This window comes from Streptomyces sp. NPDC004647 (assembly GCF_040609575.1).
GTDB lineage: Bacteria > Actinomycetota > Actinomycetes > Streptomycetales > Streptomycetaceae > Streptomyces.
This window is the reverse complement of record NZ_JBEXKU010000038.1, coordinates 1-57,671: the sequence shown is the minus strand read 5'-3', so window position 1 is coordinate 57,671 and position 57,671 is coordinate 1. Positions and strand designations below refer to the sequence as shown.

At 69.5% G+C, this 57,671-nt stretch carries 48 protein-coding genes and 1 pseudogene (1 of these 49 running past the window's edge); 18 read left to right on the top strand and 31 right to left on the bottom strand.

Going from position 1 to position 57,671, the window contains the following annotated elements:
* Positions 1-1,578, bottom strand: the 5' portion of a protein-coding gene (locus ABZW18_RS18635; protein WP_356188610.1) for an ABC transporter ATP-binding protein. The gene continues 246 nt to the left of window position 1, outside the view; 1,578 of the gene's 1,824 nt are visible here — the first part of the coding sequence; the start codon lies at positions 1,576-1,578; its stop codon lies beyond the left edge, outside the window.
* A 130-nt stretch (positions 1,579-1,708) separates the two neighbouring features.
* Between ABZW18_RS18635 and ABZW18_RS18630 the strand changes: the two genes are divergently transcribed.
* Positions 1,709-2,176, top strand: a complete 468-nt coding sequence (locus tag ABZW18_RS18630; protein ID WP_356188608.1) for a MarR family transcriptional regulator — start codon at positions 1,709-1,711, stop codon at positions 2,174-2,176.
* A 25-nt stretch (positions 2,177-2,201) separates the two neighbouring features.
* On the opposite strand, the gene ABZW18_RS18625 is transcribed toward ABZW18_RS18630, so the two are convergent.
* Positions 2,202-2,924, bottom strand: coding sequence for a L,D-transpeptidase family protein (locus tag ABZW18_RS18625; protein ID WP_356188606.1), 723 nt, complete (start codon positions 2,922-2,924; stop codon positions 2,202-2,204).
* Between the two features lie 187 nt (positions 2,925-3,111).
* Here ABZW18_RS18625 and ABZW18_RS18620 point away from each other — a divergent pair, with 187 nt between their 5' ends.
* Together ABZW18_RS18620 and ABZW18_RS18615 are read left to right on the top strand one after the other, a co-directional pair.
* On the top strand, positions 3,112-4,950 hold the full coding sequence (locus ABZW18_RS18620; RefSeq protein WP_356188604.1) for an ABC transporter ATP-binding protein: 1,839 nt from the start codon (positions 3,112-3,114) through the stop codon (positions 4,948-4,950).
* Positions 4,947-6,725 (top strand): ABC transporter ATP-binding protein, encoded by a 1,779-nt coding sequence (locus tag ABZW18_RS18615; RefSeq protein ID WP_356188602.1) that lies wholly within the window; start codon positions 4,947-4,949, stop codon positions 6,723-6,725. Before ABZW18_RS18620 ends, ABZW18_RS18615 begins: the two co-directional genes overlap by 4 nt.
* 105 nt (positions 6,726-6,830) lie before the next feature.
* Here the strand turns inward: ABZW18_RS18615 and ABZW18_RS18610 are convergent, their stop codons facing one another.
* Both ABZW18_RS18610 and ABZW18_RS18605 read right to left on the bottom strand, forming a co-directional pair.
* Positions 6,831-8,150, bottom strand: coding sequence for an MFS transporter (locus tag ABZW18_RS18610; RefSeq protein ID WP_356188600.1), 1,320 nt, complete (start codon positions 8,148-8,150; stop codon positions 6,831-6,833).
* Between the two features lie 188 nt (positions 8,151-8,338).
* Positions 8,339-9,130: a metal-dependent hydrolase gene (locus ABZW18_RS18605; protein WP_356188598.1), complete on the bottom strand. Its 792-nt coding sequence runs from the start codon at positions 9,128-9,130 to the stop codon at positions 8,339-8,341.
* Between the two features lie 115 nt (positions 9,131-9,245).
* On the opposite strand from ABZW18_RS18605, the gene ABZW18_RS18600 reads away from it, so the two are divergent.
* Together ABZW18_RS18600 and ABZW18_RS18595 are read left to right on the top strand one after the other, a co-directional pair.
* Entirely contained in the window at positions 9,246-11,771 is a 2,526-nt protein-coding gene (locus tag ABZW18_RS18600; RefSeq protein ID WP_356188596.1) for a DUF3516 domain-containing protein, read from the top strand.
* A 167-nt stretch (positions 11,772-11,938) separates the two neighbouring features.
* Positions 11,939-12,805, top strand: coding sequence for an acyl-CoA thioesterase II (locus tag ABZW18_RS18595; protein ID WP_356188594.1), 867 nt, complete (start codon positions 11,939-11,941; stop codon positions 12,803-12,805).
* A gap of 20 nt (positions 12,806-12,825) precedes the next feature.
* Here ABZW18_RS18595 and ABZW18_RS18590 read toward each other — a convergent pair whose 3' ends face one another.
* The gene (locus ABZW18_RS18590; RefSeq protein ID WP_356188592.1) at positions 12,826-13,839 is read right to left on the bottom strand and encodes a DUF6397 family protein; all 1,014 of its coding nucleotides are present in this window, start codon (positions 13,837-13,839) and stop codon (positions 12,826-12,828) included.
* Between the two features lie 190 nt (positions 13,840-14,029).
* Positions 14,030-14,437: a roadblock/LC7 domain-containing protein gene (locus ABZW18_RS18585; protein ID WP_356188590.1), complete on the bottom strand. Its 408-nt coding sequence runs from the start codon at positions 14,435-14,437 to the stop codon at positions 14,030-14,032.
* Between the two features lie 140 nt (positions 14,438-14,577).
* Here ABZW18_RS18585 and ABZW18_RS18580 point away from each other — a divergent pair, with 140 nt between their 5' ends.
* Entirely contained in the window at positions 14,578-15,006 is a 429-nt protein-coding gene (locus tag ABZW18_RS18580) for a PPOX class F420-dependent oxidoreductase (RefSeq protein ID WP_356188588.1), read from the top strand.
* Positions 15,007-15,081: 75 nt separating this feature from the next.
* Here the strand turns inward: ABZW18_RS18580 and ABZW18_RS18575 are convergent, their stop codons facing one another.
* The 5 genes from ABZW18_RS18575 to ABZW18_RS18555 form a co-directional block, all read right to left on the bottom strand.
* Positions 15,082-15,690 (bottom strand): ATP/GTP-binding protein, encoded by a 609-nt coding sequence (locus ABZW18_RS18575; protein ID WP_356188586.1) that lies wholly within the window; start codon positions 15,688-15,690, stop codon positions 15,082-15,084.
* Positions 15,671-16,087 carry a DUF742 domain-containing protein gene (locus tag ABZW18_RS18570; protein WP_356188584.1) on the bottom strand — a complete coding sequence of 139 codons (417 nt, stop codon included), beginning with the start codon at positions 16,085-16,087 and terminating at the stop codon, positions 15,671-15,673. The genes ABZW18_RS18575 and ABZW18_RS18570 overlap by 20 nt, the downstream gene beginning before the upstream one ends.
* A 20-nt stretch (positions 16,088-16,107) precedes the next feature.
* Positions 16,108-16,548, bottom strand: a complete 441-nt coding sequence (locus tag ABZW18_RS18565) for a roadblock/LC7 domain-containing protein (protein ID WP_356188582.1) — start codon at positions 16,546-16,548, stop codon at positions 16,108-16,110.
* A complete protein-coding gene (locus ABZW18_RS18560; protein WP_356188580.1) occupies positions 16,545-19,058 on the bottom strand; it encodes an ATP-binding protein in 2,514 nt (837 codons plus the stop codon). Before ABZW18_RS18560 ends, ABZW18_RS18565 begins: the two co-directional genes overlap by 4 nt.
* Positions 19,059-19,131: 73 nt before the next feature.
* Positions 19,132-19,902, bottom strand: coding sequence for an MHYT domain-containing protein (locus ABZW18_RS18555; protein ID WP_356188578.1), 771 nt, complete (start codon positions 19,900-19,902; stop codon positions 19,132-19,134).
* A gap of 197 nt (positions 19,903-20,099) precedes the next feature.
* On the opposite strand from ABZW18_RS18555, the gene ABZW18_RS18550 reads away from it, so the two are divergent.
* The 3 genes from ABZW18_RS18550 to ABZW18_RS18540 all read left to right on the top strand — a co-directional run bounded on the left by ABZW18_RS18550 (position 20,100) and on the right by ABZW18_RS18540 (position 22,092).
* A complete protein-coding gene (locus tag ABZW18_RS18550) occupies positions 20,100-20,705 on the top strand; it encodes a methyltransferase domain-containing protein (protein ID WP_356188576.1) in 606 nt (201 codons plus the stop codon).
* A 226-nt stretch (positions 20,706-20,931) separates the two neighbouring features.
* Positions 20,932-21,195: a hypothetical protein gene (locus ABZW18_RS18545; RefSeq protein ID WP_356188632.1), complete on the top strand. Its 264-nt coding sequence runs from the start codon at positions 20,932-20,934 to the stop codon at positions 21,193-21,195.
* 96 nt (positions 21,196-21,291) lie between these two features.
* Positions 21,292-22,092 (top strand): hypothetical protein, encoded by an 801-nt coding sequence (locus tag ABZW18_RS18540; protein ID WP_356188574.1) that lies wholly within the window; start codon positions 21,292-21,294, stop codon positions 22,090-22,092.
* Positions 22,093-22,217: 125 nt separating this feature from the next.
* Here the strand turns inward: ABZW18_RS18540 and ABZW18_RS18535 are convergent, their stop codons facing one another.
* Together ABZW18_RS18535 and ABZW18_RS18530 are read right to left on the bottom strand one after the other, a co-directional pair.
* Positions 22,218-22,760 carry an MOSC domain-containing protein gene (locus tag ABZW18_RS18535; protein WP_356188573.1) on the bottom strand — a complete coding sequence of 181 codons (543 nt, stop codon included), beginning with the start codon at positions 22,758-22,760 and terminating at the stop codon, positions 22,218-22,220.
* A gap of 5 nt (positions 22,761-22,765) precedes the next feature.
* A complete protein-coding gene (locus tag ABZW18_RS18530; protein ID WP_356188571.1) occupies positions 22,766-22,954 on the bottom strand; it encodes a hypothetical protein in 189 nt (62 codons plus the stop codon).
* A 295-nt stretch (positions 22,955-23,249) separates the two neighbouring features.
* On the opposite strand from ABZW18_RS18530, the gene ABZW18_RS18525 reads away from it, so the two are divergent.
* Positions 23,250-26,159 carry a DEAD/DEAH box helicase gene (locus ABZW18_RS18525; protein ID WP_356188569.1) on the top strand — a complete coding sequence of 970 codons (2,910 nt, stop codon included), beginning with the start codon at positions 23,250-23,252 and terminating at the stop codon, positions 26,157-26,159.
* The gene (locus tag ABZW18_RS18520; RefSeq protein ID WP_356188567.1) at positions 26,156-27,442 is read left to right on the top strand and encodes an SWF or SNF family helicase; all 1,287 of its coding nucleotides are present in this window, start codon (positions 26,156-26,158) and stop codon (positions 27,440-27,442) included. Before ABZW18_RS18525 ends, ABZW18_RS18520 begins: the two co-directional genes overlap by 4 nt.
* An 80-nt stretch (positions 27,443-27,522) precedes the next feature.
* On the opposite strand, the gene xylA is transcribed toward ABZW18_RS18520, so the two are convergent.
* The gene (xylA, locus tag ABZW18_RS18515) at positions 27,523-28,695 is read right to left on the bottom strand and encodes a xylose isomerase (protein WP_356188565.1); all 1,173 of its coding nucleotides are present in this window, start codon (positions 28,693-28,695) and stop codon (positions 27,523-27,525) included.
* A 99-nt stretch (positions 28,696-28,794) separates the two neighbouring features.
* Between xylA and xylB the strand changes: the two genes are divergently transcribed.
* The 4 genes from xylB to ABZW18_RS18495 all read left to right on the top strand — a co-directional run bounded on the left by xylB (position 28,795) and on the right by ABZW18_RS18495 (position 32,727).
* Positions 28,795-30,237: a xylulokinase gene (gene xylB / locus ABZW18_RS18510; protein ID WP_356188563.1), complete on the top strand. Its 1,443-nt coding sequence runs from the start codon at positions 28,795-28,797 to the stop codon at positions 30,235-30,237.
* A 149-nt stretch (positions 30,238-30,386) separates the two neighbouring features.
* Complete coding sequence (locus ABZW18_RS18505; RefSeq protein WP_356188630.1) at positions 30,387-31,526, top strand: ROK family transcriptional regulator; 1,140 nt, start codon at positions 30,387-30,389, stop codon at positions 31,524-31,526.
* Positions 31,527-31,663: 137 nt separating this feature from the next.
* The gene (locus ABZW18_RS18500) at positions 31,664-32,284 is read left to right on the top strand and encodes an N-acetylmuramoyl-L-alanine amidase (protein WP_356188561.1); all 621 of its coding nucleotides are present in this window, start codon (positions 31,664-31,666) and stop codon (positions 32,282-32,284) included.
* Positions 32,281-32,727, top strand: coding sequence for a PPOX class F420-dependent oxidoreductase (locus ABZW18_RS18495; RefSeq protein ID WP_356188559.1), 447 nt, complete (start codon positions 32,281-32,283; stop codon positions 32,725-32,727). Before ABZW18_RS18500 ends, ABZW18_RS18495 begins: the two co-directional genes overlap by 4 nt.
* A gap of 174 nt (positions 32,728-32,901) precedes the next feature.
* On the opposite strand, the pseudogene ABZW18_RS18490 reads toward ABZW18_RS18495, so the two are convergent.
* Positions 32,902-33,223: pseudogene (locus tag ABZW18_RS18490) on the bottom strand (3-oxoadipyl-CoA thiolase); the annotation flags it as partial.
* A 24-nt stretch (positions 33,224-33,247) separates the two neighbouring features.
* A complete protein-coding gene (locus ABZW18_RS18485; RefSeq protein WP_356188557.1) occupies positions 33,248-33,982 on the bottom strand; it encodes a PIG-L deacetylase family protein in 735 nt (244 codons plus the stop codon).
* 106 nt (positions 33,983-34,088) lie between these two features.
* On the opposite strand from ABZW18_RS18485, the gene ABZW18_RS18480 reads away from it, so the two are divergent.
* Both ABZW18_RS18480 and adh read left to right on the top strand, forming a co-directional pair.
* The gene (locus tag ABZW18_RS18480; RefSeq protein ID WP_356188555.1) at positions 34,089-35,384 is read left to right on the top strand and encodes a GAF domain-containing protein; all 1,296 of its coding nucleotides are present in this window, start codon (positions 34,089-34,091) and stop codon (positions 35,382-35,384) included.
* Between the two features lie 56 nt (positions 35,385-35,440).
* Positions 35,441-36,964: an aldehyde dehydrogenase gene (adh, locus tag ABZW18_RS18475; RefSeq protein WP_356188553.1), complete on the top strand. Its 1,524-nt coding sequence runs from the start codon at positions 35,441-35,443 to the stop codon at positions 36,962-36,964.
* 159 nt (positions 36,965-37,123) lie between these two features.
* Here the strand turns inward: adh and ABZW18_RS18470 are convergent, their stop codons facing one another.
* From ABZW18_RS18470 to ABZW18_RS18400, 15 genes are all read right to left on the bottom strand, one after another.
* A complete protein-coding gene (locus ABZW18_RS18470) occupies positions 37,124-37,624 on the bottom strand; it encodes a hypothetical protein (protein ID WP_356188551.1) in 501 nt (166 codons plus the stop codon).
* Positions 37,625-37,696: 72 nt separating this feature from the next.
* Positions 37,697-38,353, bottom strand: coding sequence for a PIG-L family deacetylase (locus tag ABZW18_RS18465; protein ID WP_356188549.1), 657 nt, complete (start codon positions 38,351-38,353; stop codon positions 37,697-37,699).
* Complete coding sequence (locus tag ABZW18_RS18460) at positions 38,350-39,186, bottom strand: WbqC family protein (RefSeq protein WP_356188547.1); 837 nt, start codon at positions 39,184-39,186, stop codon at positions 38,350-38,352. The genes ABZW18_RS18465 and ABZW18_RS18460 overlap by 4 nt, the downstream gene beginning before the upstream one ends.
* A 3-nt stretch (positions 39,187-39,189) precedes the next feature.
* Positions 39,190-40,467, bottom strand: a complete 1,278-nt coding sequence (locus ABZW18_RS18455; protein WP_356188545.1) for a hypothetical protein — start codon at positions 40,465-40,467, stop codon at positions 39,190-39,192.
* A complete protein-coding gene (locus ABZW18_RS18450) occupies positions 40,464-41,390 on the bottom strand; it encodes a phosphotransferase (RefSeq protein WP_356188543.1) in 927 nt (308 codons plus the stop codon). The genes ABZW18_RS18455 and ABZW18_RS18450 overlap by 4 nt, the downstream gene beginning before the upstream one ends.
* A gap of 128 nt (positions 41,391-41,518) precedes the next feature.
* Positions 41,519-43,066: a Gfo/Idh/MocA family oxidoreductase gene (locus ABZW18_RS18445; protein ID WP_356188541.1), complete on the bottom strand. Its 1,548-nt coding sequence runs from the start codon at positions 43,064-43,066 to the stop codon at positions 41,519-41,521.
* A gap of 108 nt (positions 43,067-43,174) precedes the next feature.
* Positions 43,175-45,655, bottom strand: a complete 2,481-nt coding sequence (locus ABZW18_RS18440) for an SDR family NAD(P)-dependent oxidoreductase (protein ID WP_356188628.1) — start codon at positions 45,653-45,655, stop codon at positions 43,175-43,177.
* Between the two features lie 21 nt (positions 45,656-45,676).
* Entirely contained in the window at positions 45,677-49,849 is a 4,173-nt protein-coding gene (locus tag ABZW18_RS18435; protein WP_356188539.1) for a beta-ketoacyl synthase N-terminal-like domain-containing protein, read from the bottom strand.
* A gap of 54 nt (positions 49,850-49,903) precedes the next feature.
* Positions 49,904-50,689: an SDR family oxidoreductase gene (locus ABZW18_RS18430; RefSeq protein ID WP_356188537.1), complete on the bottom strand. Its 786-nt coding sequence runs from the start codon at positions 50,687-50,689 to the stop codon at positions 49,904-49,906.
* 2 nt (positions 50,690-50,691) lie between these two features.
* Positions 50,692-51,354 carry a phosphopantetheine-binding protein gene (locus ABZW18_RS18425; RefSeq protein ID WP_356188535.1) on the bottom strand — a complete coding sequence of 221 codons (663 nt, stop codon included), beginning with the start codon at positions 51,352-51,354 and terminating at the stop codon, positions 50,692-50,694.
* A 31-nt stretch (positions 51,355-51,385) separates the two neighbouring features.
* Positions 51,386-52,147 (bottom strand): ABC transporter permease, encoded by a 762-nt coding sequence (locus ABZW18_RS18420; RefSeq protein WP_356188533.1) that lies wholly within the window; start codon positions 52,145-52,147, stop codon positions 51,386-51,388.
* On the bottom strand, positions 52,131-53,045 hold the full coding sequence (locus ABZW18_RS18415; RefSeq protein WP_356188531.1) for an ABC transporter ATP-binding protein: 915 nt from the start codon (positions 53,043-53,045) through the stop codon (positions 52,131-52,133). The genes ABZW18_RS18420 and ABZW18_RS18415 overlap by 17 nt, the downstream gene beginning before the upstream one ends.
* Before the next feature lie 53 nt (positions 53,046-53,098).
* Complete coding sequence (locus ABZW18_RS18410) at positions 53,099-53,656, bottom strand: hypothetical protein (protein ID WP_356188529.1); 558 nt, start codon at positions 53,654-53,656, stop codon at positions 53,099-53,101.
* Positions 53,657-53,776: 120 nt separating this feature from the next.
* Positions 53,777-54,931, bottom strand: a complete 1,155-nt coding sequence (locus tag ABZW18_RS18405; RefSeq protein ID WP_356188527.1) for an LLM class flavin-dependent oxidoreductase — start codon at positions 54,929-54,931, stop codon at positions 53,777-53,779.
* A 29-nt stretch (positions 54,932-54,960) separates the two neighbouring features.
* Positions 54,961-55,953, bottom strand: coding sequence for an Ldh family oxidoreductase (locus tag ABZW18_RS18400; protein WP_356188525.1), 993 nt, complete (start codon positions 55,951-55,953; stop codon positions 54,961-54,963).
* 851 nt (positions 55,954-56,804) lie between these two features.
* Between ABZW18_RS18400 and ABZW18_RS18395 the strand changes: the two genes are divergently transcribed.
* Positions 56,805-57,305: a restriction endonuclease gene (locus ABZW18_RS18395; RefSeq protein WP_356188523.1), complete on the top strand. Its 501-nt coding sequence runs from the start codon at positions 56,805-56,807 to the stop codon at positions 57,303-57,305.
* Positions 57,306-57,671 lie beyond the last annotated feature (366 nt).

The window sequence follows — 57,671 nt, the reverse complement described above, 5'->3', positions numbered from 1 at the left end:
GGCCTCGTCGAGAATGAGTACGGGCGGGTCGCGCAGGATGGTGCGGGCGATGGCGAGGCGCTGCTTCTCACCACCGGAGAAACGGTAGCCGCGCTCGCCGACAAGAGTGTCGTAGCCGTCCGGCAGGCCGGCGACGTGGTCGTGGATCTGGGCGGCCTTCGCCGCCGCTTCGATCTCCTCGTCGGTCGCCTCCGGCTTGGCGAACCGGAGATTGTCGGCGACGGAGGCGTGGAAGAGGTAGGTCTCCTGCGAGACGACGCCGACCGCACGCGCGAGGGTGTCGAAATCGAGGTGGCGCACATCCACCCCGTCGAGCAGGACATGACCGCCCGTCACGTCGTACAGCCGGGGCACCAGATAGCTGAGCGTGCTCTTGCCGGAGCCGGTGGCACCCACGATCGCGAGGCTTCCCCCTGCCGGGACGGTGAGGTCGATACCGCTGAGCGTCGCGGCGCCCTCCGGCTCATACGCGAAGTGGACGTCCTCGAAGCGGACATCTCCGCACACCTTCTCCAGCCGCACCGGTTCGGCGGGTTCCGTGATGTCCACCGGGAGGTCGAGATATTCGAAGATGCGCTGGAAGAGTGCGAGCGAGGTCTGCATCTGCACGCCCGTGGACAGCAGACTGACCGTGGGCCGGAACAGCCCCTGCTGGAGGGAGACGAAGGCGACCAGGGTTCCGAGGGAGACCGCCGGGCCGCCCAGTTGGAGCGCCACCCCGGCGGCCCAGTAGATGACAGCGGGCATGGCGGCCATGACGATGCCGATGACGGACATCCGCCAGCGGCCGGCCATGCTGGAGCGGACCTCGAGGTCGACCAGGCGCTCGGACTCCTCGGAGAAGCCCCGGGTCAGGGAGTCGGCACGGCCCATGGTGCGGCCGAGCAGGATGCCACTGACGGACAGCGACTCGGTGACCATGGCGGCCATCACCGCCATCTGCTTCTGCCGCTGTGCGGTGATCTTCTTGCGTTCGCGGCCGACCCGGCGGCTGATCCAGACGAACACCGGCAGCAGAAGCAGCGAAACGACCGTCAGCCGCCAGTCCAGGGCGAGCATCGCGACAACGGTGGCGACCACGCTGGTGAGGTTGGAGACCAGTGAGGTGGCCGTGGAGGTGACGGTGGCCTGCATACTGCCGATGTCATTGGCGATACGGGACTGCACCTCACCGGTGCGGGTGCGGGTGAAGAAGGCCAGCGGCATGCGCTGCAGCTGCGCGTAGACGGCGGTGCGCAGATCGTGCATGACGCGCTGCCCGACGCTCGTCGAGATGAGGGTCTGCAGCACGCCGAAGACGCTGCTCACGACAGCAGCGATGATCATGCCCAGGGCGAGCAGCGTCAGCAGCCCCGTACGGCCTTGCGGAATGGCGGTGTCGAGCACCTCGCGCAGCATGAAAGGTGAAGCGACGGTGACCAGCGAGGAGGCTGCGACCAGCAGCCCTACCAGGCCGAGCCGGCCGCGGTAGGGGCGGAAGAGCCGGAGAATGCGCCGGACCTGGGCGGGCTGCTCCTGGTCCGCGGGGTGCGGTGTCCGCTCCACTGTCCGGAGCGGGATCGAGTCGTCGTGCGGCATGGGCTCCTTCGTCGTGCTCGGTCCGTCGTGCTCGGTCGGCGGTGCCGGCACGGGATGTGACGGCACTCGACGGAGCATAGCTCATTGTTACCTACACTCACAATGAATGACATCCTGATACGCTCCGGGCATGCCCTCCTCCGACAGTCCCGCCGCCCCCGCTGCTCCCGACACCTCCGGCCCCCTCGCCGAGCAGCTGTTGCGGCTCACCCGACGGCTGCACCGGGCACAGAAGCGTCATCTCGAGCCGCTCGGCGTGACCCCCGCGCAGGCCCGGCTGCTGCGCGCGGTGGCGCAGTTCCCGGAGCCGCCGCGGATGGCCGATCTCGCACAGCGGCTGGAGGTCGTGCCGAGGGCCGTGACGACACTGGTGGACGCGCTGGAGGTGAACGGCTCGGTGCGGAGGGCGCCGGACCCCACCAACCGCCGCGTGGTGCGCATCGAGCTGACCGATGACGGCAGGTCCACGCTCCAGGCCCTGCGCAGCGCACGCCGGGCCGCCGCGGAGGACATCCTCGCTCCGCTGACCGCCGGTCAGCGCGAGGTGCTCGGCGGTCTGCTGGCCGATCTGATGAACGGGCCGGACGCCCGCTGCTGAATGACCGCCGCCGCAGCCGGCCGGTTCAGGCCATGAGGTTCTTCGTGTCCCCCATGACCACGACGGGGTGCTGTGCCGGGTCCAGGGCCCGCAGCAGATACCGCATCCCGGACTTGGCCAGGCTCACACACCCCGAGGTGCCGCTGCCGTGGTCCATGTGCAGCCAGATACTGCCGCCCTTGGACTGCCCCTCGGGGCGGGCTGGATCGTTCGGCGAGACACCCTTGACCCGGTTGTAGTCGATCGCGATGACGTAGTCGAAGTCGTGCCAGTGCGTCTTCGGCCAGTAGCGCGGCGCGGCGAATCCGGCCGACCGGCTGTACGGCAGCCCGGCGCCCGGGTCGGGAAGAACCCCGCCCGCGTCGGAGAGGGTGAACACGCCGACCGGGCTGCGCTTGTCGCCCTCGCGGTGGTCCGTGGTCCAGCCGCGCTTGCCGTTGTGCGCGGCCCAACTGCGGGTGCGGTCCCAGGTGCTGCCGTGCTTGGTCCAGAGCACGACGGTGGACTCCGCCGAGTCGGCGCCCCGGCCGTACACGGCGACCACCTGCCGCGTGCCGGCGGGGATCTTGGACCGGAGCCGGTCCCCCACGTCCGGGATGCGCTTGAGGTCCGACACAGGTGAGGCATCGGCCTGCCGGCCGCCGGAGCCGTCGCCCGTCCCCGCGCCGTCCGTGCGACCGCAGCCCGCGATGAACACGACGCCCAACGCGGCCGCGGCCACGGTCCGTACGAACCCGGAAACTCGCATGCGCCCCATCCTCCCATCCGGTGCGCCGGTCCGGGTTTCCGCAGCCGCTCCCTCCCGGGCCCGCTGCGTCCGGTTTCCTCCTCCGAGGCGACGAAGAGCCCGGAAAATCGGTTGATTTGAGCTGCTTCCCAGCGCGAACCTTGCACGGCTCACCAACGAGAACGACGAGACCGATCCCTGGGACGTCATGCAGATTCGCGATCTTCCGTATCCCGATCCCGGCGTCCCCGACGTACGGTCCGGCTCCCGCTTCCTGATGTGGCTGGGCAGACAGCAGCTGGGCGGCCAGGTCAGGTCCCTGCTCTGGGGCACCCTGCACATGGCCGGTGTCGCCCTGCTGCCCGCGGCCGTCGGCATCGCGGTGCAGGCCGTCCTCGACCGCTCCGCCGGCCGGCTCGCCCTCGCCGGCGGGCTGATGGCCGTGCTGGGCGTGGTCATCGCCCTGGGCGACACCATGCTGCACCGCACCGCCGTCACCAACTGGATCACCGCGGCGACCCGAGTGCAGCAACTGCTCGCCCGCAAGACCGCGGAGATGGGCGCCACGCTGACCCGGCGGGTCGCCGCGGGTGAGATCACCGCTGTGTCGACCGGTGACGTCGAGAAGATCGGCTGGTTCGTCGAGGCCCTCTCCCGGTTCGCCGCCGCCGCGTTCGCCTCCGTCGCCGTATGCGGGGCGCTGGTGGTGTACCAGCCCGCGCTGGGCGTCGTCGTCGCGGCCGGTCTGCCGGTGCTGGCGCTGGCCGTGCTGCCCCTGCTGCCGCCCGCCACCAGACGCGCGGACGAGCAGCGGGAGAAGGCGGGCCGGGCCACCGAGCTGGCATCGGACACGGTCGCCGGGCTGCGCGTGCTGCGCGGCATCGGCGGCGAGGAGCTGTTTCTCGGCCGCTACCGGAGCGCCTCGCAGGAGGTCAGGAAGGCCGCGGTGCGCAGTGCCCGGATGTGGGCGCTGATCAGCGCCGTGCAAGTGGTGCTGCCCGGCCTGCTGTTGATCGCCGTGGTCTGGTACGGCGCCCGGCTCGCCCTCGACGGCCGGATCACGATCGGAGAGCTGGTCACCGTGTACGGCGCGGTCACCTTTCTGCTCTTTCCGCTGCGGCACTTCGAGGAGATCGCGATGGCGTACTCCTTCTCCCGGCCGTCGGCGAAGCGGGCTGCCCGCGTACTGGCGCTGCGGCGTACCGCGCACGGGTCCGCCGACTCGGCGGGGCCGCTCGCGGGCGGCGACCTGTACGACCCGGTGAGCGGGCTGCTCGCCCCCGCCGGGCGGCTGACAGTGGTGGTGTGCGGCGACCCGGACGCGGCGGGGCTGCTCGCCGACCGGCTCGGCGGGCACGCCCCGAAGGAGCCGGAGGACGAGCCCGGCCCCTCGGTGCTGCTGGGCGGTGCGGCCCTCGACGAGGTGCCGTTGGCGGCTGCCCGGGCAGCGGTGCTCGTCCAGGACAAGGACCCGGTACTGCTCTCCGGGACGCTGGCCGAACTGCTCGATGTCCCGTCCTCGGGGGCGGTGGAGGCAGCCGAGGCGCTGTCGGCGGCGCAGTGCGGCGATGTGCTGGACGCGTTGGCGCAGGCCTCGGCGGAGCCGTCCGGGGACCCGATGCGGACGCGGATCACCGAGCGCGGCCGGTCGCTGTCCGGCGGACAGCGGCAGCGGCTGGCGCTGGCCCGCTCGCTGGTCACCGACCCCGAGGTGCTGGTGCTGGACGAGCCGACGAGCGCTGTCGACTCGCACACCGAGGCCCGTGTGGCGGACGGGATCCGGCGCATCCGCACGGGCCGTACGACGGTCGTGTTCGCGTCCAGCCCGCTGCTGCTGGACCGGGCCGAGCGGGTGGTGTTCGTACCCGGGGGCGAAGTGGCGGCGGTCGGGCTCCACCGCGAGCTGCTGCACAGCCACTCCGGCTACCGGGCGGTCGTCACCCGGGAAACGGAACCCGAGCTGCGGGCCCGGCAGCCGCAGGACCCCGAACGGGCCGGGCCCGGACCGGCAGAGAGCGCACTGGCGGAGATGGAGGAATCGGCATGATCGGCGTGGCGCCGCCGGAGCACGACCCCGCCGCACCGCAGTCGGCGACGACTCTGCCGGTGGGCTCGCCCGCGACCGTACGCGGCTATGTCCGTGAACTGCTGAGGCGGCACCGCCGCGCCTTCACGGTGCTCGTGACGGTGAACGCGGTCGCCGTGATCGCCTCCATGGTCGGCCCGTATCTGCTGGGCGGACTGGTCGAGGATCTCTCGGCCGGTACCGAGGTCCGGCTGGAGCCGACCCTCGCAGCGTTCGCGGTGGCCCTGGCGGTGCAGACCGTGTTCGTCCGACTGGTGCGGCTGCGCGGCGCGATGCTCGGCGAGGAGATGCTCGCGGATCTGCGCGAGGACTTCCTCGTACGGTCCGTGGGTCTGCCGCCCGGTGTGCTGGAGCGCGCCGGGACCGGGGATCTGCTGTCGCGGATCACCACCGACGTCGACCGGCTGACCAACGCCATGCGGGAGGCCGTGCCGCAGCTCGCCATCGGCGTGGGCTGGGCGGGACTGCTGCTCGGCGGCCTGACGGTGACGGCACCGTCGCTGGCTCTGGCCGTGCTGGTCGCACTGCCGGTGCTGCTGATCGGGTGCCGCTGGTACTTCCGGCGGGCGCCGAGCGCCTACCGCTCGGAAGCGGCGGGCTACGCGGCGGTGGCCGCGGCGCTCACCGAGACCGTGGACGCCGGCCGGACCATCGAGGCGCACCGGCTCGGCGGGCGCCGGATCGAGATGTCGGAACAGCGGATCCGCGAGTGGACGGCCTGGGAGCGCTACACCCTGTGGCTGCGCTCGGTTCTCTTCCCGGTGATCAACGTCTTCTACGTCCTGGTTCTCGCCTCGGTGCTGATGGTCGGCGGAACGTTCGTGCTGCAGGGCTGGATGACGGCGGGCGCACTGACGACGGGCGCGTTGCTCGCGCAGATGCTGGTGGAGCCGGTCGGTCTGATCCTGCGCTGGTACGACGAGCTCCAGGAGGCGCAGGTGTCGCTCGCCCGGCTGGTGGGGGTCCGGGAGATCGGGCCGGGAGACACGGAGGACGGGATCTCCCCCGATGGCCGGCATGTCCGGGCGGAGGAGGTCCGGTTCGGCTACCGCGCGGGCAGCGACGTGCTGCACGGGGTGTCGTTGGACGTACGGCAGGGGACCCGGCTGGCCCTGGTCGGACCGTCCGGCGCGGGCAAGTCCACGCTGGGGCGGCTGCTGGCCGGGATCTACGCCCCGCGGGCCGGCGAGGTCACCCTCGGCGGCGCCGAGCTGGCCCGGATGCCCGCGGAGCGGGTGCGCGAGCACGTGGCGCTGGTCAACCAGGAGCACCATGTGTTCGTGGGCTCGCTCCGGGACAACCTTCTGCTGGCCCGTACGGGAGCACAGGACTCCGAGCTCTGGGCGGCGCTGTCCTCGGTGGACGCGGAGGACTGGGCGCGCGCGCTCGGGGAGGGCCTGGACACCGAAGTCGGCTCGGGCGGCCTGGCGCTCACCCCGGCCCAGGCGCAGCAGATCGCGCTGGCCAGGCTGGTCCTGGCCGATCCGCACACCCTGGTGCTCGACGAAGCGACCTCGCTGCTGGACCCGCGGGCGGCCCGGCATCTGGAGCGGTCGCTGGCCCGGGTGCTCGACGGCCGGACGGTCGTGGCCATCGCGCACCGGCTGCACACCGCGCACGACGCGGATGTGATCGCGGTGGTGGAGAACGGGCGGGTCAGCGAACTCGGCAGCCATGACGCGCTGGTCGCGGCGGACGGGGCGTACGCGGCGCTCTGGCGGTCCTGGCACGACTGAGGCTCTCGGGACAGGCTGTTCCGATGTCCCGACGGGCTGTCGCGGCGGCCCGGCCGTCCGCCTGCGCAGCGATGCAGCAGGCGGACGGCCGGACACGGGCGCTGCCTAGGCTTTCGCCCGGCGCTTGAGGACGGCGATGGAGAGCAGGGATATCACGGAGAGGCCGATGATGTAGCCGGAGACCGACATCGACGTACCCGTGCTCTGCAGCAGCAGCACCATCACGAAGGGTGCGAGCCCGCCGCCGAGCACCGCGCTGATCTGGTACCCCAGCGATGCGCCGGTGTAGCGCATCTCCGCGGTGAACAGTTCGGAGAACAGCGCCGCCTGCGGACCGTACATGACACTGAGGAAGAAGCAGCCGACGAACGTCCCGACGGCCAGCCAGAGGAGCGAGCCGGTGTCGATGAGCAGGAACATCGGGACCGCCCACAGCAGCAGACCCACGGCGCCGATCTCGTAGACCTTGATCCGGCCGATCTTGTCGGACAGCGCCGCCGCGGCCGGGATCATCAGCAGCTGGAAGCAGCTGACCACCAGCGAGACCATCAATACGGCATTGCGGTCCATGCCGAGTTCGCGGGTCGTGTAGTCCAGCACACCCGTGATGAGGATGTAGAACGTCGCGGTGTTGACGGCGAACGAACCGCCCGCGAGCAGTACGGTCCCCCGGTGATTGCGCAGGATCTCGCGCAGCGGGGAGCGCTCGCCGCTCTGCGCCTTCTCCTGGGCGGCGAGCCGCTGTTCGGCCTCCCGGAACTCCGGGGTCTCCTCGACGCGGGTGTGGATGTACCAGGCGAGGACGAGGACGAGGAGGCCGACCACGAACGGCAGCCGCCAGCCCCAGGACGCGAACGCGGCGCCCGGGGTGACGCTCGTGGCGATCAGAAACGCGGTGTTGGCGGTGACGACGCCGATGGGGACGCCGAGTTGGACGAGGCTGCCGTACAACCCCTTCTTACCCGGTGGCGCGTACTCGGTGGCCATGAGCATGGCTCCGCCCCACTGGGCGCCGACGGCGAGGCCCTGCAGAACGCGGAGGAGAACCAGCAGGACCGGCGCGAGGATGCCGATCGTGTCGTAGGACGGCAGCAGGCCGATGGCGGTGGTCGCCACGCCCATGACGGTCAGCGCGAGGACGAGCATGGGCTTACGGCCGCGCTTGTCACCGAAGTGGCCGGCGATGACGCCGCCGACCGGTCGGGCGATGAAGCCGACGGCGAAGGTGGCGAAGGCCGCCAGCACGCCGGCGACCGGACTTGCCGTGGGGAAGAACTGGTCCCCGAGGACCAGGGCCGCGGCGATGCCGAAGATGAAGTAGTCGTACCACTCGACGGCCGAGGCCAGAGCTGCCGCGCCGGCGGTGCGCCGGCGGCGGGAGGTTTCTATTGCGGAATCGGCGCTGAGAGTCGGGGGTGTGTCCATGGTGCCGCCCTTCACGGGGACGAGGGGACTGAGCGGAGACATGTCGGCGCCGACATGGGAGAGCAGAGACCCGGGGGGTGAAGTGCGAGTGAACGTACCGACCGGCTGGTATGGCGTCAACAGATTGCGACAACCGACTTCCTACCAGCAGGTAAGTTGAGTAACGGCCCGCCGGAACTCCGCAGCCCTCAGATGACGCCGAGAGCTCCCAGCCCGCCCACACCGCCGAGCAGCATGAAGACGGGCATGAGGAGCTTCAGCTCCACCCAGCTGCCCGCGCGGAAGCGCATGGGCTTCGGCGGACCGACCGGGTACCAGCGCTTGCGGCCGATGGGGATCGGCCACAGGATCGGGCAGCCGGAGACGGTCAGGGCGTCGCCGATGTCGTGCACGAGGGCCCCGAGAACGATGGGCAGGCCGAGCCACAGGTACTCCTGGCCCGGCGCCGTGAACAACCAGTCCGCCCCATTGCCCGGTTTGTGCAGAATGTCGGCAAGGATCCATGCGCTGGTCGCGCCGAGCAGCCAGACGAGGACGTCGCTGGAGACCCGGGCCGCCCGCCACAGCAGTCCCTCCACGGCGAGCACCATATGGACAAAAAGGACGGCGAGCACGGCCCATCGGCCGCCCGTCATCGCGAGGACCGCCGTCCCGGTCCCGATGAGTACGGCCCACAGCCAGGTGTGGGTGAGCGTGCGGTGGCCGCCCGTGCGCCGCGGGTCACCCTGCATCTTCGTGGCCTTGTACACGGCGTACGAGAGCTTGTCGGTCACCTCGCACACGCCGCGCGAGATCGGGCCGAAGGCGCGCGATATCGTCGCCGACTTGTGATCGAGGTCGGGGGCGAGCGCCGCTCCCGCGCATATCAGGGCGCCGACGACGAGTACGGGCCAGGGCATCGGACGATCGGCCGCGGCTGCCGCCGCGCCCACCCCCAGCCAGGCCGCCGCCCCGGACAGCGAGTGCGCCGGTCCCATCATGCTCTTCCCACCCCATGTGCTCTTGTGTGTTGACGCCCTGTCGGCGGCACAGCGTACCGCCCCGTGATCTTCGTCCGATCGGCCGGTTCCCTCCTCCGGCCGGAAGGCAGGCAGTATGGAGGGCGTGACCACCCTTATCGATCATCTGCCGAACGACGCCGATCCCGACGCCCTCTTCGAAGCGTTCTCGACGTGGGCCGAGGAACGGGGTATCTCCCTCTACCCCGCCCAGGAAGAAGCGTTGATCGAGGTGGTCTCGGGGGCGAACGTCGTCCTGTCCACACCGACGGGCTCGGGCAAGAGCCTGGTTGCGGCCGGCGCGCATTTCGCCGCGCTCGCCGACAACAAGGTGACCTTCTACACCGCGCCGATCAAGGCCCTGGTGTCGGAGAAGTTCTTCGACCTGTGCAAGCTCTTCGGCACCGAGAACGTCGGCATGCTGACCGGCGACGCGTCGGTCAACGCGGACGCCCCCGTCATCTGCTGCACGGCGGAGGTGCTCGCCTCCATCGCGCTGCGCGACGGCAGGAACGCCGACATCGGCCAGGTCGTGATGGACGAATTCCACTTCTACGCCGAGCCGGACCGCGGCTGGGCCTGGCAGATCCCGCTGCTGGAACTGCCGCAGGCGCAGTTCGTCCTGATGTCCGCGACGCTCGGCGACATGACGCGCTTCGAGGAGGACCTCACCCGCCGCACCGGCCGCCCGACTTCGGTCGTACGCTCCGCGACCCGGCCCGTACCACTGTCGTACGAGTACCGCACGACGACGCTCACCGAGACACTGACCGAGCTGCTCGAGACCCATCAGGCACCGGTCTACATCGTGCACTTCACGCAGGCGGCGGCGGTGGAGCGGGCGCAGGCGCTGATGAGCATCAATATGTGCTCGCGTCAGGAGAAGGACGAGATCGCGGCGCTGATCGGGAACTTCCGGTTCACCACCAGGTTCGGCCGGAACCTCTCGCGATTCGTACGGCACGGGATCGGGGTGCACCACGCCGGGATGCTGCCGAAGTACCGGCGGCTGGTCGAGCGGCTGGCGCAGGCCGGCCTGCTGAAAGTCATCTGCGGTACGGACACCCTGGGCGTGGGCGTCAACGTGCCCATCCGCACGGTGCTGTTCACCGCGCTGACGAAGTACGACGGAACCCGGGTGCGCACCCTGCGGGCCCGGGAGTTCCACCAGATCGCCGGACGTGCGGGACGGGCCGGATTCGACACCGCGGGCTTTGTCGTCGCCCAGGCGCCCGAGCATGTCATCGAGAACGAGAAGGCCCTCGCCAAGGCGGGCGACGATCCCAAGAAGCGCCGCAAGGTGGTCCGGAAGAAGGCACCGGAGGGCTTTGTCAGCTGGGGCGAGAACACCTTCGAGAAGCTGATCGCCTCCGACCCCGAGCCGCTGATCTCCCGCTTCCGTGTCACCCACGCGATGCTGCTGTCGGTGATCGCCCGTCCGGGCAACGCCTTCGAGGCCATGCGGCGGCTGCTGGAGGACAACCATGAGGACCGCCGCTCGCAGCTGCGGCACATCCGGCGCGCCATCGGGATACACCGCTCGCTGCTCGACGGCGGGGTGGTCGAGCGGCTGGACGAACCCGACGAGCAGGGGCGGGTCGTACGGCTGACCGTGGACCTGCAGTCGGACTTCGCGCTCAACCAGCCGCTGTCGACCTTCGCCCTGGCGGCCTTCGAGCTGCTGGACCCCGATTCGCCCTCGTACGCCCTGGACATGGTGTCGGTCGTGGAGTCCACGCTGGACGACCCGCGGCAGATCCTCGCGGCGCAGCAGAACAAGGCGCGGGGGGAGGCCGTGCAGCAGATGAAGGCGGACGGCGTCGAGTACGAGGACCGGATGGAGCGGCTCCAGGACGTCTCGTACCCCAAGCCGCTGGAGGAGCTGCTCTTCCACGCGTACGACGTCTACCGCAAGAGCCACCCGTGGGTCGGCGACCACCCGCTCTCCCCGAAGTCGGTCATCCGCGACATGTACGAGCGGGCGATGACCTTCACCGAGTTCACCTCGCACTACGAACTCGCCCGGACCGAGGGCATCGTGCTGCGCTATCTCGCCAGCGCGTACAAGGCCCTGGAACACACGGTCCCGGACGATCTGAAGTCCGAGGACTTCCAGGATCTGATCGCCTGGCTCGGGGAGATGGTCCGTCAGGTCGACTCCAGCCTCCTCGACGAGTGGGAGCAGCTGGCTAACCCGGAGGAGGAGTCGGCGGAGGAGGCGCAGGAGCGGGCCGACCAGGTCAAGCCCGTCACGGCGAACGCCCGCGCCTTCCGGGTGCTGGTGCGCAACGCGATGTTCCGCCGGGTGGAGCTGGCGGCGCTGGACAAGGTGGCGGAGCTGGGCGAGATGGATGCCGAGACCGGCTGGGACGAGGACGCCTGGGCGGACGCCATGGACGGGTACTGGGAGGAGTACGACGACCTGGGGACCGGTCCTGACGCGCGCGGCCCCAAGCTGCTGCAGATCGAGGAGCAGCCCGAGCACGGGCTGTGGAAGGTCCGGCAGACCTTCGCCGACCCCAGTGGCGACCACGACTGGGGCATCAGCGCCGAGATCGACCTCGCGGCCTCCGACGAGGAGAGCCGCGCGGTCGTCCGTGTCACCTCGGTGGGTCAGCTGTAGCAGCGCCGTCCGGGGTCGGGCGCGCTGTCGGCTGTGGTCTGCCGGATCCCGGCCGCGGCCGCTTCGGCCTGAGGCCAGGAGGCCAGGAGGCCAGGAGGCCTGCGGAGCGTGCCCGGGCTGCTGCTGATCTAGTCTGGCGCTGCTGTGGAACCGGACGAGGAGCAACGATGACCAACCCCGCCGACCGCCTCGTCGATCTGCTGGATCTCGAGCAGATCGAGCTGAACATCTTCCGTGGACGAAGCCCCGACGAGTCGTTGCAACGGGTCTTCGGCGGGCAGGTCGCCGGGCAGGCCTTGGTTGCTGCGGGGCGGACCACGGACGGGGACCGCCCGGTGCACTCCCTGCACGCGTATTTCCTGCGGCCCGGGAGGCCGGGTGTGCCGATCGTCTACCAGGTGGAGCGGGTGAGGGACGGACGGTCCTTCACCACCCGACGAGTGGTGGCGGTACAGCAGGGCCGCACCATCTTCAATCTGACGGCCTCCTTTCATCAGCCGGAGCCCGGCTTCGAACAGCAGCTGCCCATGCCCGAGGTCCCCGAGCCCGAGAAGCTGCCGACGCTGCGAGATGAGCTCCGCGAGCAGCTCGGCGACCTGCCCGATGCACTGGAGCGCATGGGACGCCGGATGCCCTTCGACATCCGCTATGTGGAACGGCTGCGCTGGTCCAAGGAGGAACTCGAAGGCGTCGAGCCGCGCAGTGCGGTCTGGATGCGGGCGGTGGGTCCGCTCGGGGACGATCCACTGGTCCACACCTGCGCTGTCACCTACGCCAGCGACATGATGCTGCTGGACGCGGTCCGCGTCCCGATCGAACCGCTCTGGGGATCACGGGGGTTCGACATCGCCTCCCTGGACCACGCCATGTGGTTCCACCGCCCCTTCCGGGCGGACGAATGGTTCGTGTACCAGCAGGAGTCGCCCATCGCCACCGGCGGGAGAGGCCTGGCGCGCGGCCAGATCTTCGACCGCCACGGCCAACTCCTCGTTTCCGTGATGCAGGAGGGGCTCTTCCGCCGGCTGCAAGGGTGAGCGTCCGTCACAACGGTGCCCTACCCGGTGCGGAAGCGCAGCCATCCCAGCAGGCCGCGTGAACACTCGGCCGATTCGGTCACCGGTCCCGGCTTCGGCTCCGGTTCCGGTTTCTCCTTCGGCTCCGGTTCCGGTTTTCGCTGCTGGTCCGGGTTCCGCTCGTACTGCGGATTCCGCCCGGGGGCCGGAGCCGGAACCGGCGCCGATTTCCGCGTCGCAGCCGCAGCGGGCAGATCAGCCGTGCCGTTCGAGCCCGGCCGCGGAGCCTGTCGCACAGCCCTGGCCTCGTCCAGCGAGAGCGCCAGGCCGATCCGGTTCCAGAGGATCTCGTCGGGGTCGTCGGCCGTGATCAGCCGCTCGACGACATCCCACGTAGCGGTGGTGTCGGCCCGAACGGGCACCAGCGCGGGCCGTAGTCTGCGCAAGTACGCCCGCTCGTACGGATCGTCCACGACGTCCGCGAGTTCGTCGGCCGCCAGTACCGCGGCCGACAACGCGGCCCGCTCCCACGGGTCATCGGTCTGCCTGGCCAGCTGCCCGATGCGCCGACCGCGCCAGTTCCGCGCCCGCCAGTCCTCCCCGGCATCCAGCATCGCCCGCAGGTTCGTGGGCGTGCTCCCGGTCAGCAGGCCCGGCTCGCGTTCCGCGAACGTGCGCAGCTCCCTTGCCGGATAGAGCCACACGACGGCCCGGTAGCGATTGATGTAGAACTTCACCGGACTGAAGCAGCCGACCCGTGCGAGACGGGTGAAGCGCTCGGGACTGATCCCCATCAGCTCCGCACCCTGCGCGGTTCCGACCACCCGCACGCGCTCGAGCAGGCCGCCCGGGAAATCCTCGGCCTCCCGCAACCGGGCCACTTCCGACCGCGGCACCCGCCGCCGCCCCGTCCCGGGGACGGCGACGGTGCGCACCTCCTCGAGCTGCACCGCGAGGTCCAGCTCCCGCCGTTTCAGGCCCAGCTCCTCCGCGGCCCTGCCATAGGCGAGCGTCTCCCCCGCGCCGTGTGCCGTGCCCCGTTCCCGCACTGTCATGACGGTCCTCCCCCGCTGCGGTCGTTCACTCTCGGTGACGACCGTAGCCCGGGTATGCGTCAGTTCGCTCCGCCTGTGGATAACTCCCGCGACGGCGCCATCGAGGGCGACGGCGGTGGAGACAGCGAAGACGACAGCGGTGGCGACAGCGGTGGGTGGTGGTGGCGTCGGCTGCGTGGGCGTGGAGCGGTCAGCCGCCGATGGTCCGGCCGCCCTGCCGTACCGAGACCCCCAGATGCTCGCCGACCCGGTTGACGAGCAGGGTCATCTCATAGGCGATCTGGCCTATGTCCGCGTCCGCGGTACTGAGTACGCACAGACAGCTCCCGTCGCCCGCCGCCGTCACGAACAGGACCCCGTCGTCGAATTCCACCATCGTCTGCCGCACCCGTCCCGCTCCGAAGTGTTGCCCGGAGCCTTTGGCGAGGCTGTTCAGCCCGGATGAGACCGCCGCGAGGTGTTCCGCGTCCTCGCGCACGAGTCCATCACTCGCTCCTGTCACCAGACCGTCGTTCGACAGCACCAGTGCGTGCCGCACGTCCTCGACCCTCTTCGTCAGGTCGTCCAGCAGCCAGTCGAGCTCCTTGTCGAGCGCCATGTCGTGCCTCCCCGTCCAGCGTGGCTTTTCCCCTCAACTGCCGTGCCAGCCTGTCCCACCTGGGCCGTCCGGGCAAGCCACCCTGCCGGTGCGGGCGTCGTACCGGGCGGGGCGGCCGCCCATGGCACAGGATGGGGCCCATGGCACAGACGATGACGCACGACGAATGGCACGCGTTCGTAACCCAGGGCACCCGGACCGCCAAGCTGTCGACCGTACGGGCCGACGGCAGCCCGCACGTCGCACCCGTGTGGTTCGTGCTGGACGGCGACGACCTGGTCCTCACCACCGGCAAGGAGACGGTCAAAGGTCGCAATCTGCGGCGTGACGACCGGGTCGCCATCTGTGTGGAGGACGACCGGCCGCCGTACGCCTTCACCACGCTCCAGGGCCGCGCCCAGATCAGCGAGGAACTCCCCGAACTGCGCCGCTGGGCGACCCGCATCGCGGCCCGCTACGTGGGCGCGGAACGCGCCGAGGAGTACGGTGCCCGCAACGGCGTGCCGGGCGAGCTCCTGGTACGGGTGCGCGTCGACCGGGCGGTCGCGCTGTCCGGCCTGACCGACTAGGTACCGTCGAGAGACCGGCCGGGTGCCATCGTCCTGGGTGCCGTCGACCCAGGTGCCGTCGAGCGGTCCGGCAGCTCAGCCCACCGAGTCGAGCAACCGGGCAGTGTGGATCCGTCCGGCGTACTCGACAAGTCTGACCAGCACTTCCTTCCCCGAGTCCCGGTCCCGCGCGTCGCACAGCACCACCGGGGTCCCCGGATCGAGATCGAGGGCGCGCAGTACCTCCTGCGCGCCGAACTTCCGTGCCCCCGCGAAGCAGTTGACCGCCACCACAAACGGTATGGAGCGGTGCTCGAAGTAGTCCACCGCGGGGAAGCTGTCCTCCAGCCTGCGGGTGTCGGCGAGGACCACGGCGCCCAGCGCACCGGTGGACAACTCGTCCCACAGGAACCAGAAACGATCCTGGCCCGGAGTGCCGAACAGATAGAGCGAGAGCCCCGAACGGATGGTGATGCGGCCGAAGTCCATGGCCACGGTGGTGGTGGTCTTCCTGTCGACGCCTCCCGTGTCGTCGACGGTCTGGCCGGCCTCGCTCAGCTGTTCCTCGGTGCGCAGCGGGCGGATCTCGCTGACCGAGCCGACCAGGGTGGTCTTGCCCACCCCGAATCCGCCCGCCACGAGGATCTTCAGTGCGAGTGCCTCGTCGGCGGCCTGTTCGGCGGTTTCAGAGCGCGCGGAGTCCATCGATCACTTCTCTCAGGATGTTCTCGTCGGGGAGGTGCGCCGGGGGTACGGGCCTGCTGACGCGGACGCAGCCGAGTTCGAGCAGGTCGCTGAGGAGGACACGGACGACGCCCGCCGGAAGGTCGGCGTCCGCGGCCAGTTCGGCGACCGACTGGCTCTCGGACTCGCAGAGAGCGAGCAGTGTCCGGTGCTCGGGACCCAGCCAGGCACGGTCGGCTCCACCCTCCGCGTTCGTGTCGAGGGAGACGAGGGCGATCAGGTCCAGCGGTGCACTGCCGGGTGCGGGCCGGGTCCGCCCGCCGGTCATCGCGTACGGGCGGACGAGAGGGCCTGCTTCGGCGTCGTACCAGTTGCTGCTGTACCGCTGCAGCCGTCCTCTCGGCATATCCGGTGTCATGTCCGCCGCCGCCCTGCCGGTCAGCCCGCGGCCGGCGGCTGCGGTGCCGTGAACCGGGCGGGCGCGTCCAGGTGTTCGCCCACCCTCTTCACGAGCCGGGCCATCTCGTAGGCGATGAGGCCCACATCGGCGGTGACGGTGCTGAGAACGGCGAGGCAGGATCCATCACCCGCAGCCGCCACGAACAGGAATCCGCCGTCCATCTCGACCAGCGTCTGGCGCACGCCGCCTACCTGGAAATGGCGTCCGGTGCCCTTGGCCAGACTGTGGAAACCGGAGGCCACGGCGGCGAGGTGTTCGGCATCCTCGCGAGTGAGCCCGTCCGAGGCTCCCACCGCGAGGCCGTCACCCGAGAGCACGACCGCGTGCCGTACCTCCTGGACCCGGGTGACGAGGTCGTCCAGCAGCCAGTCGAGCTCCCCGGTGGAGTGCGCGGCGTCGGTTCGGTGGGGCTCGATCATGATCGGTCTCCTTTGCTTGCTCCGGCGGCGGGAGCGTCCCCGCCCCGGGCCCAGCCGTTGCGATAGGCCGCCATACGGGCGCGGACCTGTTCCGGAGTGCGCTCTTCGGGCTCATCTCCGGTCGGTGCGGACACGGTCGGCGGCTCGGACGCGGGCGCCTCGCGCAGCTGGGGTACCAGGCTGGCCTGGCGTATCCGGCGCGGCAGCTCGCCGTTGTCCGGACCCCCCTGCTCGGTGGGGAGCACCCGCCCCTGCTCGGTGGCGAGCACCCGCCGCGGGCCGGGCGGCATCTCGCCGCCTCCGGACCCTGACCGGTGGCGGGGGGCGGACAGCCCTGGAACGGGCCGTGGACCGGGCCGTGGACCGGGCACAGCCGTGGGACGGCCGTTGGCGCGGGCCGCCGCTATCCGGTTCGGTCCCTGCCCGGCCACTCCCTGCCCGGCCGCGGGTTTCTTCAGCGGCTGCGGGATCTCCGCCGCCTCCAGCAGCGCCTTCGGCAGCAGCACGACCACGGTCGTACCGCCGTACGGGGAGGGTTGCAGGGAGACCCTGACACCGTGCCGGGCGGCGAGCCGGCTCACCACGAAGAGCCCCAGCCGGTCGCTGTCGAAGAGATCGAGCGCCTCGGACTGGACGATGCGCCGGTTGGCCTCGGCCAGGCTGTCCTTGCCCATGCCCAGGCCACGGTCCTCGACCTCGAGGGCGTAGCCGTTGCCGACCGGTTCCCCGCTGACCCGCACCTTGGTGTGCGGCGGGGAGAACTGCGCGGCATTCTCCAGGAGTTCGGCGAGCAGGTGGGTGAGGTCGGCGACCGCGGCCCCGGCAACGGCCGCCTCGGGAAGCTGCCGCACCTCCACGCGCGCGTAGTCCTCGACCTCGGACACGGCGGCCCGGACCACGTCGGTCAGGGGGACCGGCAGCCGCCAGGCGCGCCCGGGGGCCTCTCCCGAGAGGATGATCAGGCTCTCCGCGTGGCGGCGCATCCGGGTGGTGAGGTGGTCGAGCCGGAAGAGGTCGCCGAGTTCGTTCGGGTCCTCGGCGCGCCGCTCCATGCTGTCGAGCAGGGCGAGCTGCCGGTGTACCAGGACCTGGCTGCGCCGGGCGAGGTTGACGAAGATCCCCGAGACCCCGTCGGCGAGTTCGGCCCGTTCGGCGGCGGCTCGCAGGGCCGCCCGGTGGACGCTGCCGAGTGCCTCGCCGACCTGGGCGACCTCGTCCTCGGCAGGTGGCCCCGGCGGGGCCTCGGCGGTGATGTCGATCCCCTCCCCCGCTCGCAGCCTCCTCATGGCCTGCGGAAGTTTGTGCCGGGCCAGCTCGAGGGCGCTGTTGCGCAGCGTGATCAGCTCGACGACGAGGCCGCGGCCGATGCGCACGGAGATGACGAGGGAGGCGATGACGGCGGCGAGTCCGAGCAGTACGGCCGCTCCGGCCGGGGCCGACAGCCCGCGGGTGAACGGATCGGCGCCTTCGGCAGCCGCGCTGAAAGCGCCGGTCTCCAGCCTGCGCAGATCGCTCCGGAGGGTGTCGTACGGCCGGTCCCAGGTGTCCGCCGGCGCGGCGTCCGCCGCTTTGCGCCCAGGGGCGGCGCGCAGCACCTTGTCCTCCACGGCGCGCACGCCCGCGTGCGCACTCCCTTCGGAGATCCCGCGCCACCTCCGGCGGTCCGCACCGCGCAGATCGGCCACCGACCCGTCCTCGAGGAGCCGCCGGGCCTCCACTGCGCCGGCGAACTGCCGGTAGCGGTCCCCGTCGAGCGACCGGGTCAGCTGGGCCGCGGAGAGCAGGGCATCCTCACGGGACAGCAGTTCGCGGGAGCGTGCCAGCTCCAGCAGCACGCGCGCGTCGGAGGCCCGCCCCGGGTCCTGTACGCCCGCCAGGGCCCCTCCGGCCCCGAGGGCCGTGTCGATGGCGTCGGTGTACGCGCCGTAGGCCTTGTCCCAGCTCACGCCGCGATCGGCGATGCTCGGGCGCAGCGCGGCCAGGCTCTCGGCACGGGCCACGAAGCTGTTCATACGGTGCGCGGCTCCGGCGGGGAGCTCCATGGCGTCGGCGACGGTGTGGCGTTCGCCGAGCCGGAGCCGCTGGATCGTCCGGTCCGTGCGCCGCGTGTGCCCGGCGAGGTCGGCACGGTCCGCCGTGGGCTCGGCGAGGTGCCGGACGGCGGCCCTGCGCTCCTGCTGCAGAGCGTCCACGGCCGTGGCGACCGGTTCTCGCACCTGTGAGTCCACACGCTGCAACTGCCGCAGCCGCGCCACCTCCTGGGCGGTGCCGACAGTGGCGAACGCCCACAGTCCCAGCAGCGAGACGACCGGCACCATCAGCAGGCAGACGATCTTGGCTCGTACGCTCCGTGGCCGCAGCCGCAACCGGCCGGTGGCGGTCCGCCGCCCGGGCGGTACGGCCGACGACTCCGCTTCGTCGGCGGGCGGACCGGCGTGCGCTCGTCGTCCGCGCGCCGGGGGCGCGGGTCGCGGCGCGGCGCCGCCCGGTGTCCTGCGGGGGTATCGCATGGCCTCCTCGTTCCGTGCTGGCATTCCCGGCCCGGCGGGACGGGACGGTGGCTGGTGGTGCGTACGCCGGGTCTCAGGCCGCTCCTTCCGTCAGCCGCTGCGCGGACGCGGACGCGTCGCGCTCCCGCGCCGTCGGGGAGAGCGCGACGAAGGCCGAGGTGAGGAACAGGTACGAGCCGAGGCCGACGGCGAGCGGGAAGATGAACTGCATCGCCGAGGCCCCGGGCAGGCTGCCGCCGGAGGGCGTCACACGCACGCTGACGGCGAACATCCCGGTGTAGTGCATGCTGCTGACCGCCACGCCCATGACGAGAGAGGCGACGGCGACCGCGATCGGGGCCTCGATGTTGAGCGCGGCCCACAGCGCCGCCGTGGCGGCGACCACCGCGATGGCGACGGACAGCACGACCTGCCATACGTCGTAGCGGACGGAGCCGTGGAGCCGGAGCGCCGCCATGCCGATGTAGTGCATGCTCGCCACCCCGATGCCGGTGGTGAGTCCGCCGATTGCGAGGGCCCGTACCCGGTTGCGGCCGTAGCCGACGGCGAAGACCCCGACGCCGACGACGGCCATCGCGACGACCAGGCTGAGGACGGTGAGCGGCACGTCGTAGCGGATCTCCGTGCCACTGACGGCGAAGCCGAGCATCGCGAGGAAGTGCATCGTCCAGATTCCGGTACCGATGGCGGAGGCCGCGGTGATGAGCCAGTTGCGGCGAGCGCTGCCCCTCGCGGTGAGGGCGCGCACGGTGCAGCGCAGTCCCAGCGCGGCTCCGACGCAGGCCATCACGTACGACAGAACGGGGGTCAGCCACCCGAAGGCGGTGTGGTCCAGGTGTCCCATGGCTCCGGGACGCTAGTCCCGGCGGGGGCATACGCCATGGGCTCATTTCGGAACGGAACCGAATTTGACAGCGACAGTTCCCGAACGATCGCAGTGTGCTCGAACATGCACACCGCACGGGTGTTCCGCGAACGTGCGACAGCCCGGGTGTGCCAGCCGTGACAGAGCGGGCGCCCGGGGAGAGGGACCATGGGGGCATGGACTCCGACCACGCTCACGTACGTGAATTCTTCGCGGCACGGGCCGAGAACTGGGACGCCCGCTTCCCGGACGACGGCCCGGCCTACGCGGCCGCGGTGGCGGAACTCGGGCTGCGCGCCGGGGATACGGTGCTCGACGCCGGCTGCGGCACCGGGCGGGCACTGCCGGAGCTGCGTGCGGCGGTGGGTCCGTCCGGCACGGTGCTGGGCTTCGATCTGACCCCGGAGATGCTGCTGGCCGCCGCCCGGGCCGGACGGGGCGGCAGCGCGCGGCTCGCGGTCGCGGACGCTACGCGGCTGCCGCTGCGGGACGCCTCGCTCGACGTGGTGTTCGCCGCCGGGCTGGTGGCGCATCTGCCGGAGCCGGGCGCCGGGTTGCACGAGCTGGCGCGGGTGGTGCGCCACGGCGGACGGCTGGCGCTGTTCCATCCCATCGGCCGGGCCGCGCTGGCCGCGCGTCAGGGCCGCCGGATCACCCCCGGCGACCTGCGCGCCGAGCCCAACCTCCGGCCGCTGCTGGCCGCGTCCGGCTGGCGGCTGGTCTCGTACACGGACGAGGACGACCGCTTCCTGGCGCTCGCGGTACGTCAGTCCCGCCCCTGAGACCCGCATTCATGCCTGAAGGCCGGGATGCCCAAGGCCCGTGTGCGGGCCGAGGACCCGAGGAGAGGGGCGGATCTCCGTGAAGCAGTGGTTCCGGAAGCCGTGCGCGACCGGCCCGCTCCAACTGCACGGACGCAGGGCACACTTGAATGATCAGAAGGTCGGCCGATGGTGAGGGCGAGGGGTGATTCGCGTGTTGCGCAGACTTCGCAAACTGGTCGAACCGTTGAGGAGCGGGGAGCGGCCGCCCCGGGCCGCATCGCCCGCCCACCGGCAGCACAATCTCTTCGAGGCGGCCGCCGTCTATGTCGCGGCGGGCATCGAGGATGATCAGGAGCGGCTCGCGGAGGCCGCGGAGTGGGTCTCGCCCGAGGCGATGTCGTTCGGGCTGAACGAACTGGCCTGCCGGGCGGTCCTCGTGCTCGCCCGTGAGCGTGACGAGTCGCCCCAGACGGTGGCGCGGTCGCTCCTCGGCCTGCCGGCGGCGTGACGGGGCCGAAGTACGCCTCCGGGTGCCGCAGACTCTCGACGCCGGGGTCGCCCACTGGCTAGTGTGCGCGCACCACTGACCGAGGGGAGAGTGACCGTGCCCGCGACGCACGACGCCGACGACACCGAGGATGCGCTGTTCGTGCTGACCGCGGTACTGCTGACGCCCGCGCAGTTCCCGAGCGTGCTGGGGGACGACTACCCGGAGGCGTGCTCCGTGCTGGGGCTCGAGCCGTACCAGGAGGGCTACGGCCTGGTGCTCGGGCAGGACGGCGAGGGCGCCCGGTGGACCGTGGTCATCGATGACGTGTCACTCGTCGCCTGTGCCCTCGCCGCGTGGGACTGCGGGATGGAGTACGACCTTTCGCCCGACGAGCGCAGCGTGGTCGCCGCGCTGCGCGGCTGGCCCCTCGCCGTGGCGGTGGCCGCGCCGGGCGTCCCCGCTCCGCACGACCCCGCGCCCGACCCGGAGCTGGACGACGCCGGTCGGCCGCCGCTCAGCCCGCCGGACTCCGAGGCATGGGGTCCCGCGCAGCGCCGGCTCGGGGCGGACGAGATCGCCCTGCAGTGGGCCATCTGGCGGGAGCAGGTCGACGAGGACGTGGAGTTCGTGGAGCCGGGCGAGCAGCCGAACGGCGCGGTGCGCAAGGTGCTCGAGCAGGCGCGCACCTACGTGGACGCGCCGCCGCCGCCCGGCCGTATCCGCTCGGCCTTCGCCTCGGACGGTGCCCGCACCCTGCGCGCCGACGGCCCAGGGTGGAGCATGGTGGCCCGCACCGACGACATCGCCTTCATCCTGCATGACGACGATCCGGGCGAGGTCCTGCCGGTGGGGCGCGGGCCGGAGCTGCCGGGCCTGCTCAAAGCGCTCGACGAGCTGGCCGTGCGGCCCGCCTGATCCCGGCGCGCCGCGTCGTCCGACCGGCCGTCCCGGCCGGGGTCGTGCCCCCGTCCTGGCCGGGGGTGCGCCCGCGCAACGCCGACCGGTGCCGCCGCCTCGGCCCGGCGCCCCGGACCGCTCCCTCAGACCCGCTCCAGAGGGCGGTGCGGACCGGCGGGCAGCTCGACACCGACCGGATCGCCGGGCCGTACCTCCCCGCTCGCGACCACGATGCCCATGATCCCGGCCTTGCGGACGGTCCGGCCGTCCGGATCGCGCCCGACGACCTGCTTGAGCAGCCCGTCCTGGAACCCGTCGATCTGCAAACAGGGGTTGCGCAGCCCGGTCACCTCGACCACGGCTGCGTCTCCGAGCCGCAGCAGCGTTCCGACCGGGAGCCGCAGCAGGTCGATGCCGGCCGTGGTGACGTTCTCACCCAGCCGGCCCGGCGCGATCTCGAAGCCCGCCGCACCGACCTCGGCGAACAGCTCCTCGTGGATGAGGTGCACCTGCCGCAGGTTCGGCTGGGTCGGGTCCTGGGCCACCCGCGAACGGTGCTGCACCGTCACGCCCTGATGCGCGTCCCCCTCGACGCCCAGCCCGGCGAGCAGCCGGATGCTGCCCCGGACGGCCTTGCTGAAGGTGTGCTCAGCGCTCCTGCTGACCGCCGTGACCGTGCCACCCACGCCGGTCAGCGTCCCAGCTCCTTACGGTTCACCCGGCGCAGCCTTCGCCGCTGCGACGGGTCGAGCAGCAGATAAGCGCCCACCGGCACACCGACGATGATCAGCAGCGTGGCCCAGAACGGGATGGGGAGCAGCCACATCAGAAGTATGGCGACCACCACTCCCCCGAGGGCGACCTTGGCATTCCTCGACATCTCCGACGCCTCCTTCGCGGCGACCGCCGCAGTCATCCAGAGAACGGGCACGCACGTGCAACAGTTCCGCAGGCACCACGACCGGCACCACCAGTGTCACTCGGGACGGAGCGGAGCGCCGATCTCATGCAGGTGCCGCAGCGCCAGGACGTAGGAATCGAGCAGCCCGGTCCCGGCGTACGACACCCCCAGGGCCCATCCCCCATGTATTCGCCGCTGTCGGGGAGCGCATTGCCTGGGGTATCCTCGGCGGCTCCGTGCTCCACTAGTCAAATTTGAGGAATGCGTCAGCGCTGTGACCACGCTCCCCGCGGCAACGCCCTCCGAGATCTCCGAACTCTCCCGCTGCACGGCCGTCTTCCTGCCCGGCGACCCGGCGCGCACCGGCCGGATCGCCTTCTGGCGCCCCGGCGGAGACCCGCCCGCCGGGGCCGGCCCCGGCTCCGGCTCCGGCTCCGGCTCCGTTCAGGAGCTGACCGTGGCCGTCCCGTACGAGGACGACGTACGGGCGCGGACCGTACGGGCCCTGGTCCTGCCCGTCGGGGACGCGGTGCCGGTCCTCACCCGGGCCCGGGCCGCGAAAGGTGACCCGGCCGCCGTCTTCTGGGGCGCCGCCGCCGTACTCGCCCTCCAACTGGCCGCCCGGGGCCGCCTGCTGCCGGGCCTCACGGCCACCGATCACGACGCGTGGCGGGTGGGACCGCTCACCGCTGACGATCTGCGGCGGGTGCACGAACTCGCCGATGCCATGCCTCCCTCCGCACACGCCGTACCGCTGCCGGGCACCGGTCCGCTGCGGCTCCCCGACCCCGAGCGGCTCGTACGAGCCTTCCTGGACGCCGTCGCCGACTGGCTGCCCCGCACCCCCGCCGCCCCCCTCGCCGCGGGCGGCCCGGCCTTCACCGCCGCCGAACCACAGCATCTGCCCGGGCAGCGCGACTGGGCCTCCGGCGTGGCCGCCGGACACGACGCGGGCGTACGGCTGTCGCTGCGGATCGAGCGCGGCATGACCGGCCCTGCCGGCGGCCAGGCCGGGAGCACGCGCGCGGAGGGCGGCGGGCCGCGCTTCCGCGCCGTTCTGCAGGTGCACAGCCTCACTGACCCCACCCTGGTCGCGGACGCGTCCGAGGTGTGGGCGGGCTCCGCCGGTACCGCCTTCGGCCCGCGTGCCCGGATGGACACCCTGCTCATCCTGCGCCGCGCGGCGCGCGCCTGGCCGCCGCTGTCCCCGCTGCTGTCCGCCGCCGTCCCGGACGCCATCGAGCCGGCCGACGAGGAGGTCACCGAGCTTCTGGGCGAGGCCGCCCGGACGCTCGAGGCCGCGGGCGTGCAGGTGCACTGGCCGAAGGAGGCGGCCCGCGAGCTGACCGAGCGCGCCGTCGTCGGCTCTCCCGAGGGTGGCGCCCAGAGGGGCAGGGACAAGCCGGAGTCGGATCTTCCGTCCCTGCTGTCCGCCGACGCCGTACTCGCGTTCAGCTGGCGGTTCGCGGTCGGCGGACAGGATCTGACCCGGGAGGAGCTGGACCGGCTCGCCGAGGCCGGGCGTCCCGTTGTCCGGCTGCGCGACCAGTGGGTGCTCGTCGATCCCGAGCAGGCCCGCCGGGCCCGCGAGCGGCAGGACCGCAAGGTCACCCCGGTGGAGGCGCTCGGCGCGGCACTGACCGGTTCCGCGGAGGCGGATGGCCGGCGCGTCGAGGTGGAGGCCGATGGCCTGCTGGCGGCGCTGCGCGACCGGATCGCCGCCCCCGAGGGCGCGAGCCGCGAGCCCGTACGCCCGCCGGCCGCCCTCGCCGCGACACTGCGCGACTACCAGCTGCGCGGCCTGGACTGGCTCCACCGGATGACGTCGCTGGGCCTCGGCTGCGTGCTCGCCGACGACATGGGCCTGGGCAAGACCATCACCCTCATCTCGCTCCATCTGCACCGGCGGCAGGATCCCTCGGCCGCCGGCCCCACGCTGGTCGTCTGCCCGACCTCGCTGATGGGCAACTGGCAGCGGGAGATCGAGAGGTTCGCTCCCGGCACCCCGGTGCGCCGCTACCACGCCGCCTCGCGGAGCCTGGAGGATCTGGCCGACGGGGAGTTCGTCCTCACGACGTACGGCACGATGCGGCTCGACGCGGCCCGGCTGGACGGCGCCGGCCCCTGGGGCATGGTGGTCGCCGACGAGGCGCAGCACGTCAAGAACCCCTTCTCCGCGACCGCCAGGCAGCTGCGCACCATCGGTGGCAAGGCGCGCGTCGCCCTCACCGGCACGCCGGTGGAGAACAATCTCTCGGAACTCTGGGCGATCCTCGACTGGACCACCCCCGGCCTCCTCGGCACGCTCGGCTCGTTCCGCAGGCGCTACGCGCAGCCCGTGGAAGGCGGAGCCGACCCGGCCGCGGCCGGGCAGCTCGCCAAGCTGGTGCGGCCCTTCCTGCTCCGCCGCCGCAAGTCCGACCCGGGCATCGCGCCCGAGCTGCCGCCGAAGACGGAGACCGACCGTGCCGTCGCGCTCACCAAGGAGCAGGCCGGGCTCTACGAGGCCGTGGTGCGCGAGACCCTCGCGGAGATCTCCGGGACCGGCGGCTTCGCGCGCCGTGGGCTGGTGGTGAAGCTCCTGACCTCCCTGAAGCAGATCTGCAACCACCCCGCCCAGTACCTGAAGGAGGACCGGCCGAGAATCCCCGGCCGGTCCGGCAAGCTGGAGCTGCTGGACGAGCTGCTGGACACGATTCTCACCGAGGACGCGAGCGTGCTGGTCTTCACCCAGTACGTACAGATGGCCCGCCTCCTGGAGAGCCATCTCGCGGCGCGCGGGGTGCCGACGCAGTTCCTGCACGGTGGCACTCCCGTCGAGCGCCGCGAGGAGATGGTGAAGCGCTTCCAGGACGGCGAAGTGCCGGTCTTCCTGCTGTCGTTGAAGGCGGCGGGCACCGGTCTGAATCTCACTCGCGCCGAGCATGTCGTGCACTACGACCGCTGGTGGAACCCGGCCGTCGAGGCGCAGGCCACGGACCGCGCGTACCGCATCGGCCAGACGCAGCCGGTGCAGGTGCACCGCATCATCACGGAGGGCACGATCGAGGACCGGATCGCGGACATGCTCCTGCGCAAACGTGATGTGGCGGACGCCGTGCTGGGCAGCGGTGAGGCCGCGCTGACCGAACTGTCCGACGCCGAGCTGGCGGACCTCGTCGAACTGCGGAGGACCGAGCGATGACCGAAGGCCATGGAAAATCTATCGAACGCACGTTCGCCGCTCTGCCGCCCGCGCGGGGCCGCGGCTTCGCGCGGACCTGGTGGGGCCAGGCCTGGTTGAAGGCGCTGGAGGACACCGCCCTGGACGGCGAGCAGCTGAGGCAGGGCCGGAGGTACGCGCGCGGGGGCGCGGTCGGCGCGGTCTCCGTCCGCCCGGGCCGGATCACCGCTGTCGTCCAGGACCGTGACCGTACGCCGCTCCGCTCCGACGTGCTGGTGCAGGAGCTGAGCGAGGACGAGTGGGACCGGCTGCTGGACACGGTAGCCGACCGGGCCGGGCACATCGCGGCGCTGCTGGACCGCGACATGCCGCCGCATCTGGTCGAGGACGCGGCGGCCGCAGGCGTCGAACTGCTCCCGGGGATCGGCGATCTGGAGCCGGAGTGCACCTGTGACACCTGGGACCACTGCGGTCATACGGCGGCTCTCTGCTATCAGTTGGGACGGCTGCTCGACCAGGACCCGTTCGTGCTGCTGCTGATGCGGGGGCGCGGGGAGCGTGAGCTGCTGGCCGAACTTCAGCTGCGCAGTCGGGCGCGCGCGTCCCGGGAGGACGTCGGGCCGAGGGACGGACAGGACGGCGCGCCCGAAGGCGTCCTGGCGCGGGAGGCGTTCGCCGCGCGCGGCAGCCGGCCGCCGCTGCCCGCTCCCCCGCCGCCGGTGGACGCCCCGGGACGGCCGCCGGTGCTCGCCGGCGACACGGATCCGGCGCCCGGCCTGGACGTGGCGGCACTGGAGTTCCTCGCCTCGGACGCCGCCGCGCGGGCACAGCGGCTGTTGGCCGAGGCACTCTCGTCATGGCACGAGCTCTCCCCGCTCGCAGCGGAACCGACGCCCGGTCAGGATGCGGTACGGCTGGCCTCGGTGCGCCCCGAGGCCCGTATCAGCGCGCGGCTCGCCGCCGGTTCCGGCCGGGACCGAGCCGATCTGGACCGGGCCGTCAGCGCCTGGGAACACGGCGGCGCGGCGGGGCTCGCCATCCTCGAGGAGGAGTGGGCTCCGGACCCGGAGGCGCTGGCACGCGCGCGGGCCCAGCTCTCCTCGGCCTGGGCGGACGAGGACCGGGCCCCGCGGCTGCGCGCCACCGGCAACCGCTGGACGGTTGCCGGCACGGACGCACAGCTGCGCTACGGGCGCGACGGCCGCTGGTGGCCGTACCGCAAGGAGCGGGGCCGGTGGTGCCCGGCGGGCCCGGCCGACCACGACCCGTCGGCCGCGCTGGCGGTGCTGCTCGGCGAGGACTGACGTGGACCGACGAGCGTTTCGTGGTGGTGGGCGGGGCCGGGGTCCGGCTCACCACCGCGCCCCCCGGCCGTCTCCCGGCGTCAGCCCCGTACGCCCAGGAGGTGGTCCATCGCCAGCTGGTCGAGCCGTTCGAAGGCCATGCCGCGCGCCGCGGCCGCCTCGGCGTCGAACTCCTCGAAGGCCCCGCGGTCGGCCAGCAGCGAGGCAAGGGACTCGCCCTCGCCCAGCGTGGGCCGCGCCAACTCGTGGAGCCGGGAGTCCCGCAGCGCCGCGCGGACGTCCGGGTCTGCGCGGAAGGCGGCCGAACGCTCCTTGAGGATCAGATAGTTGCGCATGCAGCCCGCCGCCGAGGCCCAGACGCCGTCGAGGTCCTCGGTGCGCGGCGGTTTGAAGTCGAAGTGCCGCGGCCCGCCGTAGCCGGCCGATTCGAGCAGGTCGACCAGCCAGAAGGCCGATCGCAGATCGCCCGCGCCGAAGCGGAGGTCCTGGTCGTACTTGATGCCGGACTGGCCGTTGAGGTCGATGTGGAAGAGCTTGTCCGCCCAGAGCGCCTGGGCGATTCCGTGCGTGACGTTGAGCCCGGCCATCTGCTCGTGGCCGACCTCGGGGTTGACGCCGAACAGCTCGGGGCGCTCGAGACGCTCGATGAAGGCGAGAGCGTGTCCCACCGTGGGCAGCAGGATGTCGCCGCGCGGCTCATTCGGCTTGGGCTCGATGGCGAAACGCAGGTCGTAGCCCTGGTCGGTGATGTACTGGCCGAGGAGGTCGAAGGCTTCCTTCATCCGGTCCAGCGCCACCGTCACGTCCTTGGCCGCGCCGGACTCGGCGCCCTCCCGGCCGCCCCACGCCACGTACGTGCCGGCTCCCAGTTCGGCCGCGAGGTCGATGTTCCGGACCGTCTTGCGCAGGGCGTAGCGCCGTACGTCGCGGTCGTTGGCGGTGAACGCGCCGTCCTTGAAGACCGGGTGGGTGAAGAGGTTGGTGGTGGCCATCGGCACGATCAGGCCGGTGTCGTCGAGGGCCTGCCGGAAGCGCTTGATGTGCGAGTCGCGCTCCGCGCCGGACACACCGAAGGGGATCAGGTCGTCGTCGTGGAAGGTCACGCCGTACGCGCCGAGCTCGGCGAGCCGCCGGACGGACTCCACGGGGTCGAGCGCGCGCCGGGTCGCGTCTCCGAACGGGTCCCTCCCCTGCCAGCCGACCGTCCAGAGGCCGAAGCTGAATTTGTCGTCGGGCGTGGGCCGATGGCTCATCAAGGGCTCCCTCGCTATTTCGTCATGGCAGTTGACAAATTAGTGTGCGCGGACAGCGCCAGGGAAGCCTGCTGCGGAACCGAGGAAAGGGATGTGGTGATGACAGCACCCGAAGGACCGCTCGTCGTCGGTGTGGACAGCTCCACCCAGTCCACGAAGGCCCTGGTCGTCGACGCCGCGACCGGCGGTGTCGTCGCGCGCGGGCAGGCGCCGCACCAGGTGAGCGACGGGCCCGGCCGGGAGAGCGATCCGGAGGCGTGGTGGGGCGCGCTGTGCGAGGCACTGCGCCAGTGCGGGGCCGCGGCGCGGGGCGCGGCGGCGATCTCCGTCGGGGGGCAGCAGCACGGCCTGGTCACGCTGGACGGGGCGGGACGGCCGGTGCGGCCCGCCCTGCTCTGGAACGATGTGCGCTCCGCGCCGCAGCGGGACCGCCTCGTGACCGAGCTGGGCGGGCCGCAGGCGTGGGCGGACCGGATCGGCAGCGTTCCCGCGCCGGCCTTCACGGTCACCAAGTGGGCGTGGCTGCGCGAGAACGAGCCAGAGGCGGCCCGCGCCGTGGCCGCCGTGCGGCTGCCGCACGACTACCTCACGGAACGGCTGACCGGGCGCGGGACCACCGACCGCGGGGACGTGTCGGGAACGGGCTGGTGGTCGACGGGCACCGAGGCGTACGACGAGCAGGTTCTCGGCCTCGCCGGACTGTCCCCCGGCCTTCTTCCCGAAGTGCTGCGACCAGGGGCGGCCGCCGGCGCCGTACGGGACCTGGCGGAGCTGCCGCTGGCCCCCGGGACGTTGGTCGCCCCGGGGACCGGCGACAACATGGCCGCGGCCCTGGGGCTGGGCCTCCGCCCCGGGCAGCCCGTCCTCAGCCTGGGCACGTCCGGGACCGTGTACGCGGTCTCGGAGCACCGCCCGGCCGACCCGACCGGCACGGTCGCGGGCTTCGCGGACGCGCGGGGCGACTGGCTCCCCCTGGCATGCACCTTGAACTGCACGCTGGCGGTGGACCGTATGGCGGCGCTGCTCGGACGGGAGCGCGAAGCGGTGGAGTCGGGCGGCACCGCGGTGTGCCTCCCCTTCCTGGACGGGGAACGGACGCCGGACCTGCCGTACGCCTCGGGTCTGCTGCACGGGCTGCGGCACGACACCACCGCGGGGCAGGTGCTGCAGGCCGCGTACGACGGGGCGGTGTTCGCACTGCTCGCGGCCCTGGACCGGGTGCTGGACGAGCACGCGTCAGCGGACGCGCCGATTCTGCTGATCGGCGGTGGCGCGCGAGGGGTGGCGTGGCGGGAGACGGTACGGCGCCTGTCGGGGCGAGCGGTCGTCGTGCCGGAGGCCTCGGAGCTGGTCGCCCTGGGGGCGGCGGCGCAGGCGGCGGGGCTGGTGTCGGGCGAGGACCCGGCGGTGGTGGCCAGGCGGTGGGGGACGGACCGGGGAGAGACGTTCGCGCCGGTCGAGCGCGATGAGGAGACGGTGGCCCGGCTGACGGAGACGCTCTCCGCGGCGACCGGGCTGCTCGGCGCCCCCGCGCCCAGGTGACGGCGTCGGCTCACGGCTCCGTCAGCCGGTGACCAGCAAGCAATCCCACGAACCCCGGACACCCCAACCCCGGACACCCGAACCCGTGAACGCAGGAACCGAGAGGAACGCCCGTCGTGGCCGTACCGCCGCCGAACACGCAGCACGGCATGCGGCAGCGCAATCTCTCCCTCGTGCTCCACGCCGTCGCCGCGCACGGCCCCCTCTCCCGCGCCGACGTGGCCGTACGGATCGGGCTCACCCGTGCCGCTGTCTCGACACTCGTCGATGAGCTGACACGCGCCGGTCTGCTGGTGGAGCTGGGCCGCACCCGGCCCGGGACCGTAGGACGGCCCGGGACCGCGCTGGCGCTCAGTGACAGCGGACCGGCCGGGCTGGGAGCCGAGATCGGGGTCGACTTTCTCGCCGTGTGCGCCGTCGATCTGCGCGGCCGGGTACGGGTCCGGGCCGAGGTCGCGGCGGTCAACCGGGACAGTGACCCGGGGCCCGTACTGGCACGGCTCACCGCCCTCGTCCGTCGGGTCGCCGCGCAGGCGAGGCAGGAGAACCTGCGCCCCTCGGGACTGGCCGTCGCCGTACCCGGGCTCGTCGCCCGCGGCTCCACCACCGTCGTGCGCGCACCCAATCTGGGCTGGGAGGGAGTGGATGTCGGTCCCGCTCTTCCGGAGGAGCTGCCGGCTGTCGCCGTCGACAACGAGGCCAACCTCGGCGCCCTTGCCGAGCTGTGGGTGGGCGGCCGCCCGGGGGACTTCGTGCATGTCTCCGCCGAGATCGGGATCGGGGCGGCGGTCGTGGTGGACGGTTCGCTGCTGCGCGGGGCGCACGGCTTCGCCGGGGAGCTCGGCCATGTGCCCGTACACCCCGACGGGCGCCCGTGCCCGTGCGGCGGCCGCGGCTGCCTCGAGCAGTACGCGGGCGAGGAAGCGGTGCTCCGCGCCGTGGGGATGACGGCAGGTCAGGGCATCCCCGCGCTGCGGCAGCGGGCCGCCGACGGTGACGTGGCCGTGCGGCGGGCGCTGCGCGGTGCCGGCGCGGCCCTCGGCACCGCGCTCACCGGCGTGGTGCATCTGCTCGACCCCCGAGCCATCGTGCTCGGCGGGGCGCTCGCCGAACTGTCGCCGTGGCTGCTTCCCGCCGCCGAACGGGAGTTGGGCCGCCGGATCGCCCGGCCGTACGGTGAGCTGGCCGTGTCCCGGCTGGGCGCCGACGGCCCGCTGCTGGGCGCGGCGCACTCCGTCGTACAGGGCGTGCTCGACGATCCGATCGGACGCACGGCCGCGCCTGCCTGAGTCGCCACCCGGGCGACCGGAGGGCTGCGGGCCGCGCGGCTCCTTGGCAGCGGCGGCCCCCGAGGTCACCATGGTGCTGGCGGAAATTGATTGTCATGCGCACTCCCGCCCGTTGCCCTTCGGACCAGGGAGCCTTCATGGACTCGCCCCGCCCGGCCCGCCGCACCCTCCTACGGGGCGGCATCCTGCTCGGCGCGACCGCAGCCTCGACACTGGCCACGATGCCCGTCACCGCGGCCCCCCGCCCGCGCAGACGCGCGACCGACTACCCCGGCGCCCGCTGGAAGCCCGCCAATCCGGCCAACTACACGCGCGCCCACCGCCCTTCTCGCTATCCGATCCAATTCATCGTCGTACACGTCACCCAGGTGAACTACGCCGATACGATCCAGACATTCCAGGATCCGACGGCGAAGGTCTCGGCGCACTACGTGGTGCGGTCTGCCGACGGGCACATCGGCCAGTGCGTGCACGACAAGGACGTCGGCTGGCACGCGGGCAACTGGGACTACAACACCCGCAGCATCGGCATCGAGCACGAGGGCTGGGTGGACCGCCCGGAGTACTTCACCGACGCGATGTACGAATCCTCCGCCACGCTCGCGGCCTATCTGTGCGAGGCGTACGGCATCCCCAAGGACCGGGACCACATCATCGGCCACGTCGAGGTACCGGGCTCGGACCACACGGACCCCGGCCCGCTGTGGGACTGGCCCCGCTACATCCGGCTGGTCAAGAGCACCAGGACAGGCGCATGACCGGGCCGAAGCCGGAGCAGCTGCTGACCACCCGGCGCCGGGGCGTTCTGGTGACCCTCAAGCGCGACGGGCGGCCGCAGTTGTCCAACGTCGGTTTCGTCTACGACCCGCAGACCCGGCTCCTGCGGATCTCGGTCACCGAGGACCGCGCCAAGACCCGCAATCTGCGCCGGGACCCGCGCGCCAGCTTCTATGTGAGCACCGGCAACATGGGGGCGTACGTCGTGGCCGAGGGCGACGCCGAACTCACACCCGTCGCCACCGGCCCGCACGACGCCACCGTCGAGGAGCTGGCCGAGGTCTACCGCGGGGTCGCCGGCGAGCATCCGGACTGGGACGAGTTCCGGGAGGCGATGGTGGAGGACCGGCGGCTCGTCGTGCGCATCACCGTCAACCGTACGTACGGCTGGTGGGGCTGGGATCCGGAAGATCAGGACGGCTGAGCCGCCCGGCTGCTCTCCGGTACGGTCGCCCGCCCGGCGTCGCTCGGGGCGCATGAGCGCAGCCGGCGATGAGGCGTCAGCCGATGGGGAGACCGGTGTAGTTCTCCGCGAGCTGGGCCGGTACCGCCCGCGGACCGGGGCGCGGGCACGGCGCCCGAGGGCGGCACGACCCGTTCATCGCTCCAGTACGAGCGCGAGGCCCTGCCCCACGCCGATGCAGAGCTCGGCCGGCCCCACACCCGTTCCCGCGCGGCGAGTTGGTGCGCGACGGCGCCTGTGATCCGGGCGCCCGACGCGCCGAGCGGGTGGCCGATACGGTGGCGCCGCCCCGCGGGTTGACGATCTCCGGGTCGAGGTCGGGCCATTCGGCGAGACAGCCGAGCGCCTGGGCCGCGAAGACCTCGTTGAGTTCGAGGGTGTGCAGGTCGCCGAAGCCGCGGTCGGCCTTGCCGAGGGCCCGCCGTACGGCTTCGACCGGACCGAGGCCGAAGTACTTCTCGGTGGCTGAACGGCCCGGGGCTCAGCGCGGGAAGAGTTCGAAGGCCACGGCGGGCCGCCCGCCGAACCGGGCGGCGGCGGACTCCGTAGTGCCCGTCACAAACGTACGGCAGTACGCCTCCGGGTCCTCGTCCGTCAGGGCCTCGATGTAGGTGCGGTGGGCGAGCAGCGACCGCACACCGCGGTCGATACCCGCCGTGACGTCGATGGCGTGGGTGGGCTGCGGCGATCCTGCGACAGCCACCCACCGCACCCCGCCCCAGGGCATCAGCCCCTCCTCCTCGATCAGTTCCGGGAAGATCCACCGGTTTCCGGCGTCGGCGGCGGCGTCCAGCACGGCCCGGCCCACGGCCCGGTGGTCCGGCGTGTTCCAGTACGTGCCGCCCCAGGTGTCGTGGTGATTGAGCGTCAGGACCAGATGGGGGCGATGGCGGCGGATGGCGGCCGTGAAGTCGCGGCGCAGCCGGGTGCCGTACTCGATGACCCCGTCCCGGTGGTCCAGAAACTCGACGGAGGTCACCCCGACGACGGCCGCGCTGTCGCGCTGCTCCTGCTCGCGCAGCGGGGCGCACGCGGCGGGATCCAGCCCGTCGATGCCCGCCTCACCGCGGGTGGCCAGCAGATAGGACACTTCGGCGCCGCGGTCGGCCCAGGTGGCGACGGCCGCCGCCGCACCGTACTCGAGATCGTCGGGGTGGGCGACGATCGCCAGAGCGCGCTTCCAGTCGGCGGGCATCGGCTCGAGCTGCTCGGTCATGGTGTCTCCCGATCGGTCCTGATCTGTTGTCGAACCCTGCGTCGCGGGCCACGATGTAGGCAGCCGCTCCGTCCATCCAAGCCGACAGTCCAGTCCGGGAAGTCAATTGGTCAATCCGTGGGTCGCTCTGGAACCGGGCGCCGATCCCGCCGAGCGGGTCGGCGCGATCCGCCGCGCCCATGACGCCTTCACCTCGGCCGGCGCCGTCGACCGGCCCGTACGGTCCGTGGTCGCCGAATCCTGGCGGCGCTCTGCGCGGGCACACGTCAGCCCGGACACCACGGCCGCCCCGGTCGAGCTCACCGACGGGGATCTGGGCGCCTATCGCGCCGATCACCCGCTGGCCCGGGTGATGCCGCTGTTCCGCGAGCTGATGGGGACGTTCGCCATGGACGGCGAACATCTGCTCGCGGTCTGCGACACGCAGGGCAGACTGCTGTGGGTGGAAGGCCACTCGGCGGCGCGGCAGCGGGCTGGGCGGATGAACTTCGTACCCGGGGCACGCTGGGCCGAATCGGCGGTGGGCACCAACGCGCCGGGGACGGCGGTTGCCGTCGACCGGGCCGTACAGGTCTTCGCGTCCGAGCACTTCAGCCGGACGGTCCAGACGTGGACCTGCGCGGCGGCGCCCGTGCACGACCCGCGGACCGGACGCCTGCTCGGCGCGGTGGACATCACCGGCGGCGACCGGCTGGCACATCCGCACAGTCTGGCGTTCGTCCAAGCCGTCGCGCGCGCCGCCGAGTCACAGCTCGCGCTGCTCGCACCGGTGCCCGCGGCGCGGCCCGCCCTGGAGCTCGACGCCCTCGGCCGGGACGCGGCACTGCTGGTCCACGGGGGCCGGAAGCTGCGGCTCAGCCGACGGCACAGCGAGATCGCGGTGCTGCTGTCCTGTCATCCGGAAGGGCTGAGCGGTGAGGAGTTGCTGCCCGCCCTGTACGAGGACGAGTCGGTCACCCCGGTGACGCTGCGGGCCGAGATGTCCCGGCTGCGCCGCATCCTGGGCGAGGACTTCCTGCGCTCGCGCCCGTACCGGCTGGCCGTCCCCGTCGAGACGGACTTCCGGACCGTACAGCGCCACCTCGGCTCCGGTGCCCCGGCCGCCGCCGTCGCCGCCTACCGCGGACCACTGCTGCCGGGCTCCACCGCTCCCGCCGTGGTCCGGCTGCGGCGCCATGTCGAGGACCAGCTGCGCGCCGCGCTGATCGCCGCACGCGACCCCGACCTGCTGGGCACCTGGACCGCCGGCCCTTGGGGCGCCGAGGACCTGGAGGCCTGGACCGCGCTCGCCGCGGCCCTGCCGGCAGGGTCCGTCACGGCGGCCCTGGTACGCGCCCGGCTGCGCGAGCTGGACGCCGAGCAGGGCTGCGGCGCAACGTCGTTGCAACCCCGGCGTCCCTAGCCTCGGGCCGAGCGCTGCCCGACGGAGGGCGGCGACGTTCTGGGGAGGCCACCGAGATGACCCGCTACACCGCGCCCGGCTCCGACGGCGCCATCGTCTCCTACCAGCCCCGCTACGACCACTGGATCGGCGGGGAGTACGTCCGGCCGAAGCTCGGCACGTACTTCGAGAACCCCACTCCGGTCAACGGCAGTACGTTCACCGAGGTCGCCCGCGGCACGGCGGAGGACGTCGAGGCGGCCCTGGACGCCGCGCACGCCGCCGCGCCGGGCTGGGGCCGTACGGCACCGGCCGAACGCGCGTCCGTACTGAACAGGATCGCCGACCGGATGGAGGCCCACCTCGAGGAGCTGGCAGTCGCCGAGAGCTGGGAGAACGGCAAGCCGGTCCGGGAGACGCTGGCCGCCGACATCCCCCTCGCCATCGACCACTTCCGCTACTTCGCGGGGGCGCTGCGCGCCCAGGAGGGCAGCCTCAGCGAGGTCGACGACGACACCGTCGCGTACCACTTCCACGAGCCGCTGGGTGTGGTCGGCCAGATCATCCCGTGGAACTTCCCGATCCTGATGGCCACCTGGAAGCTGGCCCCGGCCCTCGCCGCGGGGAACGCCGTCGTCCTCAAGCCGGCCGAACAGACTCCCGCCTCGATCCACCTCTGGATGAGTCTGGTGGCCGATCTGCTGCCGCCCGGCGTGGTGAACATCGTCAACGGCTTCGGCGCGGAAGCCGGAAAGCCCCTCGCCTCGAGCGCCCGCGTCGCGAAGATCGCCTTCACCGGCGAGACCACGACGGGGCGGCTGATCATGCAGTATGCCAGCGAGAACATCAAGCCGGTCACGCTCGAACTGGGCGGCAAGAGCCCGAACATCTTCTTCGACGACGTCTCCGCCGCGGACGACGACTTCCTCGACAAGGCGCTCGAAGGCTTCACGATGTTCGCCCTCAACCAGGGCGAGGTGTGCACCTGCCCGTCGCGGGCGCTCATCCAGCAGGGCCATTACCAGGAGTTCCTGGAGGCCGCGGTGGCCCGTACGGAGAAGATCGCGCCCGGGCACCCCCTGGACACCGGCACGATGATCGGCGCCCAGGCGTCCAACGACCAGCTCCAGAAGATCCTCTCCTATCTGGACATCGGGCAGCAGGAGGGCGCCAAGATCCTCACGGGCGGTCAACTCGCCGAGCTCGGCGGAGAGATGGCGGGCGGCTACTACGTCCAGCCGACGATCTTCGAGGGCGGCAACCATATGCGGATCTTCCAGGAGGAGATCTTCGGTCCTGTCGTCTCGGTCGCCTCCTTCGCCGACTTCGCCGACGCGATGGAGATCGCCAACGACACGCTGTACGGGCTGGGCGCGGGGGTGTGGACCCGTGACATCAACACCGCGTACCGCGCGGGCCGGGCGATCCAGGCGGGCCGGGTGTGGACCAACTGCTACCACGCCTACCCGGCGCACGCCGCCTTCGGCGGCTACAAGCAGTCCGGCCTCGGCCGGGAGAACCACAAAATGATGCTCGAGCACTACCAGCAGACGAAGAACCTGCTGGTGTCGTACTCACCGAAGAAGCTCGGCTTCTTCTAGCGGTCAGAAAGAAGGCGCCTGATCTGGGCTTTTGCCCGTCAGGCGCCTTCCGCTGGGTCCGCTGACAGCAGGGACCGGATTGCGTTGCACCTCCCAGTTTCTCCCTCGGCTATCCCGTTCCTGACCAGCAGTCCCGGTCCATTTCCGGTCCAACCCGGCTCACCCGGCAGGCTCTACGTCCTGGCTCACTCGGTCCCACTCCTGCATTGACTGCTCGATGAGACGGTTGGCGTGCTCCTGGATGCCATTGAGGAACTTCGCGTAGTGACGGAAGAGGACCTCGATGCTCTGTCCCGCGCGGCGGGCGCATTCAGCCGGGTCCACACCGGAGTGCAGCCAAAAGGAAATCCCGGCGTGCCGAAGGTCATCGGGCCGCTTGGCCAGGTCGGAGGCAAGCTCTGTCCGGGTCAGGGCATACTCCCGCGCCCGCGCCCGCGCCCGCGCCACGTTTTGCCATACGCGGCAGCATCCACGTAGTTGCCGGCCTCGTTCCGGAACAAGCGACCGTCCGGCGTCACGCCAAAGCGTTCGATGTGCGCACGCAGCACGCGCACGAACTGTGGTGGGATCGGCACAGGTCGCGTGGTCGTAGCCGCGCGCCGCTTCAGCGAGTGCACCTCGAATCACTTCTTCGGACAGCGTCGCGAACTGCGCCAGCACTACCGTGAAGGGACCAAACCGGCCAGGGGTAGCGGCTGCCGTGTCCGATGGAGTTGCGTCGCTTCTTCTTCGTCACGACGGAGAACCGTCGAGGGCCGACTCGATGCGCCTCTCGCTCCGGAACGTCTCCGAGTAGCCCAGTTCCGGAGCGAAGCGTTCGACGACTCGGTGATGAATATGCTGTCGGTACGAGACAGCAGCCAGCTGGCGGAACACCTCCATGTCGAGCTGCTTCTGCGAGGAAAAACACCTCAACGCCCGCATCTTGGCGTCCATCAGCTCCTCGGTGCCGAGGAAGAACATGTTCGGCTCGAACCCCGTGCTGTAGGGAGACCGGAAGTAGCACAGGTCCATGGCCTCACGCAGGGCCACTGCCGTCACCTCTTGAGCGGCGGTGACATGATCGATGTGCTGATCACCGGGAAAATGCGTGTAAATCACGTCCGGGCCAGCCTCCCGAATGACCGAGAAGAGCTCGGCATTGATGCTTCCCCTGTGCTCCACGAAGCGGGTGTCGGGGATGTCTGAGAATGTGTATCGGTCCACGCCCAGGACACGGCCAGCGCTCAGACACTCCTCCCGACGGGGCTGCGCACCGTCCTCCGGTGTTCCCGTGGTCAGGCAGTGCACGCGCACGCGTGCACCGTTGCGGACGTACCAGCGAATGCGCATGCCCATGCTGATTTCGGCGTCGTCGGGGTGGGCGACGACGATGAGGACGACCTTCACTTCACGTCTCCGTCCGTGTGCGGGCACACTTCCCCTGCGCCGAGCAGGATGCCGCGCGCCCGGGGACCGTGGTTAAACAGTAGGTCGAATGCGGACAGTTCGGCCTCGAAGGGGTGATCGGGCGGCAGTTGCCACTGTGGGTAGACCGGGTGCTGGTACGGGAAGCTGACGACACTAAGGCCCTGCGCCTCCAAAACCTGCCGCTCCGTCAGGCCGGGGGTTGCCGCCGAGGGTTGCATGAGGTAGTGGTTCGGGCGCATCGGTGCCGCGCAGGCCAGATACATGATCTCCGCACGTTCCCGCCCGGCGTAAGGTGCCGCTTGTCGCGCCAGCGCGGCAATCAGGGCGCCCTTGGCGGCCAAGGGATGAGGCATCAGGTCGGAGGCGCGCAGATAGGAGGTGGTGATGCCCAGTGCATTGCGCACGATGCCGGTGAGCGCGTCGCACAGGTCTTGGAGGAACTCCCAGTCGGTGACGTAGACCTTCTCCAGGAGGGTCTCGTACCTCTCGAAATACGGGGTGGAGCGATAGACGGACTTGATGGTGGCCCAGTGGTTACGCAGTACGCCATGGTCGACGATCTTCTTTTCGCGGATCGTCTCCCGTCCGCGGGATACCGGGACTGACAGCCAGCGTCGTTTCCCGTCGTAGACGAATGTCTGACGGTTCTGCCACTCGCGTGACGCGAACTGCACATTGTCCAGGGACACGAACACATCGGAGATCGCCATCTTGTAGAAGTAGTAAAGGTGGCGATGGTAGCCGGGCTGGTGCGTCGCGACGTGAGTGCCGGGCGCCGTGTCATCCGCTCGCAGATTAGGTGGCTCGATCATCGCTCAGCGTGCCCTCACCACGAAGCAGCTCCTGAGGTGCCGCCCGTCCAGTCCCCGCCACCGGAAGTCCGCGTTGTCATCCTGTGGCCATTCCAGGTAGTGCATGCTTCCCTTCACCGTGACCTTTCCGTTCCGCAAGAATCCGATCTTCGATGACTGACCGCCGTCCAAGTGGTAGGTCTCATGGGGCGGCATGCCGTCGGCCGCGCACAGTCGGGCCGTCTCGGTTGGGGTGACACCGCGAAACGCGTCGGAGAGCGGTGCGCCATCAAACACCTGGAAGCGCAGCTTCCTGCCGCTCAACCGTACGAGGGTTCGCGCGTATCGCACGTCACGGAAGGGAGATAGGCCCAACGAAGCGTCATAGGGGGCCACTTCGCCGCTCGCCGCGTCCGCGACGCTGGGCCCCACCGAGATGCCGCAAGACATTTCCTCCGCCACCAGCTCACCGACGCTGATCACTCGCACCGACGTGCCCTCGCGGAGGGCCGTGGCGTGCGAGGTGTCCCCGCGCAGAATGAAACTGCCGGCAAACAGGTCCGCGCCGCCACCTGGATGTACCGAGGTGATCGTATGCCCGCGGCCGGACCGGTAGGACACTACGCAGTCGAGGGCGGCGGGGTTAGCTGGGGTGATATTTCCAGGGCGGCCGACGAACCGTACGAACCCGGTGCGGTCGTGGTCCTCGTATTCCACCTGGCAATTGGCGGCATTGAAAACCGTCAAGGCACCGGCCTGCTGGACATGAGCACCGGGCCCGGCGGCTACCTTGGAGCCTATCCACGGGAACGTCGTGCAGCCTACCCGTACCCTTCCCGCGGCCGGCATCAGGAGGAGGGCCGCGCGGCCGCGGTGGATGACGAAGGCTGGCTTGGCGACGGTGGGCAGGCTCACGATCTCGCCCGCGCGGCAGCAGAAGTCCAGGCAAGGCTGGGCGGGCTGGTAATCGGGGTCGTCAGATATGAACGAGAACGAGCCGCTGACCGCGGCCAGCACTCCCCCCGCACCCAGCAGGTCGCGCAGATAGAAACCGGCGGCGCTGGACACCACCTCTGTCGCCACCTGCTCGAGGTCGAGCGTGAGCGTGAAGGCGTTGGTGAAAGACCCGTCGCCTAGCTCCACGGTCTTCGCCTCGAAACGGACGCCGGGCGCGAGGTGAGAGCGCTGTGCCGGCACACGGACAGCGAAGGTGCCCTGGTCTTTGGCGATAGACTGGATGTCGGCGACCTTGTAGCCGTGCTCGCGCAGGATCGTCAGCGAGGCTTGCTCCTCTCTCGTCACCTGTGGCCTCCCCTCGGCCTCCCGGGGAGATTCATGACAGTCTCGACGAGGTCCTGCACCCCGCACGTGCCGCGGTCGAGTAGCTCCACCACCCGGTCGCGCAGCTCGCGCCGCTGAACAGAGGAGAGCGCCAGCTCGTAGGGGACGACGCCGTTGACGAGCCGGTAGAGGATCACTCCTGCGCTGACCTTAGCCATGAGAGCCCGGTCGGCCGCAGCGATTCCTTCGCCTCCGGCGTACGCGTCGAGCAGGGCGGCGGCCAGACGGTCCGCCCTCCGGGCCGTCGGGCCCACATGGTGGATCAGGACATGCGCAAAGAGATAGCCCAGGTCGTACAAGGGCCAGCCGTGGTGCACATTGTCCAGGTCGCAGATAGCGACCCCCCCAGCAGCGAGACTGACGTTCTTCGGGCACAGGTCGCCGAGGATCAGCTGCTGTCCGTCGATTTCGCGCAGCTCCTCACACGCCTGCGTCAGGGCGTCGTGCGGCGTACTGCCGAGACAGAACCGGAAGGTGTCGTCGCGGAACCACACATCACCCTGGGAGCGGATCGGCACGCGTACGGTACGGGTGGCCTCGTGGATACGGCGCAGCGTCGTGCCCAGTCGTGTCAGCTCCCGCGACGTGGCAGGCCGTTGGAGCAGATGATCCTGATACGTGCGCCGGTCCGGAAAGACATCGGTCATGATCATGGCGTGGGCGTCGGCATGAAAGTCCAGCACCTTCGGGAAGACGGAGTGCACCAGCCCCCCGTACACCTCCAGCGCCCGGCGTTCGTCGGCAATCAGGGTCGGGTCGGTGCGCAGTGTCGGGATCCGCGCGAACCGCTCCGTACGCACCTTGAGTACAACGCTGCCGCGTTCCCCTTCCACGCGAAAGACATGGCTCACGTTGCCGCCGGTCACCCGGCTTATGCCGGTCACAGCGCCCACGTACTGCGCACAGCGGGCGAGAAGTTCGTTCTGCGCTCCATCGGGTATCTCTGCGGGTGCCGGCCCCCGTGCAGGTGCCTGCGCCGATCCCGCCTGCCGGCACGCTCCGGTCTCCGGACTCACAGCGAGACGTCCAGCAGGTCGTGGGCCGCATCTGCGCAGGCGTCCTGGGGCGGGGCGTGCCGTCCGTCAGCCTGGGCGCGGAAGTCCAGTGCGGCCGTCGGGAAGGCTCCGGACCGCTGCCGTGCCGCGGAGAGATAGGCGCCCGCCATCAGCCTGGATGACCGCCGATGGCTGGTGAGTTCCGAGGCCATCTGCTCACGGATGCGCTTGCCGTTGATGTACTCCAGGAACTCCTGTATGGCCCGGCGTCGCGAGGCCGACTGTGTCGGTTTCACCCGCTCGCCGTGCGATGCCGCGTCCGCGGCGAGTGCGTCGAATCCGAGGGTCTCGCACTTCTTCCAACGGCCGTTGAAGTTGCTGTTGCGGAAGACGTGCACTTCGATGTGCTCCGCGTCTCCCACCTCATCAGGATCGCGATGGCTGCTGCCGTCGCCGAGAGTTTGAAGAGAGTGATAGTGAATGGCCTGGAAGGGGCCTTGCTCGATGATGTGGCTCTCGTGCCGTACGCGACCGTTGCCCTTGTACAAGTTGGCGTGGACGGGTGCGACACTGGCACGCTGTGAGAATCCGTTGTGTACCAGATTTATGCTGCCGAGTGTCATCGTCCGGCCGCCACTCTTATAGGCCATCGAGACGAAGGCGTCGATCTCCCCGAAATCTTCGGTGTGTTCGAGAAGTTCGGATTCGGAATACGGGTTCGTGGCCGCAAATTCGGGAAATAGCCGCTCGTAGTCACCGATGTCGAGCTGGGCCAGGAAATCGCCGGGCCGAGTGACGTTGGCGTGCACCTCCACCGCGTCCAAGGATTTTCCCACCGTCTCGCCGGCTTGCAGTAGCCAGGGAACGATGTCGAAGAAATGGTATCCCGAGTGGGCGCATTTTCCATAGCCCAGGTCGAAGGAATGATAGGAGATATCGACCAGTTCGTTGGGCATGCGCCACTGGCCGTCGCTGTGGAAGGACTGAATGGAGGTGACCGGGCAGTTGGTCTCTGCCGCGACCTCGGCGACCAGCCTTCTCATCGTTAGAAAGGCCGGGTGGTAGCGGCGCTGGCACTGCACGGTGACGAGCGTCTCCGGACGCTTCTCCCGGACCCTGTCGTAGTGGGCGAGCACCTCGTCGAAGTCGGTGAGAATCTCGGCGGCCCGGTCGGGGTCGACCGAGCAGTTGGTGTGGACGCTCAGTGGCTTGTCAAGCAGGACGTCCAGCTCGTGGTCGAGCGCCCAGTGTGTGTAGACCATGTGGAAGGAGGGTTCGGTGGAAATCACGACCGCGTCGATCGCGCACTGGCCAACCAGGGAATCCAGGGTCTCGCGGACCGAGTGCGGTAGCGTCTTCCGACTCGAATCGAAGGGATCTATGAAGGCGACCGGGATGTCCTGGCCCTCGAATGCCTTGTTGAACTGTGCGATGGCCTCGGCCGCCCCCGGGATGTCCACCCCGGTCACTGTGCCGACCAGTCCCGCCCGCTGGCCAGCCAGCAGGCCGGGTAAGTGGTTCCTGCGGGCGTGCGGACCGACCCCGATCACGAGGATGTTCTTCACTTCGCTTCCCCCTTGAATCTGGACAGTTCGCCAAGAAGCACATTCACCACCTGGGTGGGATCAGGTCCATGCCCGTTGCGCCGTGCCGGGTGGGTGTGCGCTTGCGCGTCATGATTCGTCAAGACGCGTCAGTTTCAGGTCGTGGATTTCCAGCAGAATCCGCCCCTGAGAATCGGCGAGTGTCACATTCAGCTGCTCGTCCTCCGCGTCAAGTACGGCAACACCCTCGGCGGTGGCTTCCCCCAGCCCGGCGTACACACGCAGTTCGGCGACCGCCGTGGGCAGCCCGCCGCGCTGCGTACGTGGGTTGAAGCACAACGCCTGGAGGGCAAGGTCAAGCAGCCCGATATTGATGACGGACCTGCCGCGGACGTCCTCATTCCATGCGGGCACGGAGCGCAGCTCGACGTGGTGCCGCGAGCCACTCCGCCGGCAGGAAACGATTTCGCGGAACGCCGGTCCGTAGTCGATGCCGTTGGCCGCGAACCGTTCGGACAGCCCCTCGACCGGCACCACCGAGGCATCCGCCAGGAAGCTCTCCACCCGGGCCTCGGACAGCTGCGGTATATCGAGGTCGACGGTCGCAGTGAGGTGTTCCAGGGAGACCGGGAGCCAGGTGTGGTCCGGCAGCACCGGCGAGCTGGTGATGCGTACGCTCAAGCTGGTCGCCGACTCCCGTTCCACGGCGATCCGCACTTCCCTGCACCGTTCGGGTGCCAGCGTCAGCGCCCGCAGCAGCCGTAGGTCCTTGATCGTGAATCCCTTCACCTCGCCCAGGCAGGCGTGGACCGACTGGCAGACCATCTCCGTGAAGTGGGCGATCGGCACCCGTACCGAGCCGCCGACGCGGTGGTCGGCGAGTGCGGCATCCAGCTCGGGCTGGTAGATCCAGCGCAGCTCCCAGCTGCCGGAGCCGGACTCGTGACAGGTGTCCACCAGGCGGCAGCGGCTGCGCGGGGCTGCGTCCCACGGCGCGATGGTGCGGGTGGCGGTGGCAGTGCTGGGCATGCTCCGGTAGCCAAGCGTCAGATAGGCGGGGGTCCGTCCCGGACTGCGCATCAACGCTTCCGCCCAATCCAGACCTTCCGGCACCTTCATGAATTCCACATCGCGCTGTTCGAGTGCGAACTGAGAGGACGGGCGGACGGCCATTCCGACTTCTGCCCAGGCGGGCCAGGCCACCGAGCGGACGCGGGCGGCGGGAAAGTCAGCGGCAAGCCGGTAGGCGGCGGTGGTCAGGAACTCGCTAGCTCCCGCGTAGTCGAGCTGCCCCGGACTACCGTACGTACCCGCGGCCGAGCCGAACAGCATGATCAACCGGGTAGCGTCGGAGAGCAGCGGGGTGAGGTTGTACAGGCCCCCGGTTTTTACGGCTGCCGTGCGTTCCCAATTTTCCAGCGTCTTGCCGCACAGTGCGCTGCTCGCTTCGATGCCAGCCCCGTGGAGGAGGGCGTGCACCGGCCCGGAGGCAGCGAGGGTCACGTCGCAGAAACGGCGGGTGCGGTGGGCGTCGGTGACGTCCAGCTGTACGTATTCAGCGCGGGCGCCCAGGTCCCGCACCCGGGCCAGGGTCTGCAGAATCGCCAGCGAGTTGGTGATCCTGGACCAGTGGCGCTCGAAGGCCGGTGGAAGCAGCGAGCTGTCGTTACGGTGCATCGCGATGAACTGACGCCGTTTGTGGTGGTCGAGGTCCTGGGCGGTCATGTTCAGCAGCTCGTCCCGGTCCGAGATGCCCAGCGCAGCACGTACGTCGGTCACTTCGGTGGTGCCCAGCAGCAGATAGCGGCACGGAATCTGCGCCGCCATCATGCGCACAACCTCGGCTGTCACTCCGCGTCCGCCGCCGGTGGCCACCACCGTACTGCCGCTGTCCAGTGGTAATTCCCCGTCGGCACCGGGCAGGTCGGCGGGCTGGTCGAAGGTCGGGACGAGGGTGGTGGTGTAGCCCTGAGCGCCGGACAGGCCCACTTCGCGATGCCCGTGTGAACCGTCGGACGCCAGGTCCAGCAGCCGATCGGCCACCACGGCGGCGGGGACCGATGGAGCCGCGTCGAGGATGACGGTGCGGATTACCGGTATCTCGCTGTGGAGCGCCCGGGCCACGCCGTGCAGGGTGCCCACGGTCGGGTCGATGCTGCGAGCCCCCGACAGTCCGAACCGTCCGTCCGAGTTACTTACGACAGCGAAGCCCCCGGTGCCACGGTCCACCCAGCGTCGGCCAAGCGGGGAGAGGGTCTGGAAGAGAGTCCGCATCAGCCCGGCCGCGTACAGGCCGTCCGCAGGATGGAAGGGGCGGTCGGCCCGCGCCCGCGTGGTGTAGCCCTCCAGGAAGAAGACCCAGTCAGGAAGGTCTCCGGTGCCCAGTCGTTGCGCCAGCTCATCGGCGTCGACGGTCATGCCCGTGTACCTCCGGGCGTGCGGCCGTACGGTTTCGCGCACCGTCAGCACTTCGGCCTCGGCGCCGCTGGCCACCAGGCGTGAGCGGACCACGTCCGCGAGTCCGTCCCCATCCGAGATGACCAGTACGCTGCGGCCGGTGAGGTCGTGCTGGATGGGCCGCAATTCGCACGCGGTCGCTACAGGGATCATTCCGAGCACGTCAGGAACTCCTCACACATGTATCGCTGCCAGGGGGCGGTCAGGCGTGTTCTGCGGTTCTGGGCCCGGCGGTACAGCGGTCAGTCCCATGGCCCACAGCTGTGCCGCTGCACGGTAGAGGTGTGCCCGCTCTCCGCCCTTGGGGTGGAGCAGGGTCACCGTGCGGATCCCGGAGTCGGCGCCAAGGATCTCTGCGGCCAGGGCCGACAGGGCCTTCTTGGGTCCGACTTCGATGAAGACGCGGGCACCGCGGTCGTACGCGTCGAGGATCATGGTTTCGTAGTAGACGGGCAGCACGAACTGTTGCGCCAGGCTCCGCCGGAGGCGTGCGGGACCGGCGTCTTGCGGGTATGGCCGCGAGGTGAAGGTCTCGTACACCGGCAGGCGCGGGGTGCGCAGCGGCACCGTGTCCAGATAGGCCAAGTAGTCGGTCACGGCGGAGCGGATCAGTGGAGAGTGGAAGGCGCGTTCGATCGGCAGCAGCCGGCCCCCGATCCCCTCCTGTCCGGCGCGCTTCAGCACCGACTCAATAGCGTTGGTGTAGCCCGCCACCACCGTCTGGCCGCGGCTGTTCCAGTTAGCAATGACCACGTCCTGGCCGTCGTTGCCAATCAGTTCGGTTCCCTTGGCGCCGGAGGTGAACAGCACGGCCATCGCCTGGCGCCGTCCGCCGTCCGGCGCCGCCGCGGCGAGGCGGCCTCGGTGGTAGGCGGTACGCAGGGCATCAGGGAAAGTCAGGGTGCCGGCCGCGGCCAGCGCGCTCACCTCACCGAAGCTATGTCCCAGATGCAGGGCGGCAGGCACGCCGAGGGTGTTCAGCCAGTCGTCGAGGATGGTACTCACCAGGAGGGTGGCGACCTGACAGTGCGCGGTACTGGCCAACCATCGTTCGCCGCGCTGCACGCCGGAGGTCCAAAAGCCCTCGCGTAGGTCCGGTATCTCCTCGCTGAGGATAGCCGCTGCCTCCTCAACAGCCCCTGCGGCGCTCGTCACCACATCGACTGCCTGGCGCAGCATTCCCTGATACTGACTCCCCTGACCGGGGTACAGGCGGCACACCGCATGGCGGGCCGGGGTGCCGTGCCCGGCGTAAACCCCCATGTTGTCCCAGGAGGCGTTCTGGGCATCTCCGCCGGCGCAGGAGAGGTAGAGGCGTGCACGCTTACGCGCCTGCTCCAAGCCCGCTTCCCCCGCCTCGGTGACGATGGCCAACCGGTACGGATAGTCCTCACGCGGCTGGGCGGGGCGGTCGCCCCCTTCAGCAAAGGCGGTCAGCGAGGCGGATAGTTCAAGCCGGTTAGGGGCGGCGAATAGGTAGCCGGGGCCGCTGTCCTCGGTACGGTCCCGGACCTTCGCGAGGCCCTCCGTCTTCTCCTTCCGTGGGATGTACTCCTCTACGACGGCGTGGTAGTTGATACCCGCCAGGCCGAAAGCGTTGACCCCCGCCCGGCGCGGCTCGCTCCCGCGTCGGGGCCAGTCGCGGGTCTCGGTGACCACCTCGAAACGCTTGTCCTCCAGCGAGAGTGCTGGATGTGGGCGGGTATGGCCGGGAGTGGGGACGAGCTGCTGGTGCTGGAGGCATAAGACCGTTTTGATGATCGCTGTCATGCCCGACGCGGCCTTCTGATGGCCGGTGTTGCCCTTCACGCTGCCCAAGTAGACCGTCTCGCGGTTCTTCAAGGAGGCCGAGAGCGCGTCCACCTCGGACCGGTCGCCTAGCGCGGTCCCTGCGCCGTGCCCCTCCACGTAGCTGATCTCAGCTGGATCGATTCCGGACGAGTGGTAGGTGCGCTCGATGGCAAGCTGTCGCCCGTCGGCGCTAGGCGCGAGCAGGCTGCGCGCCTTGCCGTCGCTGCTGCCGCGTACCTCGCGCAGTACCGCCAGGATGCTATCGCCGTCGCGTTCGGCGTCCTTGAGCCGTTTCATGCACAGCAGTCCCGCGCCGCCCCCCATGATGAATCCGTCGCTGTCCTCGTCGTAGGGCCGGCCGACGCCCTGTGTACTCAGGGCGCGGATCGCCGCGAGTGCCGAGTGGTTCATCACGCCCAAGCCCATGCCGACCGCGCCGCACAGCACGAAATCCAGGGTCTCCTGCCGGAGTTCCTGCACAGCCAGGGAGACGGCTGCCAGCCCGGTCGCGCAGGCGGCGCGGACCGAGTAGCTCTTGCCCCTTAGGTCGAATGCGCTCGCCAGGACCGAGGCCAAGGTGGAGCCGAAGCCGGAAACGGAGGTGTCCTGGTCGACCGCACGCAGATGCAGGTGAGGGTCTTTCCACATCGCCTCGCGCAGCGTCGTCCATGGCACATCGACGCCCTGGGAGCGGGCGTAGCGGCGCAGGCTTCGCAGCCAGGGCACGAATCGAATGGACTGGATCAACTGGAACTCGCGGTCGGAGTCCGGAAGTTGGCCGATGATGCAGCCGGTGCGTTCCCGCTCCACGTTGGCCAACAGTTCTTCGATTTGGGCGGTGAGGTGGGAGGCGCACGAGAGGAGCACAAGTAGCTCATCGGTCAAGCTCGGGACTTGCCTCGGCAGGATGCGGAACCTGCGATGATCCACCTCTTGCGGCACTTCCGGCAGCGCTGCCTTGCGCAGGTAGTCGGCTTGTTTGTGCAGGTCCGGATCTTCTTGGTAGAGGTCCAGGTCGGGTATGACGCTCCGCAGGTCCGTCCCGCTGGCCTGGCCCGCCCGAAGATTGCTCCAGAACTCTTCCAGGTCCGGGGCGTCCGGGGCGACGGCCTCCATCGCGACGATGGCGATCGGCGACCGGCGCGGTCGGCGGGTGGGGGCGGGGGGTGTGCGGGTGTCGGAGGGCTTTTCCAGCAGGAGGTGGTAGTTGACGCCGCCGTAGCCGAAGGCGCTCACCCCTGCCCGCAGAGCGCGATCGGGGTGAGCGGCGAGGGGGGTCACTTCGCGCTGCAGCCGCATCCGGGCGGATGCCTCCACCGCCTTGGGGCGCGGGTCCTCAGCGCTGATGGTTGGGGGCAGGGTGGCGTGCTGGAACAGGAACAGCGCGCGCAGTATCCCCACCATGCCCGCGCTCTCCACGGTGTGCCCGATCATGCTCTTCGCCGAGCCGTAGGGAAGCGGCCGCCGACGGTCGGTGCTGCCGTATGTGTTGAGCATCGCAGACAGTTCCGCGCCGTCGCCGGCATGGGTCGAGGTGCCGTGGGCCTCGACGTAGTCGACGTCCCGCATGCCGAATGGCATGCCCTCGAACGCGCTGCGGATGGCCCGTTCCTCGGCCTCGGCGGACGGCGCCCAAGTGGAGGTGGTGCGGCCGTTGGTGCTGTGGCCGACGCTGCGGATGACGCCGAGGACTGGCCGGCCCGTGCGGCGGGCATCCTCCAGTCGCATGAGCAGCATCATCACGCCCCCCTCTCCCGGCACCAGGCCGTCCGCCGCGGCACTGAAGGGGTGGCTGCCGTGCTTGGAGAGGGTCTGGGCTGCGGAGTTGACGACGAAGATGTCGGGGGTAAGAATGCCGACGCCGCCGACGAGGGCCGCGTCGAATTCCTGCTGATGCAGGCCCATGCAGGCAGAGTGGATGGCTGCCAGCGAACTGGCGCATGCCGCGTCGATACCGTAGTGGGGGCCGTGCAGGTCGAAGTAGTTGGCGATACGGCCGCCGATGGTGGCCGACTCGCCGTTGAGGGCCAGATCTTCGCGCTTGTTCGGATACTGCGCCCTGACCTGATCCTGGAAGGTGTCCAGTACATCGCTGAGGACCGGCTCCCGGCGGCGGGCGGACGCGGCCCAGTGTGCGGTTTCCAGGTGCATGTTGGCGCTGACCCGGCTGCTCGCGCCGCCGGTGACGTTGGCGATGATCACGGCTGTCTCGTCGCGCGGCAGCGGCGCATCGCTTTCGCACCGGTCCAGTACCCGCTTGGCCAGCTCCATGGCCAGCATGTGCACGGGGTCCATGCGCTCGATGACTTTGGGGGCGATGCGGAAGGTCCCGCGCTCCACGTTCCAGGGGCTGAGGAAGCCGCCGAGATTGGTGTACGAGGTGTTGGTATAGCCCTTGTCGTCCTTGTCGTACACCTCGCAGCCGTGCCAGAAGGAATCATCGGCCTCGCTGATCGAGCAAACCCCGTTGTGGTTGTTACGGTAGAAGTCTTCCAAGGTCGCGGCGCCCGGCAGTCTGCATTCGGCAGAGACGATGGCCACTGGTTCGAAGTTCATTTCGCGCACTTCCCCTCACACGTGTCTTCGTCGGTGCGTACGCCGGGCCAGGGTCTATTTCCCGAAGGCCGCGGGCCGGTGGACCGTGGTCAGCCACCCACCGTCCACATTCACCACCTGGCCCGTGACGTAGTCCGCGGCTCCGGCGCACAGCAGGAGCACCGTCTCCGCTACCTTTTCCAACGGCGGCGCGCCCATGGGACTTTCGCTCTCGCATATCGCGAGCCAGGCATCGCCCTTGGAGAAGTAGTTCAGCGACATGGTGGGGAAGACGGTGGCTCTCAGGGCGTTCACTGAGATTTCCTGTGGGGCTAGTTCGAGCGCCAGGGACCGCACCAGGGATTCGCTGGTGGCCTTGGCGGCGCCGACGACGCCGTATCCGTCCGAGGCACGGACGGCTCCCACGCTAGTCATGTATAGAACCTTGCCGCCAGGTGGCATGAGCGGGGACATGTGCCGGGCGAGGGTGATGAGGGAATAGGAATTGACGCTCAGCGCCCGCTGGAACATCTCGTAGTCGGCGTCGATGACGCGTGCTTCCGTTCCGCCCGCCGCGCAGTGCACGAGGATGTCCAGGCGGCCGAAACGATCCTTCACCAGGCCGGCTAGTTCGGCGACCTGCTCCTCGGCGGCGACATCGGCGCGTACGTAGGTGGCGCGCCCGCCGTCGGCCGTGATGGCTTTGGCGACCAGCCGTCCGTCCACGGCGGTGTTGGCGGAGTTGATGATGACGTGGGCGCCTTGCCTGGCCAGCAGCTCGGCGACGGATCGGCCCAGACCGCGACTGCTTCCGATCAGCAGTGCTACCTTGCCACTGAATCCGGGCAGGTCCTTTCGCACCGTCAGCTCTCGGATTCCACGCGGGTGGAGATGTAGTCGGCTATCTTCCCGATCGTGGCGTAGTCCTTCATCAGGAAGCCCTCGTCCATCGGGAGGTCGTATTCCTCTCGGAGCTTGGCAAGGGTCTGGACCTGTTTGATGGAGTCGATGCCCAGATCAACTTCCAGGTCGAGGTGCTCCTCGAAGATCTCCGGTGGGTAGCCGCTTACTTCCGCCACCAGCTCGACCAACCGCGCCTTGATTTCCTCGAGGGAGGCGGGACGTTTGCCCAGCTGGGGAGATTCTTCCTCGTCGGGATCGAAGAAGTCGATGGAACTGCCCGTCTGTGGAGTGGAGGTGGGCTTCCCGTCGTTGGACGCGCCCGTCTCCGCGGGTGCGGCCTCAGCCGTCGGCCCCACCGGTACTCCGGGGGCGGTTTTCTTCTGCGCCTCGGGCGCGGCTGAGGGCGTCAGCTGGCGCGCGGGCGGCTGGGGTGACGGGCTGCCGCTGGCGTCGGCGATCGTCGACCATGTGGCGAGCATGAGCCTGCCCCAGCGGCGGGGGTCCTCCTGAATGAACTCAAGGAACCTCTTGTCGGCGGCTTCGAGAAATTCGTCGCCGAAGAGCACACTAGCGGCGAGCTGCACCGGTACGGAAACGTCCTGTCGAACCTGTATCTCGGTCATGATTCCCCCTCTGATGAACTTCCTGGGATGTCTACTTCGCCTTCCATTGCATCTTGGAGCCGGCGAACCACAGCGTGGCGGCGGTCAGCACGGACAGCACGGCGATGTCCATCCACAACTGACCCGTCACGGGGCCGACGAGCACCTGTCGCATGGCGGAGGCTGCGTATTTGGTCGGGCTGAAATTGCTGATGGAAATGATCCAGTCGGGCAGCTTCTCTGCCGGGATGATCACCGGGCCGAGGAAGACCATCAAGATGGTCAGCATCAGCGTGAAGGAGCTGGCTTCTTCCTGTGTCCTGGAGACCACTCCGATAATGGCTCCAATGCCCGCCAGCGGCAATACGCACAGCGGGATCACCAGCACTACAAGCGGGCTGATGGTCAAATTGACGTCCAGGATCTGCGAGCCGAGGAGCAGTGTCACCAGAACTGCGGGGAGAGAGAGCACGAAGAACGCGAGCACAGTGGCGACGATGACGATGTACCGGCGCACCGGCAAGGTCCCGAAGAAGTCCAGCGTGCCCATGGCTTTCATGTACGCGAAGTTCTGTGCCACCTTGTTCTGATTCTCGAACATGAGAGCCAGGACAATGCTTCCGGTCAGCACGTACACTACGGCGTGCTGTCCACCGCCCCGGGCGAATGAGCCCAGCGCGATGATACTCATCAATGGTGTGAGGATCCCGGTTACGACCATCGCGCGCCAGGACCAGCGCCAGTTCGATAGTTGCATCAAGCCGAGATCGATGAATTGGTCCAGAACGCTGGGGCTTTTACTCTGAGTGAGCATAGTGCAGATACAAATCTTCCAGTGTGGCCGAGTAGAGCTTGTAGTCGATCGACTCGTGCAGCCTCAGATCAGACAGCAGCGAGGGCACTCGTTCCCGCGGGACGGTGAGTACGACATTGTCCGGCGACTTCCAGTGACGGGGTAGATCGAGAGGGATATCGTGGGCTACCCCGGGCGCTATCCAGATTTCCAGGCGCATATGATCCTGGAGTTTACGCTTCAGCTCAGCTGGCGCGCCCATGGCGGTGAATCCGCCGTGTTTCATGATGCCGACACGGTGCACGATGCGTTCTGCCTCGATCGCGTCGTGGGTGATGAAGACGATGGTCGTCCCGTGTTCGGCATTGCATTTACGCAGGACGTCCCACACGTGGTTTCTGTTAACCGGGTCCAGGTCGTTCGTCGGCTCGTCGAGGATGACCACCGGGAGCCGGCCAGCCATCGCGAGCGCCAGCTGCAGAAGACGCCGCTGCCCGCCCGACAGGTGGGAGCTTGCCTTGTTGCGCACCTCCCCCAGCTTCCAGGTCTCGATCATGGAGTCGCGCTCCCGGGCTGCATCCTTCCGAGACATGCCGCGCAGATGAGCAGCGAAGTAAATGGCCTCGGAGACCTTCAGTCTGTTCAGCGCCATGCTGCTCTGCGGCATGAAGGCGGTCGTCATACTCACGTGCAGCGGATTATCCGGGACCGACTGCCCGAAGAGCTTGATCTCACCCGAGGTGGAGCGCAGGAGATTGACCATCTGTCGTACGAGCGTCGTCTTCCCCGCTCCGTTGTCCCCGAGTATCCCGAAGACTTCGCCGGTTCGGATCTCCAGCGATACGTGGTCGGTAGCGGCCTCAGTCTGGTTCGGGTAGACCTTCACAAGGTCATCAATTTCGTAGGCGATGTCTGTCAATCTTTCTCCTATGTCACGGCCAGCCAACAGTCAGCCACCGGGCGGTTCCTGACTCATAGTTCGTTGTAGACACTGTGCTCCCTGTCAAGGGCTAGCCGGTCCTCGAGTATCCTTACGCTGTACTTCTTGGCCTGTTTCTCATAGTAGTCGAACTTCTCGTCGAGGTGAATGTGCTCCGTCGCCACCACACTGAAGATCTGATGTGGCGTCATGGTCATTACGTCGATTCCCATGTCGAAAAGGTCGAACCGCTTCAGTGCGATGGTCTCCTCAACTTCTTTATTGAAGTAGTACGTTCCTTCGACGAGCCGCGTTTCCCTGCTACCGAAGTCCATCATGTAGTCCTGGCCGTCCACCGTTATCTCCATGGCAATGTGGGCGGTGGAGGGAATGAAGCCCGGGACACGTCGTTCGTGGTAGACGACGGTGGGCCGGATGCCGTGCTGATTCATGATCGCGCAAGCGACCAAGGTGCGGTCGGGGCACGGACCGAACGCCATTGCGTCACCGTCATCCAGGATCTCAAAGACATTGCGGCGCCCGAAGACATTCCGTAACCGGTCCGCTTCCCAGACGGTCTTGACGACACTCTGGTGCATGAAGTCCACCACGGACATCAGAATGTTGGAGCCACTCGCGCAGAATGTGGGTAATGCGGATTCCCCTGACATGATCCCCCAGTCGTGGAGCCTGGTTTCTGTCGCTGCCCAGGAGGGCGGACTTCCGTGAGGTCAGGTCGCGGTGCCGATTTCTGCGGCCAGGCCACGACGGCGCAGTTGCGGCAGAACGCCCTCGCCGACCCAGTACGCCTCTTCCAGGTGCGGGAAGCCGGAGAGGATGAACTCCTCGATACCCAACGCCGCGTACTCCTCGATACGGTCGGCCACCTCTTCGTGGCTGCCGACCAGCGCGGTGCCGGCGCCGCCGCGAAGCAGCCCGATGCCGGACCACACATTCGGGTAGATCTCGAGATCACGGAGGTTCCAGTCCGCGCGGAAGTCCGCGTGCAGTTCCCGCATGCGGGCCTGGCTGGTCGACTCGCTGGCGGCCAACGTCTGTTGGACCTGCCCGACCTGCTCACGGTCCAGTCCCGCCAGGAGCCACTCAGCGGTCGCCCATGCCTCCGCGGAGGTGTCCCGGGCGACGACGTGGAAGCGGATGCCGAACCGCAGGCTGCGCCCCTCTTCGTCGGCCAGTTTCCGCACCCAGGCGATCTTTTCGGCGACCTGCGCAGGCGCCTCGCCCCAAGTGAGGTAGGTGTCCACATGGCGGGCGGCGACCGGGCCGGCCGCTGCCGAGGAGCCGCCGAAGTACAGTCCGGGCAGGGGGGAGGGCGGCGCGGAGACCGTCGCCCCGGTCACCCGGTAGTGCTCTCCGTGGAAGTCGAAGGGGGAGCCGCTCCAGGCCCCGCGCATAACCGAGAGGAACTCGTCCGTACGTGCGTAGCGCTCGTCCTTGGACAAGTAGTCGCCGAAGCGTGCCTGTTCGGCCGACTCACCGCCCGTAACCACGTTCAGCAGCAGCCGACCGCGGGATAGGCGCTGGTAGGTGGCGGCCATCTGGGCAGCCAATGTTGGTGTGATCAGGCCAGGACGGAAGGCGACGAGGAATTTCAGGCGCTCGGTCTCACGGGCGAGCGCGGCAGTCATCACCCACGCGTCCTCGCACCAGGTTCCGGTGGGAGTGAGGATGGCGTCGAAGCCGAGCTGCTCCGCCGAGCGGGCGATCTGCGCCAGGTAGCCGACGTCCGGGGCGCGGAACCGGTCGGCTCCCTCTTCCCGGGCGCCTTCTCCCCCGTGTCCCGGGCCGTGCGTGCCGTGCGTGCCGACCACCAGTGACCGGCCATCGCTGGCTGTCGGGAGAAACCAATGAAATTGGAGTGTCACCGTGCCTCCATCTCACTCCGGGTTGGGCTTTAGTCCAGTTCTAAGTCACCCGCGGCGCGGGCACAGAGCCTCTTGTGGAGCGCATCATCGAGTTGCACGGACCCGGATTTCAGGGCCGCCGACATGCGGGCCTCCGACTGCTGGCCGGGCAACCGCAGTGGGTGACCCTCGCGTGTCACCACGCCCTCCATCACCTCGACGAGTCGGGAATTATGTGCCGGAAACCCTGCCAGTGCGCCGCCGAACGAGGGGTCAATTGCCATGAACGCGTAGCCGGTCTCCCAGGTGGAGGTGACATCGCGGCTCATCGGGAATCCGAAGAGCGAGCCCGTCAGAATCTGCACCAGCAACGATACTGCGAACCCCTTGTGCCCTCCGAAGACGACAGCGGCTTCGGCGAGGTGCGGGTCCTCGGTGAACTCTCCGTGTCCGTCCACAAAGCAGTTCTCGGGCAGGGGAGTATTGCCGCGCCGGGATTCCCACAGCTGCCCCATGGGCGCCTTCGTGGTTGACATGTCGACCACGAAAGGTGTCTGGGATGTGGGAAACGCGAAGCTCAGGGGGTTCACGCCCAGGAATGGCGTCCTGCCGCCCTCGACCGTGCTGTCGGGCCTGGAAGTGTTCATCACCAGCCCGATGAACCCCTCGCGGGCAATGCGCTCGGTCCACGGAGCAAGTACGCCGTAGCGCTGTGTGTTGAGCACACCGACCATGCCGACACCGAACTCACGTGCCTTGCTTACCGCAACCTCCACGGCGTAAAGCGCGCTCACCGGTCCCACTTCGCGCCGACCGTCGATGATTGCGAGGCTGCCGTGCTCACGTACGACATGAGGAGAGCCATCGCGCTCCGAAAAGAACCGGCATTCGAAGCAGAACTTCGCAATGCCGTGGGTCGGCTTCCCTCGCAGCTCCCCGACAAGATAGTGGTCGACGACGAGATTGATCTTATCTTCCGGCACCGCAGTTCGTCGGCACACTTCTGCCATGAGCACTCGAAGTTGTTCGATGTCTATCTGCACCGGCTACGCACTCACTGAAAGCTGACGGGACAAGAAGGCGGGCTCTGGGATTCCTTCTTGATCACAGTTGCGGCCGAGGCGCGTTGACATCCGTGCCACTGGCGCCTGAAGGGAAGATTCTTGCGTGAAGGATGCCTCGCTTGCTCGGTACATGCAGAAAACAGTGACGTACTCCCCCGTCCATGGGGAAGGCGGTGATCTATTGTTGGCTGACGAGCTCACGTTCTCGCAATGTTCAGCCCCCGCCCACCGATCGTTCTGGTGACCTGCCCACACGCCAGAGCACCATGCGCATCTTGAACCCCAGATACAAACTGAACATGGTTCACGTCACAATAGATTTGGGCTAGATAGCCCTTTTTGTCAGTTCAATGGCCTCAACTTTGAGCCACCCAAGGTCACCCGGGAAGGGTATTCAGCCCGCCCGGCGTTCCGTATGGCGACTGCGAATTCCGGTTTCCGGCTCCGTTGCTGCTTCCGCTTTTCGCCAGAGCATTCCAGTACCTGTGGTCGTGAGCTCGGCCGGGCGAGATGGGCGCACTCCCCATCCTTAAGGACTAGCGTGTGCAGAAGGGATTCCGTTTCTCGGATGGGGCTCCTGAGTTACCCGAGGTAGGGAATCTGCAGTCGACCCCAAGGTGCTCCCAGGCCGGCGCGCCTACGGGCCCACTAGCATCAGCAGCCAGACACTGAAGTACCGCTGGTCTTGGCTAAGGTGCTCCGTCAAGAGGGCCGGCGGGCGCCCAGAGTTCGGTCACCTTCGAAGAGAACGAGGGTAGAGCAGGGCTTGAGCCATACGGACCCACATGCCGCTCGCTGCCTGAGCGCGGTCTTGTCTTCTCCCCAGGTACATGTTGGCTCCTGAGTGGGATGTCGTTGCCGGCCGCTCCAGGAACGCCGTGCCCGCCGAAGCCGTACGCGCACTGGCCGGCGTCATGCACGACAGAGCCGCCGCCAAGGGCATCGTGGCAACCACCGCCTGGTTCGGCAAAGCCAGCTGGGCCTTCGCTCATTCGCACCGGCCGCATGGAACTCATCGGCGGCCGCCACCTCAAAGCCCTCCTCCTCGATCGAGCACCTCGGCATCGACGCGCTCCTGCCCCCAAACTCCCACCCCGGCTGGGAGACACGCGGCCTCACCTGACACCAACCGCTCACCCATGAGAGGTCTGCTTGTCGGCAACTTCCTCGTCCTACTCCACCAGACGATCGGCCGCGGCATCCGCGGCAACGAACTCGCCCACGCCTGCTGGAGGTGCAAGCCTCCTGGGACGACATCACAGACCAACACACAGCCTGTCGGCGGCCGCCCTGTCAGAGGAGCCGGTAACCCCATCCATGCATCCGGGTAGCCGATACCAAGACCCGGACCATTGACGGACCAACGCCCTCGTGAAGGCAAGTCAGCGCCGCCATTTCGGCAGGTCAGACATCATGTGACGTCTGTACCACCAGTAGACCAAGAACCTCCTGGTGTCGTACTCGCCGAAGAAGCTGGGCTTCTTCTAGGGCCAGAAGGAAGGCGTCTGACCTGGGCTTTTGCCCGTCAGGCGCCTTCCGCTGGGTCCGCTGACGGCAGGGACCGGATTGCGTCGTACCTCCCAGTCGACCACCGGGGCGTTCGGGACTGATGCATGGTCTGGTGACATCTGATCTGGCTTGCCCCTGGGGCGGCCTGGAAGGATGTTGCTGTGCCTGTTCCCTATCCCCAAGAGTTC

Bases quoted from the DNA above. Each gene is read 5' to 3' on its own strand.
- ABZW18_RS18555 (WP_356188578.1), bottom strand. From the start codon at position 19,902: ATGGGACACCTGGACCACACCGCCTTCGGGTGGCTGACCCCCGTTCTG.
- ABZW18_RS18530 (WP_356188571.1), bottom strand. From the start codon at position 22,954: ATGTCGAGGAATGCCAAGGTCGCCCTCGGGGGAGTGGTGGTCGCCATA.
- ABZW18_RS18605 (WP_356188598.1), bottom strand. From the start codon at position 9,130: ATGATGGGACCGGCGCACTCGCTGTCCGGGGCGGCGGCCTGGCTGGGG.
- ABZW18_RS18615 (WP_356188602.1), top strand. From the start codon at position 4,947: ATGATCGGCGTGGCGCCGCCGGAGCACGACCCCGCCGCACCGCAGTCG.
- ABZW18_RS18495 (WP_356188559.1), top strand. From the start codon at position 32,281: ATGACCGGGCCGAAGCCGGAGCAGCTGCTGACCACCCGGCGCCGGGGC.
- ABZW18_RS18500 (WP_356188561.1), top strand. From the start codon at position 31,664: ATGGACTCGCCCCGCCCGGCCCGCCGCACCCTCCTACGGGGCGGCATC.
- ABZW18_RS18560 (WP_356188580.1), bottom strand. From the start codon at position 19,058: ATGCGATACCCCCGCAGGACACCGGGCGGCGCCGCGCCGCGACCCGCG.
- ABZW18_RS18395 (WP_356188523.1), top strand. From the start codon at position 56,805: ATGTTGGCTCCTGAGTGGGATGTCGTTGCCGGCCGCTCCAGGAACGCC.
- ABZW18_RS18520 (WP_356188567.1), top strand. From the start codon at position 26,156: ATGACCGAAGGCCATGGAAAATCTATCGAACGCACGTTCGCCGCTCTG.
- ABZW18_RS18435 (WP_356188539.1), bottom strand. From the start codon at position 49,849: ATGAACTTCGAACCAGTGGCCATCGTCTCTGCCGAATGCAGACTGCCG.
- xylA (WP_356188565.1), bottom strand. From the start codon at position 28,695: ATGAGCCATCGGCCCACGCCCGACGACAAATTCAGCTTCGGCCTCTGG.
- ABZW18_RS18630 (WP_356188608.1), top strand. From the start codon at position 1,709: ATGCCCTCCTCCGACAGTCCCGCCGCCCCCGCTGCTCCCGACACCTCC.
- ABZW18_RS18595 (WP_356188594.1), top strand. From the start codon at position 11,939: ATGACCAACCCCGCCGACCGCCTCGTCGATCTGCTGGATCTCGAGCAG.
- ABZW18_RS18575 (WP_356188586.1), bottom strand. From the start codon at position 15,690: ATGGACTCCGCGCGCTCTGAAACCGCCGAACAGGCCGCCGACGAGGCA.
- xylB (WP_356188563.1), top strand. From the start codon at position 28,795: ATGACAGCACCCGAAGGACCGCTCGTCGTCGGTGTGGACAGCTCCACC.
- ABZW18_RS18610 (WP_356188600.1), bottom strand. From the start codon at position 8,150: ATGGACACACCCCCGACTCTCAGCGCCGATTCCGCAATAGAAACCTCC.
- ABZW18_RS18550 (WP_356188576.1), top strand. From the start codon at position 20,100: ATGGACTCCGACCACGCTCACGTACGTGAATTCTTCGCGGCACGGGCC.
- ABZW18_RS18620 (WP_356188604.1), top strand. From the start codon at position 3,112: ATGCAGATTCGCGATCTTCCGTATCCCGATCCCGGCGTCCCCGACGTA.
- ABZW18_RS18585 (WP_356188590.1), bottom strand. From the start codon at position 14,437: ATGGCGCTCGACAAGGAGCTCGACTGGCTGCTGGACGACCTGACGAAG.
- ABZW18_RS18580 (WP_356188588.1), top strand. From the start codon at position 14,578: ATGGCACAGACGATGACGCACGACGAATGGCACGCGTTCGTAACCCAG.
- ABZW18_RS18425 (WP_356188535.1), bottom strand. From the start codon at position 51,354: ATGACCGAGATACAGGTTCGACAGGACGTTTCCGTACCGGTGCAGCTC.
- ABZW18_RS18570 (WP_356188584.1), bottom strand. From the start codon at position 16,087: ATGACACCGGATATGCCGAGAGGACGGCTGCAGCGGTACAGCAGCAAC.
- ABZW18_RS18590 (WP_356188592.1), bottom strand. From the start codon at position 13,839: ATGACAGTGCGGGAACGGGGCACGGCACACGGCGCGGGGGAGACGCTC.
- ABZW18_RS18420 (WP_356188533.1), bottom strand. From the start codon at position 52,147: ATGCTCACTCAGAGTAAAAGCCCCAGCGTTCTGGACCAATTCATCGAT.
- ABZW18_RS18505 (WP_356188630.1), top strand. From the start codon at position 30,387: ATGCGGCAGCGCAATCTCTCCCTCGTGCTCCACGCCGTCGCCGCGCAC.
- ABZW18_RS18565 (WP_356188582.1), bottom strand. From the start codon at position 16,548: ATGATCGAGCCCCACCGAACCGACGCCGCGCACTCCACCGGGGAGCTC.
- ABZW18_RS18460 (WP_356188547.1), bottom strand. From the start codon at position 39,186: ATGATCGAGCCACCTAATCTGCGAGCGGATGACACGGCGCCCGGCACT.
- ABZW18_RS18440 (WP_356188628.1), bottom strand. From the start codon at position 45,655: ATGATCCCTGTAGCGACCGCGTGCGAATTGCGGCCCATCCAGCACGAC.
- ABZW18_RS18485 (WP_356188557.1), bottom strand. From the start codon at position 33,982: ATGACCGAGCAGCTCGAGCCGATGCCCGCCGACTGGAAGCGCGCTCTG.
- ABZW18_RS18600 (WP_356188596.1), top strand. From the start codon at position 9,246: ATGGAGGGCGTGACCACCCTTATCGATCATCTGCCGAACGACGCCGAT.
- adh (WP_356188553.1), top strand. From the start codon at position 35,441: ATGACCCGCTACACCGCGCCCGGCTCCGACGGCGCCATCGTCTCCTAC.
- ABZW18_RS18625 (WP_356188606.1), bottom strand. From the start codon at position 2,924: ATGCGAGTTTCCGGGTTCGTACGGACCGTGGCCGCGGCCGCGTTGGGC.